Annotated in this window: 55 protein-coding genes and 1 riboswitch (1 of these 56 only partly in view); of the genes, 26 read left to right on the top strand and 29 right to left on the bottom strand. The window is 56.2% G+C overall.

Features of this window, described 5'->3' with window-relative positions; translation table 11 throughout:
• The 7 genes from HY282_17410 to HY282_17380 all read right to left on the bottom strand — a co-directional run.
• A protein-coding gene (locus HY282_17410) for a hypothetical protein (protein MBI3805530.1) crosses the window boundary here: on the bottom strand, window positions 1-555 show its 5' portion. 720 nt of this gene lie to the left of the window's left edge; 555 of the gene's 1,275 nt are visible here — the first part of the coding sequence; its start codon is at window positions 553-555; the stop codon falls past the left edge of the window.
• Between the two features lie 63 nt (window positions 556-618).
• Window positions 619-1,359 (bottom strand): hypothetical protein, encoded by a 741-nt coding sequence (locus HY282_17405; GenBank protein ID MBI3805529.1) that lies wholly within the window; start codon window positions 1,357-1,359, stop codon window positions 619-621.
• Between the two features lie 13 nt (window positions 1,360-1,372).
• Window positions 1,373-1,741, bottom strand: a complete 369-nt coding sequence (locus HY282_17400) for a prepilin-type N-terminal cleavage/methylation domain-containing protein (protein MBI3805528.1) — start codon at window positions 1,739-1,741, stop codon at window positions 1,373-1,375.
• Window positions 1,722-2,225, bottom strand: coding sequence for a hypothetical protein (locus tag HY282_17395; protein ID MBI3805527.1), 504 nt, complete (start codon window positions 2,223-2,225; stop codon window positions 1,722-1,724). Before HY282_17395 ends, HY282_17400 begins: the two co-directional genes overlap by 20 nt.
• A gap of 244 nt (window positions 2,226-2,469) precedes the next feature.
• On the bottom strand, window positions 2,470-3,855 hold the full coding sequence (locus HY282_17390) for a sigma-54-dependent Fis family transcriptional regulator (GenBank protein ID MBI3805526.1): 1,386 nt from the start codon (window positions 3,853-3,855) through the stop codon (window positions 2,470-2,472).
• 62 nt (window positions 3,856-3,917) lie between these two features.
• Window positions 3,918-5,738 carry a PAS domain-containing protein gene (locus tag HY282_17385; protein ID MBI3805525.1) on the bottom strand — a complete coding sequence of 607 codons (1,821 nt, stop codon included), beginning with the start codon at window positions 5,736-5,738 and terminating at the stop codon, window positions 3,918-3,920.
• 68 nt (window positions 5,739-5,806) lie between these two features.
• Window positions 5,807-6,571 carry a prepilin peptidase gene (locus tag HY282_17380; protein ID MBI3805524.1) on the bottom strand — a complete coding sequence of 255 codons (765 nt, stop codon included), beginning with the start codon at window positions 6,569-6,571 and terminating at the stop codon, window positions 5,807-5,809.
• A 253-nt stretch (window positions 6,572-6,824) separates the two neighbouring features.
• On the opposite strand from HY282_17380, the gene HY282_17375 reads away from it, so the two are divergent.
• The 6 genes from HY282_17375 to HY282_17350 all read left to right on the top strand — a co-directional run bounded on the left by HY282_17375 (window position 6,825) and on the right by HY282_17350 (window position 13,074).
• Window positions 6,825-7,856: an NAD(P)-dependent glycerol-3-phosphate dehydrogenase gene (locus HY282_17375; GenBank protein MBI3805523.1), complete on the top strand. Its 1,032-nt coding sequence runs from the start codon at window positions 6,825-6,827 to the stop codon at window positions 7,854-7,856.
• Window positions 7,853-9,517, top strand: a complete 1,665-nt coding sequence (locus tag HY282_17370; GenBank protein ID MBI3805522.1) for a Na/Pi cotransporter family protein — start codon at window positions 7,853-7,855, stop codon at window positions 9,515-9,517. The genes HY282_17375 and HY282_17370 overlap by 4 nt, the downstream gene beginning before the upstream one ends.
• Window positions 9,514-10,266: a nickel pincer cofactor biosynthesis protein LarB gene (larB, locus tag HY282_17365; GenBank protein ID MBI3805521.1), complete on the top strand. Its 753-nt coding sequence runs from the start codon at window positions 9,514-9,516 to the stop codon at window positions 10,264-10,266. Before HY282_17370 ends, larB begins: the two co-directional genes overlap by 4 nt.
• A gap of 79 nt (window positions 10,267-10,345) precedes the next feature.
• Window positions 10,346-10,975 (top strand): DUF3047 domain-containing protein, encoded by a 630-nt coding sequence (locus HY282_17360; protein ID MBI3805520.1) that lies wholly within the window; start codon window positions 10,346-10,348, stop codon window positions 10,973-10,975.
• Window positions 10,976-11,000: 25 nt separating this feature from the next.
• Entirely contained in the window at window positions 11,001-12,158 is a 1,158-nt protein-coding gene (gene larC, locus HY282_17355) for a nickel pincer cofactor biosynthesis protein LarC (GenBank protein ID MBI3805519.1), read from the top strand.
• A 37-nt stretch (window positions 12,159-12,195) separates the two neighbouring features.
• Window positions 12,196-13,074, top strand: coding sequence for a TerC family protein (locus HY282_17350; GenBank protein MBI3805518.1), 879 nt, complete (start codon window positions 12,196-12,198; stop codon window positions 13,072-13,074).
• Window positions 13,075-13,158: 84 nt separating this feature from the next.
• On the opposite strand, the gene HY282_17345 is transcribed toward HY282_17350, so the two are convergent.
• From HY282_17345 to HY282_17335, 3 genes are all read right to left on the bottom strand, one after another.
• The gene (locus tag HY282_17345) at window positions 13,159-13,662 is read right to left on the bottom strand and encodes an AAA-associated domain-containing protein (protein ID MBI3805517.1); all 504 of its coding nucleotides are present in this window, start codon (window positions 13,660-13,662) and stop codon (window positions 13,159-13,161) included.
• Window positions 13,663-13,738: 76 nt separating this feature from the next.
• Window positions 13,739-14,488 carry an ABC transporter ATP-binding protein gene (locus tag HY282_17340; protein ID MBI3805516.1) on the bottom strand — a complete coding sequence of 250 codons (750 nt, stop codon included), beginning with the start codon at window positions 14,486-14,488 and terminating at the stop codon, window positions 13,739-13,741.
• A gap of 27 nt (window positions 14,489-14,515) precedes the next feature.
• Window positions 14,516-16,231 carry an ABC transporter permease subunit gene (locus HY282_17335; protein MBI3805515.1) on the bottom strand — a complete coding sequence of 572 codons (1,716 nt, stop codon included), beginning with the start codon at window positions 16,229-16,231 and terminating at the stop codon, window positions 14,516-14,518.
• 197 nt (window positions 16,232-16,428) lie between these two features.
• Here HY282_17335 and HY282_17330 point away from each other — a divergent pair, with 197 nt between their 5' ends.
• The 10 genes from HY282_17330 (at window position 16,429) to HY282_17285 (ending at window position 31,362) form a co-directional block, all read left to right on the top strand.
• Window positions 16,429-18,924 carry a GAF domain-containing protein gene (locus HY282_17330; GenBank protein ID MBI3805514.1) on the top strand — a complete coding sequence of 832 codons (2,496 nt, stop codon included), beginning with the start codon at window positions 16,429-16,431 and terminating at the stop codon, window positions 18,922-18,924.
• 6 nt (window positions 18,925-18,930) lie between these two features.
• Complete coding sequence (locus tag HY282_17325) at window positions 18,931-19,821, top strand: cation transporter (protein ID MBI3805513.1); 891 nt, start codon at window positions 18,931-18,933, stop codon at window positions 19,819-19,821.
• Between the two features lie 16 nt (window positions 19,822-19,837).
• Window positions 19,838-20,845, top strand: a complete 1,008-nt coding sequence (pdxA, locus tag HY282_17320; GenBank protein MBI3805512.1) for a 4-hydroxythreonine-4-phosphate dehydrogenase PdxA — start codon at window positions 19,838-19,840, stop codon at window positions 20,843-20,845.
• Entirely contained in the window at window positions 20,842-21,681 is an 840-nt protein-coding gene (rsmA, locus tag HY282_17315; protein MBI3805511.1) for a ribosomal RNA small subunit methyltransferase A, read from the top strand. Before pdxA ends, rsmA begins: the two co-directional genes overlap by 4 nt.
• 39 nt (window positions 21,682-21,720) lie before the next feature.
• Window positions 21,721-23,454 carry a ribonuclease J gene (locus tag HY282_17310; protein ID MBI3805510.1) on the top strand — a complete coding sequence of 578 codons (1,734 nt, stop codon included), beginning with the start codon at window positions 21,721-21,723 and terminating at the stop codon, window positions 23,452-23,454.
• A gap of 44 nt (window positions 23,455-23,498) precedes the next feature.
• On the top strand, window positions 23,499-25,688 hold the full coding sequence (locus tag HY282_17305; GenBank protein MBI3805509.1) for a DNA translocase FtsK: 2,190 nt from the start codon (window positions 23,499-23,501) through the stop codon (window positions 25,686-25,688).
• A gap of 4 nt (window positions 25,689-25,692) precedes the next feature.
• The gene (locus tag HY282_17300) at window positions 25,693-26,385 is read left to right on the top strand and encodes an outer membrane lipoprotein carrier protein LolA (GenBank protein ID MBI3805508.1); all 693 of its coding nucleotides are present in this window, start codon (window positions 25,693-25,695) and stop codon (window positions 26,383-26,385) included.
• Window positions 26,386-26,497: 112 nt separating this feature from the next.
• Entirely contained in the window at window positions 26,498-30,304 is a 3,807-nt protein-coding gene (locus tag HY282_17295; protein ID MBI3805507.1) for a response regulator, read from the top strand.
• Window positions 30,294-30,680 carry a response regulator gene (locus HY282_17290; protein MBI3805506.1) on the top strand — a complete coding sequence of 129 codons (387 nt, stop codon included), beginning with the start codon at window positions 30,294-30,296 and terminating at the stop codon, window positions 30,678-30,680. The genes HY282_17295 and HY282_17290 overlap by 11 nt, the downstream gene beginning before the upstream one ends.
• Before the next feature lie 190 nt (window positions 30,681-30,870).
• Window positions 30,871-31,362, top strand: coding sequence for a YajQ family cyclic di-GMP-binding protein (locus HY282_17285; protein ID MBI3805505.1), 492 nt, complete (start codon window positions 30,871-30,873; stop codon window positions 31,360-31,362).
• Between the two features lie 38 nt (window positions 31,363-31,400).
• Here HY282_17285 and HY282_17280 read toward each other — a convergent pair whose 3' ends face one another.
• The 3 genes from HY282_17280 to HY282_17270 all read right to left on the bottom strand — a co-directional run bounded on the left by HY282_17280 (window position 31,401) and on the right by HY282_17270 (window position 34,177).
• Window positions 31,401-32,723, bottom strand: a complete 1,323-nt coding sequence (locus HY282_17280; protein MBI3805504.1) for a glycerate kinase — start codon at window positions 32,721-32,723, stop codon at window positions 31,401-31,403.
• Window positions 32,724-32,857: 134 nt separating this feature from the next.
• Window positions 32,858-33,505, bottom strand: a complete 648-nt coding sequence (gene fsa, locus HY282_17275; GenBank protein ID MBI3805503.1) for a fructose-6-phosphate aldolase — start codon at window positions 33,503-33,505, stop codon at window positions 32,858-32,860.
• Window positions 33,506-33,517: 12 nt separating this feature from the next.
• Complete coding sequence (locus HY282_17270) at window positions 33,518-34,177, bottom strand: tetratricopeptide repeat protein (protein ID MBI3805502.1); 660 nt, start codon at window positions 34,175-34,177, stop codon at window positions 33,518-33,520.
• A 314-nt stretch (window positions 34,178-34,491) separates the two neighbouring features.
• Between HY282_17270 and HY282_17265 the strand changes: the two genes are divergently transcribed.
• The 4 genes from HY282_17265 to HY282_17250 all read left to right on the top strand — a co-directional run bounded on the left by HY282_17265 (window position 34,492) and on the right by HY282_17250 (window position 38,400).
• A complete protein-coding gene (locus HY282_17265; protein MBI3805501.1) occupies window positions 34,492-35,778 on the top strand; it encodes a hypothetical protein in 1,287 nt (428 codons plus the stop codon).
• Window positions 35,779-35,812: 34 nt separating this feature from the next.
• On the top strand, window positions 35,813-36,703 hold the full coding sequence (locus tag HY282_17260) for a DUF362 domain-containing protein (protein MBI3805500.1): 891 nt from the start codon (window positions 35,813-35,815) through the stop codon (window positions 36,701-36,703).
• Between the two features lie 197 nt (window positions 36,704-36,900).
• Window positions 36,901-37,773 carry a hypothetical protein gene (locus tag HY282_17255; protein ID MBI3805499.1) on the top strand — a complete coding sequence of 291 codons (873 nt, stop codon included), beginning with the start codon at window positions 36,901-36,903 and terminating at the stop codon, window positions 37,771-37,773.
• Window positions 37,774-37,830: 57 nt separating this feature from the next.
• A complete protein-coding gene (locus HY282_17250; protein ID MBI3805498.1) occupies window positions 37,831-38,400 on the top strand; it encodes an NAD(P)H-dependent oxidoreductase in 570 nt (189 codons plus the stop codon).
• Between the two features lie 50 nt (window positions 38,401-38,450).
• Here HY282_17250 and HY282_17245 read toward each other — a convergent pair whose 3' ends face one another.
• The 3 genes from HY282_17245 to HY282_17235 all read right to left on the bottom strand — a co-directional run bounded on the left by HY282_17245 (window position 38,451) and on the right by HY282_17235 (window position 39,786).
• On the bottom strand, window positions 38,451-38,996 hold the full coding sequence (locus tag HY282_17245; GenBank protein MBI3805497.1) for a DsbA family protein: 546 nt from the start codon (window positions 38,994-38,996) through the stop codon (window positions 38,451-38,453).
• 16 nt (window positions 38,997-39,012) lie between these two features.
• Complete coding sequence (locus tag HY282_17240; protein MBI3805496.1) at window positions 39,013-39,468, bottom strand: DUF5069 domain-containing protein; 456 nt, start codon at window positions 39,466-39,468, stop codon at window positions 39,013-39,015.
• Window positions 39,469-39,552: 84 nt separating this feature from the next.
• Entirely contained in the window at window positions 39,553-39,786 is a 234-nt protein-coding gene (locus HY282_17235) for a DUF2630 family protein (GenBank protein ID MBI3805495.1), read from the bottom strand.
• 240 nt (window positions 39,787-40,026) lie between these two features.
• Window positions 40,027-40,111, top strand: a riboswitch (cyclic di-GMP riboswitch).
• 46 nt (window positions 40,112-40,157) lie between these two features.
• Between HY282_17235 and HY282_17230 the strand changes: the two genes are divergently transcribed.
• Window positions 40,158-41,363 (top strand): fibronectin type III domain-containing protein, encoded by a 1,206-nt coding sequence (locus HY282_17230; GenBank protein MBI3805494.1) that lies wholly within the window; start codon window positions 40,158-40,160, stop codon window positions 41,361-41,363.
• 3 nt (window positions 41,364-41,366) lie between these two features.
• Here HY282_17230 and HY282_17225 read toward each other — a convergent pair whose 3' ends face one another.
• Window positions 41,367-42,938: a DUF4382 domain-containing protein gene (locus HY282_17225; protein ID MBI3805493.1), complete on the bottom strand. Its 1,572-nt coding sequence runs from the start codon at window positions 42,936-42,938 to the stop codon at window positions 41,367-41,369.
• Window positions 42,939-43,202: 264 nt separating this feature from the next.
• Here HY282_17225 and HY282_17220 point away from each other — a divergent pair, with 264 nt between their 5' ends.
• Genes HY282_17220 through HY282_17205 form a run of 4 tightly spaced genes read left to right on the top strand, consistent with a single transcriptional unit; the run spans window position 43,203 to window position 45,124 of the window.
• Window positions 43,203-43,787 carry a sigma-70 family RNA polymerase sigma factor gene (locus HY282_17220; GenBank protein ID MBI3805492.1) on the top strand — a complete coding sequence of 195 codons (585 nt, stop codon included), beginning with the start codon at window positions 43,203-43,205 and terminating at the stop codon, window positions 43,785-43,787.
• 13 nt (window positions 43,788-43,800) lie between these two features.
• The gene (locus tag HY282_17215) at window positions 43,801-44,322 is read left to right on the top strand and encodes a zf-HC2 domain-containing protein (protein ID MBI3805491.1); all 522 of its coding nucleotides are present in this window, start codon (window positions 43,801-43,803) and stop codon (window positions 44,320-44,322) included.
• Window positions 44,322-44,648 (top strand): hypothetical protein, encoded by a 327-nt coding sequence (locus HY282_17210; GenBank protein ID MBI3805490.1) that lies wholly within the window; start codon window positions 44,322-44,324, stop codon window positions 44,646-44,648. Before HY282_17215 ends, HY282_17210 begins: the two co-directional genes overlap by 1 nt.
• A complete protein-coding gene (locus tag HY282_17205; GenBank protein MBI3805489.1) occupies window positions 44,645-45,124 on the top strand; it encodes a DUF3106 domain-containing protein in 480 nt (159 codons plus the stop codon). Before HY282_17210 ends, HY282_17205 begins: the two co-directional genes overlap by 4 nt.
• A 27-nt stretch (window positions 45,125-45,151) precedes the next feature.
• On the opposite strand, the gene HY282_17200 is transcribed toward HY282_17205, so the two are convergent.
• The 6 genes from HY282_17200 to HY282_17175 all read right to left on the bottom strand — a co-directional run bounded on the left by HY282_17200 (window position 45,152) and on the right by HY282_17175 (window position 49,810).
• Window positions 45,152-45,364, bottom strand: a complete 213-nt coding sequence (locus HY282_17200) for an SPW repeat protein (protein MBI3805488.1) — start codon at window positions 45,362-45,364, stop codon at window positions 45,152-45,154.
• Window positions 45,365-45,397: 33 nt separating this feature from the next.
• Window positions 45,398-45,613 (bottom strand): hypothetical protein, encoded by a 216-nt coding sequence (locus tag HY282_17195; protein ID MBI3805487.1) that lies wholly within the window; start codon window positions 45,611-45,613, stop codon window positions 45,398-45,400.
• A complete protein-coding gene (locus HY282_17190; protein ID MBI3805486.1) occupies window positions 45,613-45,771 on the bottom strand; it encodes a cbb3-type cytochrome oxidase assembly protein in 159 nt (52 codons plus the stop codon). The genes HY282_17195 and HY282_17190 overlap by 1 nt, the downstream gene beginning before the upstream one ends.
• A gap of 7 nt (window positions 45,772-45,778) precedes the next feature.
• Entirely contained in the window at window positions 45,779-48,541 is a 2,763-nt protein-coding gene (locus HY282_17185; protein ID MBI3805485.1) for a cbb3-type cytochrome c oxidase subunit I, read from the bottom strand.
• Between the two features lie 383 nt (window positions 48,542-48,924).
• Window positions 48,925-49,308 carry a prepilin-type N-terminal cleavage/methylation domain-containing protein gene (locus HY282_17180; GenBank protein ID MBI3805484.1) on the bottom strand — a complete coding sequence of 128 codons (384 nt, stop codon included), beginning with the start codon at window positions 49,306-49,308 and terminating at the stop codon, window positions 48,925-48,927.
• Between the two features lie 304 nt (window positions 49,309-49,612).
• The gene (locus HY282_17175) at window positions 49,613-49,810 is read right to left on the bottom strand and encodes a hypothetical protein (protein ID MBI3805483.1); all 198 of its coding nucleotides are present in this window, start codon (window positions 49,808-49,810) and stop codon (window positions 49,613-49,615) included.
• Between the two features lie 133 nt (window positions 49,811-49,943).
• Here HY282_17175 and HY282_17170 point away from each other — a divergent pair, with 133 nt between their 5' ends.
• Window positions 49,944-50,903, top strand: a complete 960-nt coding sequence (locus HY282_17170; protein ID MBI3805482.1) for a hypothetical protein — start codon at window positions 49,944-49,946, stop codon at window positions 50,901-50,903.
• On the opposite strand, the gene HY282_17165 is transcribed toward HY282_17170, so the two are convergent.
• The 6 genes from HY282_17165 to rhaD all read right to left on the bottom strand — a co-directional run bounded on the left by HY282_17165 (window position 50,904) and on the right by rhaD (window position 56,997).
• On the bottom strand, window positions 50,904-51,224 hold the full coding sequence (locus HY282_17165; GenBank protein ID MBI3805481.1) for an antibiotic biosynthesis monooxygenase: 321 nt from the start codon (window positions 51,222-51,224) through the stop codon (window positions 50,904-50,906). It abuts the gene before it with no gap.
• A gap of 69 nt (window positions 51,225-51,293) precedes the next feature.
• Window positions 51,294-52,397, bottom strand: coding sequence for a ribonuclease Z (locus HY282_17160; GenBank protein MBI3805480.1), 1,104 nt, complete (start codon window positions 52,395-52,397; stop codon window positions 51,294-51,296).
• A gap of 35 nt (window positions 52,398-52,432) precedes the next feature.
• Window positions 52,433-53,341, bottom strand: a complete 909-nt coding sequence (locus HY282_17155; GenBank protein ID MBI3805479.1) for an NAD-dependent epimerase/dehydratase family protein — start codon at window positions 53,339-53,341, stop codon at window positions 52,433-52,435.
• Window positions 53,342-53,444: 103 nt separating this feature from the next.
• On the bottom strand, window positions 53,445-54,428 hold the full coding sequence (locus tag HY282_17150) for a hypothetical protein (protein ID MBI3805478.1): 984 nt from the start codon (window positions 54,426-54,428) through the stop codon (window positions 53,445-53,447).
• A 287-nt stretch (window positions 54,429-54,715) separates the two neighbouring features.
• Entirely contained in the window at window positions 54,716-54,901 is a 186-nt protein-coding gene (locus tag HY282_17145; protein MBI3805477.1) for a hypothetical protein, read from the bottom strand.
• Between the two features lie 35 nt (window positions 54,902-54,936).
• On the bottom strand, window positions 54,937-56,997 hold the full coding sequence (rhaD, locus tag HY282_17140) for a bifunctional rhamnulose-1-phosphate aldolase/short-chain dehydrogenase (GenBank protein ID MBI3805476.1): 2,061 nt from the start codon (window positions 56,995-56,997) through the stop codon (window positions 54,937-54,939).
• Window positions 56,998-57,282 lie beyond the last annotated feature (285 nt).

Genomic DNA, 57,282 nt, shown 5'->3' with positions numbered 1-57,282 from the left:
AACCACCGGAATTTTATTTAAGGCTGTTCCGAGCCGAACATTTCCGGTATAACGAACCGGTCCCCAATGCCCCCATACCGAAGAGGCGACACCGGTCTCGCCGAATCCCTGGACTCCGGCGGTGATCGGCGGGAGCGGATTCCGTCCGATTTCAACCCTTATCACCTTCGCCGTTCCTTTTCCAACAACCGCCGCACTTTGAATCGTACAAATTCCATCCGGATGGGAGGGCTTAAAGAGACGAAGGTCGAATAGCTTTCCCCGGTTTCCTAGTTCGGAAAACGGTCCTTCACTGAGGTCGTTCATTAACGCGTCGGAGACTTGAAAATCCGGGGAAGCTTTTTCTCCAGAGCAATGGGTCGCCGGCAACCGTGCAAAGAAGGTCGGGTTGGGGGATTTCGTTGGGTTGGAAACCCAAGAAAGAATCTTCTCCACACCCGCTTCCGCCAGGTAGGTTGATGCAAGTTCGCGCTCTCCATAAGCCGAAATTTGGAGTTCTCCTGAAGAAACATGGAATGCAAGCAGGCCGAGACCGGTAGCAAGGATCAGCAGCATCAGCGCCGCAAAAATAGCGGTCCCCTTCTCATTCGATAGCGTTTTTACAAAGGGGCTCTCCATTTACATATTCCTCAACTGCACTTCGAAAGTGACCTGTCGGCCCTGCAAACCTCCTTGCGACGGAAGGTGCTGTGTTCTCGGGTCCGATTGAGCGTGCACGGTCATGACCACTTTTCGGATGCGCGCCCGCTCACTCTCGGTCAGAGACCTCTCAGGGAATAACCGACCCTCTTCATCAGAATAAGCCAGTTTTAAGGAGTCAATATCGGTCGCGACCTCTTGTGCACCTCCCCCTCCTCCGGTATCTCTATAGAGGGTAAAAGGGGTCCTTTTCGTCCCGCAGGAATCAATTCCACCCGCCCCGACCCATTCATAGCGGACATCCTCATCAAGGTCCTTCTGTGTTGAAATGGAATCATCGACGAAGGTGCTTCCGTTCAGGTCGGCCAAGAAGTGGATGACCCCGGGCGCCGCCTCCAGAATTCTCTCCGCCGGATGAGGCTTCTTTTCACAGCCGACTTTGCTCGTCCCCTTGGTTTGCCTGCTTTCATTCGGCTTGTTGTCAGGGAGGAAGAGAGATCCTTTCGGGTCATATCCGGCCATTTGCATTTCTCTCGATAGGAGGTCCGCCGCCACCCGCGCCTGCTGTTGGACTTCGGCTATTTGTTCCTGACTTTGATAGCTTTGATAGAATGACCCGATCAACTGATAAAAAGAGGCGGTTACGACGATCATGATGGTTGATGAGAATAGGAGTTCAATCAAAGTCGCTCCTCTATCGTTCAGCTTTATCCAAGCCATTGGCCGCTCCTTATTAATGAAAGATGAAACTTTTGACCGAGACCGCTTGATTTCGTGGGCGTCCGTATTTCCAGATAACCTGGACCTCGACCACCCAGATCTTTGGATCTCTCACACTCCGTTCAACCGTCCAGTCCCTTACCATCCCATCCGGCGCGTCCTGACCACTGGTGAGAAGTGTCGGATCGCCGGCGCGAAGTTCTTCCATCTTTCCCTTCGCCAGTTGCACTGCAGTTCCCTGTTTATCTGCGGTTCGGAGTGCTTTGAAACCGGTTTCAAAAAGACTGACCACACCCAGCAGGCCGACCGATAAAACAAGCATTGCGATGACAACCTCGAGAAGCGAAAATCCTTTTTGATCTTTATTGCCACACATGGCCATCCCACCTTCGGATTTTGACCCGCCCTGTTGTGATCACAGAGATCGCAACCGTTTCATTATGTGCAGGATCATTGGTTAGATAGATGGTCCCGCCCACCCCCACAATCGTTCCGTTCGCTTGGAAAGTCAAGATATTGTCCCGAAAGCTGACGCCGTCTTCGGGAAGCACTGCGTCCGGCAAAGGAGGGACCCCGTTCTTGAGTCCAAAACGAACCTTCGGCGGAAGGATACGCTCGCCGAGACCGGGAAGGATATACTTGCGGCCTTCCGGATCGAACCGAACCGGTTCGGAAATCCCCTCCGTCACCGCCTTCTGACGGACTAGTCTTAGATCGGCGATCAGTTCCCGATCGGCATCGGTTAGATAGTTATGCGTGATTTGAGTTGAAAAAGAGGCGAGGCTGATGACCGATAAAGAGGCGACAATCGCCAAGACAATCATTGCTTCTAGGAGGGTGCATCCTTTTTGGGATGATGCGATCATTCGTTACGGCTCCCCTGTTATTGAATCCCCCTGCGGAAGAGATCCAGGTTGTTCTAAGCAGGGGACAATAGCAACAAGGGTGCCAATTTAGTTTTTATCTCTTAAGTACTACAAGTATTGAGAAAATAGAGTGTTAAGCGGTTATCTATGAATAAGCATCTTATAGGAAGGATTGTATTACGGATAAGATAGATACTGAAAGCGCCGGATAGATACACTCTCCCGGTCGAAAGATAAAGTCGAATTAGCTCGCCGTTTCTCCTTTCTCTATTCCGTACTCCTTAATCTTGGTTAATAACGTCTTATAGCTTACCTGTAGAATCTCAGCCGCCCGGGTTTTATTCCCGCCGGTTTCACTCAATACCCTTCGGATCAATTTCGACTCGACCAGCCGCGTTGCGCTGTCACTCACCTCCTGGAGGGTTCCCTCCATATCGATATCGTAGAGGGAGAACTCCTCCTGGACCTTCGGCTTGAGGCCAAAATGTTCGGGAAGGAGCTCGTTGCCATCGCTGAGGATGATCGCCCGCTCAATGGCGTTCTGCAACTCGCGGACATTTCCGGTCCAGGAATGCGCGATCAACATATCCATCGCCTGGGGAGAGACCTTTTTGACCTCTTTTTTCATTTCTTTTGAATAGTATGAGGTGAAGTGATCGACCAGCGCCGGGATATCTTCTCTCCGCTCCCGGAGAGGAGGAATGACGATCGGGAAAACATTCAGCCGATAATAAAGATCTTCGCGGAATGTCTTATGTTGGATCAATTGCATCAGGTCTCGATTGGTGGCCGCGACCACGCGGACATCGATCTTTACCTTGACGGTCCCTCCCACACGCATCATTTCCTCTTCTTCCAGAACACGCAATAATTTCGCCTGAAGACCCAGGTCCATCTCCCCGATTTCATCGAGGAAAATCGTTCCCTTGTCCGCCAACTCGAATTTACCCACTTTCTTGCCGACTGCACCGGTGAACGCACCCCGCTCATGCCCGAAGAGCTCGCTTTCCAAGAGATCGCGAGGAATTGCAGCGCAGTTGATTGCCACGAAAGATTTATCTTCTCGGGGACTCAGCATGTGAATGGCGCGTGCAAAGAGCTCTTTTCCGGTGCCGCTTTCCCCGCCGATCATCACGGTGGTTTTCCCCGGCGCAACTTTCCGCATCTGCTCCACCACTTCAATCATCACCGGGGTCTTCCCGATGATTTTCGGGAACCGAAGCTGATGGGTCGGGTCTTCCTTAAGAATCATATTTTCCGTGACCAGCCGCTGCTTCTCAAGCGACTTCTCGATTTGGAGCAAGAGATGATCAGGGTCGAAAGGTTTGGTGATGAAATCATAGGCCCCCTCCTTTACCGCCTTGACCGCCGTTTCGATGCTCCCATAAGCGGTCATTAGAATAACTGGAATAAATGAGTTTTGCTCTTTGACCGCATGGAGGACGTCCAGCCCGGTTTTGTGAGGAAGCTTTAGGTCGGTCACAACGAGGTCAATCTTCCCCTCCCGAACCTTTGCAATCCCTTCCCTGCCATCTTTGGCCCAAACCACTTGATAACCGGCCCCGGCCAATGCCTGCGATAACATCTGCGCAAGGCTCTCTCGATCCTCAACGATTAAAATGGTCTCCATGATCACTCCTACTTCTCAATGCGAAACAGCCCTCCGGGGCGAAACAGCCCTTCGGGCATTATTTACATTTGGGCGCCGATGTCAAGCGGTATCTGACGGGGGAGGCGAACCGTAAACGTTGTCCCAAAACCCTCCACGCTCTCAACCGATATCTGACCGCCATGCGCCAAGACGATTTTGTGCACCAAGGCCAATCCCAACCCGGTTCCCTTCTCTTTCGTAGTAAAAAAAGGAAGAAAGATCTTGTCCAGATTTTCCTTGGAGATGCCGACACCGATATCTTTGATCTTGATCTCCATTATTCCAGGAGATCGGGTAGCGGCAGTGATGCTGATCTCTCCCTCACCTTCCATCGCCTCCAATGCGTTCTGAATTAAATTTAAAAAAGCTTGCCGAATTAATATTGGATCGACATCGATCTCTGATGGATCTTTGAACAAGAGGTTCCAACGAATGTTCGGATAGGCACCCGCCCCCTCAAACTGCTCCCTTAACTCTTCCAGGATCGACCCGATGGGGGTGCGCAAAGGGTGGATGACGGTTTTGCGGCCGTAATCGAGCAACTCCGTGATCAATCGCTCCATTGCACTCAGCTCGGTCGTAATTGCTTTGATCATCTCTTGCCGAGGATCATTCGGCTCAATCTTTTTGGAGAGGAGACGCGAGAAGCCTAAAATCGTCCCCATGTAGTTTCTAAACTCATGGGCGATCCACGCCGACATCTCCCCCATCACCGACAACCGCTTCTTAAGTTCCACCTGGTCCTGTAAGGCCTTCATCTCGGTTAAATCGGTAAAGACCAGGGTCGCCCCAATGGTTCTGTTGCTTCTGTCGCGAAGCACGGAGGTGTTCATCCCCAGCCAGATTTTCTTTCCATCCGAGCGATCTACCTCGCACTCCTCGCGGGCAACCGCTGTTCCCCTCAAGGTCTCCTCGAGAATGCGGGCGATCTTTTGATCTTTCCCGAAGATTGTTTCATAGGATTTTCCCATCACGGCATCGGGTGACAGATAAAGGATGGCTCCCGCCGTTGCATTGAAGGTCGTGACGATCCGATCGCAGTTGAATGTCAAGACGCCGCTGGTCACGCTCTGAAGGATGTTCTCATTATAGCTTTCGACACTCTCCGCATGCTCCTCCGCCCTTCCCTTCAAGCGTTCCAGCTCCTGTTCCTTCTGCTTGAGTTGCTGAATCAGATTCTGAAACGTGCTCATGACAAAGCCGGTCTCATTGACGGCTCCTTCGCCAGCACCTTGGAAAGCGAATGGAGACGGAACAAAGAAAAGACGGATCAGGTAATAACCTAAGATTCCCGCACCGGTGATCCCGAAAAATTTCATAAATAAAAAAAGTGAGTGAACCCTCGAATCTCCGCGGGAGGTGAGGGGCACAATCAGCTGAATCGCCCGACGCGGATCTCCCGCCCGGCCACCGAGCGGCATCCATATTCGCCCAAACGCCTCGCCGGAGCGCGGCTCGGTAGACGTCTCTACCACCATCTTTCCCTCCAGCGCAGTTTGCCAGGCCGAGCGCGGGCCCGCCGCATCGATTTCCTCTTTGAGAAGCGTCTCCGGTTGGGAATCGGCAAAAATGGTCCCGTCGGAATCGACCAACACAATCCGCGTCAGGCTTTTCTGTTTAGAAAGGGTCGCCAGAAAAGAGGGATCCGTTTTTACTTTATCGAGCTGGCTCGTCACCGCCGAGCGGACCGATTCAGCAAGGAGTTTCAGGCGCTCTCGATTGCTGAGATCGAGCGCCTGGCCCAGCGCCTGGAACTGTAGAAAGGAATAGATCGCCAGCAGAATTAAAAAAAGAGAGGAAAACCCGAGGAAGAGCAATGCGAAAAGACGGATTTGATGATAGCGGGTCTTTGGAGAGGTCACCTGTCTCCTTGCTTAGTGTCGTATCGCTGCGCTGCGAAATCGGGCCGGCCCTTCAGCAGAGACTCCGCCTAAGCCCGGCCGAGGAGAAGATACCAGTGTAGGATCTCGGGACCCCAGAACAAGCTGACCATCGCCCCCAACGCCAAAAAAGGGCCGAAGGGAATCGGCTCCGCGCGGCTGCGGCCCCGAATGAGAACCAGGAAGAGACCGCTCACCGATCCGGCCAAGGCGGCCAAAAAAATCGTCAAGAGCATCCCCTTCCAGCCGAGAAAAGCGCCGATCATGGCGATGAGTTTTATATCGCCCCCACCCATCCCCTCCTTTTTAAGAAGGGCGACGGAAAGGATCGCCACCAAGTAGAAAAGCCCCCCTCCGAGAAAAAGACCGATCAGAGAATTGATCGGGCCGGGAGGAAGAACCGTCGACGCGGCGAGAAGGCCTAAGACCATCCCGGGAAGGGTGATGACATCCGGAATAATTTGATGCGAGAGGTCGATAAAGATCACCACCACCAATGAGGAGAAAAAGAGGGCATAGATCCCGGCCTGCACCGACGGACCGAATTGATGAAGGATGAACAGATAGCCGAGAGCATGAATGAATTCCACCAACGGATACCGCCATGAGATCGCCGTTCCGCACGATCGGCAGCGTCCTCGAAGCAGGAGAAAGCTCAACAGCGGTAAGTTATCGTAAGGTTGGACCGGCGCCTGACACAACGGGCAGTGCGACGCGGGAAAAACAATCGACTCTTGTCGCGGGAGTCGATAAATGCAGACATTCAGAAAACTACCGATCAACAATCCCAGAATAAAAATCGTTACTTCTAACATGAAAAAGCCCTTTTTTACTCGCTAAGCTTAACACAAGATCCCCACCCCAGCAAGGCTTCTCTCTGCTTAAAATCGGCCGTTGGAATTCCGGCGTTCCCCTCTTTTGCGACTTCAACCTCTTATCTTCCGACAAGGCGGCGGGACGCTTCTTATCGCGGAAACATTCAGGATGATCCATCGGTTTCCTTGACAAGGGTCTGAAAAGGCAATAGGATAAATTTCGAATGGATTCAATTCAAAGTGGGGAACGGACGTGAACATCGCTGTGATTGGAGGAGGAAGTTGGGGAACTGCGCTTGCGCGTCTATTGGCGCGGAAAGGCCATTCCGTCTCTCTGTGGGTGTATGAGAAGGAGGTGGCCGAATCAATCCGAACGCGGCATGAAAACAGCGCCTACCTTCCGGGAGTTCCCCTTCCGAAAACGCTTGCAGCAAGCACCGATTTTCAAGAGGTCTTATCAAACGCCAAATGGGTCGTCTTCGCCGTCCCCTCTCATGTCGCTCGCGATGTCCTCCTGCAGATTGCGCCGCTATTGCCGCCGGAGATTCCTATCATCAGCGCCACCAAAGGGATTGAACGCAAAAGCCTGAAGCTGATCTCGGACGTAATCAGTGAGACCCTCCGAAGAAAGACCGCCAACCGAATCGCCGTCATCTCCGGACCGAGCTTCGCCAAAGAGGTGGTTCTCGAACATCCGACCGCGGTCGTCTTGGCCGCCGCGGACTACCGGCTGGCCGCACGGATTCAGAACATCTTCTCAACCCCTTTCTTCAGGCTTTTTTTAAGCAGCGATCTGGTCGGTGTCCAGTTAGGAGGCGCGTTGAAAAATGTCATTGCCCTGGCCGCCGGCGGATCCGACGGCCTGGGGTTCGGTTACGACACAAAGGCGGTGCTGATGACCCGAGGACTCTGGGAGATGGCCCGGCTCGGCCTCGCCATGGGGGCCGACATTAATACTTTTTACGGCCTTTCCGGGATGGGCGATCTTTTTCTCACCTGCAGCGGCACCCTCTCGCGGAATAGACGGGTCGGCGAGGAGATCGGCCGAGGCGTCCCCTTGCAGCAGGTGCTGAAAGGAATGCAAATGGTCGCGGAAGGGGTCCACACGACGGAGTCGGCCTATGCCCTTGCGCTCAAGCACAAGGTGGAAATGCCGATCGTCCGGGAGATCTATCGGATTCTCTTCGAGGACAAACGGCCCAAACAGGCGGTCATGGATCTGATGAAAATTGCGCGGGGAGGTGAGATTCCGCTCGAGGTCAAACGGACGAGGGAAAAGAAATGACCCCGGAGATCGAATCCATCCTCCGGATGATCCTCCTCCTCGCAGGTGGGGTCGCCGTCCTCCTCCACGGACTGCAGCTGGCCGGAAACGGCCTTCAAGACATGGCCGGAAAGGGGCTCAAAGCGCTCATCGCCTCCGTGACGAAGAACCGGATCCTCGGGACCGGCTTTGGCGCCTTCCTCTCCGCCGCCGTGCAAAGCAGCAGCGCCACCACCGTCCTTCTCGTCGGACTGAGCCGGGCGGGTCTCGTCACCCTGCCCCAAGCAATCCCGATTATTCTGGGCGCCGATATCGGTACCACCCTGACCGTTCAGTTGATCTCTTTTCAAATTCAGACCTTCTCTCCCCTGATCATTGCAATCGGCTTTCTCATTCAATCGATCGCCAAGAAAAAAAAGGCAAAGGCGGCAGGGATGGCGATTCTCGGGTTCGGCTTTATTTTTTTGGCGTTCGGCATGTTGACGCAGGGGATGCGTCCCTTCCAAACCGAGCCGTGGGTTCAAGACCTCCTCCGATCGGTTGAGGAAGCGCCGTTCAAGGCAATTGCAGCGGCGGCGCTCTTGACCGCCTTGCTTCACAGCAGCGCTGCAACCCTTGGAATCGCCTTGGCGATGAGCGGGGAAGGGTTGTTAACGCTGAAAGGAGCGCTGCCGATTATTTTGGGGGCCAATATCGGAACGTCGGCCCCCGCTTGGATCGCCAGCTTCGGAGGCTCTGCAGAGGCAAAACGGGTTGCCATGGCGCACCTTTTTTTTAAGGTAGTCGGCGCCCTCTTGCTCTATCCTTTTCTTTCTCCGTTCGAAACGTGGATCGCAGGAACGGCCGGCGCGGTCCCTCGACAGATTGCCAATGCCCATACTTTTTTTAACTTCGGCCTTGCCCTCCTTTTTCTTCCGCTCGCCGTCCCGGCGGCCAAATGGATCACCTGGCTGGTGAGCGCTCCGCCGCCGCACGAAGATCCCGCCCGGCCGAAATATCTCGATACCAATCTCCTCGATACCCCTTCCATCGCATTAGAGCAGGCGGCCCGAGAGGCCCTCCGAATGGCCGATATCGTTCGCCAAATGTTCCGGAAGGTTCCCCATTTCTTCACCGAGCGGAATGAATCGCTGCTGGAGGAGATCGAGCGCCGCGAGGAGATTGTCGACCGGTTGAACCAAGAGATCAAGCTCTACCTGACGCGCCTCTCCCAGAATGCACTGACCCCGGAAGAGTCGGCCCGGGAGATGGCGATTTTGGAGTTGACCAAAGACCTGGAGAACATCGGCGATATCATCGACAAGAACCTCATTGAGATGGCGCGAAAGAAGCTCTATACCGGTCTTCGCTTCTCCGATGCCGGATTGAGAGAGGTGATCGATTTCCATAAGATCATCTCCGACGACTTCGATCTCGCAATCGCCGCCTTTGCGGCAAGGGACCCCGTTTTGGCCGAGCGGGTCATCCAGGAAAAGGGACGCATTCGCCAGCGGGAACGGGAGCTGTCGGCCTCCCATATTCAGCGGCTTCACGAAGGGATTTCGGAGACAATCGAGTCGACGTCGATCCACCTCGATGTCTTAACCAACCTCCGGCGGATCACCTCCCATATCACCTCCATCGCCCATACCGTCTTAGATATCTCGGCCAGAATGGATGCGCGGGGTTCGAGCTCGTCATGAATAAAAAATCGATTGAAAAGTTATTGAAGGAGGTTCAATCGGGAAAAATCCCCATCGTGGCGGCGCTCGAGCGACTGCGACAACTCCCTTATGAATCGATAGAGTTCGCCAATCTCGACCATCACCGGAGTTTGCGACAAGGATTCCCGGAGGTTGTCTTTTCTCCCGGCAAAACCGACGCGCAGGTATTGGCCATCCTCGAAAAAATGGGTGCCACGCGGACCCCTACCCTTGCCACCCGGGTGACGCCGGCCCTCGCCCGCAAAATCCGGAGAAAATTCCGGCGGGCCGAATATAACCCGCTTGCTCGGACGATCGTTATTACACACGATGCCGTCGATCGGCGGCCGGGTGAAATTGCGCTCCTCACGGGGGGCACCGCCGATCTTCCCGTCGCCGAGGAGGCCCGCGTCACCGCAGCGTTGCTCGGTTATACCGTGGTTCCCTTTTACGATGTCGGCGTCGCAGGGGTTCACCGGCTTCTCAATCAACGCGAGAAGATCGAGAAAGCCGATCTGATCATCGTGATCGCCGGCATGGACGGCGCCTTGGCAAGTGTGGCGGGCGGGCTTTTCGGCCAGCCGGTCATCGCTGTACCGACCAGCGTCGGCTATGGAACAAGCTTCGCAGGTCTCGCCCCGCTCCTCACCATGCTCAACTCCTGCGCCGCGGGGGTGGCCGTGGTGAACATCGACAACGGCTTCGGCGCCGCCATCCTGGCCCATCGCATCTTGGCGAAGCGGCCCTGACCTCCTCCCATAGAAATCCCCCCGTCGATTTGGTATGATAAGCGCCGCGCCGTCAATGGTAGAAGGAGATCCACTCCCCATGCAAAAAATTATTCTCTTTATTTTATTGATGCTCACCTTTCCGCTCTTTCCTTCGAGCGTACTTTCGGAGGAGAGCCCCGCCTCGATCATCCTGGAAGACTTCTCTGCTCCGGACGAGCGGGGATTGCCAAAAGGGTGGATCGCGCAAAAAGAGACGCCGGATCCCACGCAGGTTTATCAGATCCGGAAAGAGGGGGATCATTCTTACCTTGCCGCGAGCGGACGGCCCAATCGATTTTTCAAAAAGATGAAATGGAATCCGCATCAATATCCCCTCCTCAGCTGGAAATGGCGGATGAAGACCGTTCCGGTCGACTCGCAAAAGGAGAAGCGGGCGGCGATTTATGTCTCCCTGGATCGGGACTTCTTCGGTATCCCTAAGATTACGAAGTATCTTTGGAGCAGCCTGGCGCCGGTCGGAGAAGAGGTCTCCGGCGGTTTTACCAGCGCTTCGACCCTGGTCCTCCGAAGCGGTCCGGCGGAAGCCGGCGAGTGGGTCACCGAGACAATCAATGTCCTCGATCATTTCAAGCGACTTCACGGCGAACCTCCCGGCGAGGAGGCTTATGGAATCGGCATCATGACCAGCATCGAAGCCGACTTCGCCGACTTCGTCGCACACCGGTAGGGAAAAACTTTTCTATGGAGAATAAGTGAGAACCGCCTATTTTGACTGCTTCTCCGGAATCAGCGGCGACATGATCCTCGGGGCGATGGTCGACGCCGGCCTTCCGATTAAATCACTTCAAGAAGGAATCGCCAAGCTCAAGCTCCCCGGCTGTGCGGTCGAGGCGCGTCGCGTGCGCAAAGGAGGGCTCGCCGCGACGAAAGTAGAAGTGATCAATCGCAAACAGCTCCCGCCGCTGACGACCTTTGCACAGATTGAGCGGCAGATTCACCGGAGCGACCTCTCGAAACCGATCCAACGGCAGTCGCTGGAGATCTTCCAACGGCTGGCAAAAGCCGAGTCCGCCGTACACGGCCGCCGCGCCGATCGAACCCACCTTCATGAGGTCGGCGAGGTCGATACGCTGGCCGACGTCTGCGGCGCCATCATCGGCCTTTCCTTACTGAAGATCGATCGGATTGTCGCCTCCCCGCTTCATGTCGGGACCGGCACGGTCAAGACCCGCTCCGGTATTTTTCCGATCCCGGCACCCGCCACCGCCGCCCTCTTAAAAGGCTTCCCCATTTATGCAACGGGCCTTCAAGGAGAATTGACGACGCCGACCGGCGCCGCCATCATCACGACCCTGGCGTCCGAGTTCTCTCCCCTTCCGCAACTGACCGTCGAGAAGATCGGCCATGGCGCAGGGACCGCGGAGCGGGCGACGCCGAACCTGCTTCGTCTCTTCATCGGAGAGGAAGCGCCGGTCTTTTCTGAAGATGAGGTCGTCCAGGTGGAGACCAACATTGATGACATGAACCCGCAGCTCTATGAGCACGTCATGGAAGCCTTGTTTGCCGCCGGCGCGCTCGACGTCTTCCTCACCCCGATCATTATGAAACGGGGAAGGCCGGCAATCCTGCTGACCCTTCTCAGCCCCGCCTCCGCCTGCGACGCGGTGGTGCAGACGCTCTTCACGGAGACGACCACCCTCGGCGTCCGTCTTCAGAAAATCGGACGAAAAAAGCTCGAACGGGAGATCCGAAGACAAAAGACCTCCCGCGGCACGGTGCGGGTGAAGAGCGCCTCGCAAAACGGCCGGGTGCTCCGGAAGCGACCTGAGTTTCAAGATGTCCGTCAAATCGCCCGGCGGAATGACCTTCCTCTCCGAACGTTGTGGGAGGAGATCCGGCGCCAAGTATGACCGATCGAACGGGATCGACCCTTTACATGGAGATTTGATGGACAGCTCTTTCTTAGCGCAGATCGTTGCGGAGGCGCGCGCATTTCAACTTTTTGATCTTTTAACGATCGGGACACTCGCGATTTTGGAGGGAATCCTCTCCGTCGACAATGCCCTGGTCCTCGCCATTCTGGTCCGAACCCTTCCAAAAGAGCAGCAGCGTAAAGCGCTGACCTACGGTCTCGTCGGCGCTTTTGTCTTTCGATTCGTGGCGCTCGTCTTCGCGGCCTATCTGATGCGACTGACCCTCTTCAAATTGATTGGGGGAGGATATCTCCTCTACCTGGCGATGAAACATATGTTCTTCTTTAAGAGAGAGGAGGGCTATCAGCTCAAACCGAAGACGGCCGGAAGTTTCTGGAAGACGGTGGGAATCGTCGAGCTGACCGACATTGCCTTCTCCATCGACAGCATTACCACCGCGGTCGCGATGAGCGACAAGCTGCTGATCGTCTGGCTGGGCGGAATCATGGGGATTGTCTTCCTCCGCTTCGTCTCCAGCTTCTTTATTCGCCTGCTGGAAAAATTCCCGCGGCTTGAGGACCTCGCTTATCAGCTGGTTTTCTTCATCGGGACCAAGCTGGTCCTCGAGTCCTTTCATGTGGAGATGAATCACGAGGTCTTCTGGATGATGATGGCGGTGATTACCGTGCTGGGAATCTCCCTCGTCTATCGCGACTACCACCAGCGGAAAGAACGGGTTGAAGCGCAAAACCGGCTGATCGATCAGCTCAAGAAAGGGGCCCTTTCCGAAGAGGAGATCCTCTCTCAAGAATCGATTCCGCATGAGGTCATTCATTACCTTCACAAGAACGGACAGCTTGATTTTCGGCTGCCGAAGAACAGCAGGGCCAGGGAGAGCAAAGAGGACGAATAAGAAGGGGTTCCTCTTCATGCGGCGCGAGGGTCGCAGGAAACGTCTACATCAAAGGCGCCTCCTGTCTGAATGAAATCGGCCTCTTTAAGCTTGGGGCGGAGGGAACGACTCCTCATCGAGATAGAGGGTCTGGGTGTCGGGATTGTATCCCAATAGCTCGGCGTACCTTCCCCAATTGACGACGGTCTTAAAGAGCGCTTCCGCATTTTCATGAGGAAGAAGCGCGGCAAGCTCCTCCAGGATGGCTTGCTTATGGAGACGCCCCTCTTCCGATTTTTGGAGTGCCTCAATCAGACGTTGATAAATCTTCAGCCGTTTGAGCTGTTCTCGAACGATTAACTTTCGCTGTGCCACCTTGCTCTTGAGAATCTTTCGTCCGAGATCGGTAATAACGACATCTCCGCCGGGGGTCTCCACGAAGCCGAGCATCTCCGTCATTTTAATCACGGCAAGGAGCTCTCCCAATTCATAATGGATCGCTTCGGCCAGCTTGTAGATATCCTCCTTCCCATGGTGGTCGTCTAAATACTCCAGCAGCCCAATCACTTTGCTCGACGTGACACCGTGGGGCAAAGCTTCAACTTCCATACCTTCTCCTTATAATAAGAGCGTTCGGTTTTAGCCGTGTGGAGAACAACAATACAGGCAAAAACCGGTCGCTGATTTAGGCCATCAATGAGAAGATCCGATCGCTGAATTCATTCAACACCGGGTCTTTCCGATCGCGCGGCCGAGGCACATTAATTAACATATCGGCTACCAATGTCCCCGGATGGGTGGAGAGAACCAAGACCCGGTCAGCCATGAAAACCGCCTCCTCGATGATATGCGTCACCATGATGATTGTGTTCACCGGCATCGATTTATCTTCCCAGAGCATCAACACCTCTTCCCGCAGCGTCAGCGAGGTGAGCGGATCGAGCGCAGAAAAAGGTTCATCCATACAGAGGATCTTCGGCTCGACCGCAAGCGCGCGCGCAATTCCGACCCGCTGTTTCATCCCTCCCGAGAGCTCGCGGGGGTACGCCTCCTCAAAGCCGTCGAGTCCGACCTTTTCGATAAAATGGAGCGCTTTTTTTCGGCGCGCCTCATGAAGCAACCCGCGCGCCTCCAGGCCCAGCTCGACGTTTTGTAAAACGGACAGCCAAGGAAAGAGGGCAAACGACTGAAAGACCATCGCCGAATCGAGATTGACCGAGCCAAGCGCCCGCCCCTCATAAAGGACCCTGCCCTCCGTCGGCGGAATCAGCCCGTTGAGGATGCGCAAGAGGGTGCTTTTCCCCGATCCGGAAGGACCGACCAGGGCGATGAATTCCCCTTCCCGAATGCAGAAAGAGATCTCCTTCAAAACAGGCATCATCGCGCCGTTCTGATTGAAACACTTCGAGACTTTTTCGATTTCCAACAGATTCATTTAAAGGCGGTTAATCCTAAAACGGGATTAATAATCGATCTTGTAATGTTCTACCGCATAAAGATAAAGCCTTCTCCAAAAAAACCGATTGAGAAGGGTGATCGTAACGACCATTGTGATCAATGAGAGGAGCATCATCTGCTCGTTCCCCGCCTCGTAGGTCGCCCGATCGAGGAGGGCGCCGATGCCGGTGACCGAATAGGTCTCTCGCCGGTAAACCACATACTCCGCGACAATCAAGGCATTCCATCCCCCTCCCCAGGCGGTAATGCTCCCGGTTACAAGCGACGGAAAAACGGCCGGAAGATAAAGCCGCCGCCAATAGAGCCACTTTGAAACCCCCAGCGCTTTTGCCGCCTCCTTCAGATCCCCCGGAATACTTTGGACCCCTCCAATAAGGTTAAAGAGAAGATACCACTGCATCCCGGTTAAGATCAATAGAATGGCGGCTCCATTCATCCCGCCCAAGACATGGACCGCCAAGAGAATGAAGAATGGAAACAAGGCGGTCGCAGGAATGGAGGCGCCGATCTCAGCGATCGGTGTGACGAAATGCGCCGCGTGCGGATTCTCCCCCACCCAGAAGGCGACCGGAAGGGTCCAAGCAAGGGCAAGAAGATAAGCGACCGCCAAACGAAGAAACGAGGCCAGGAGTGCGATCGGGATTAAATCAGCTTCTTTTGGAAGCGGCCGGGCCAGCCCCTGGATCAGCAAAAAAAAGCTCCATCCGATGACAAAAAAGACCGCGGCCAGCGTGACATATCCGATCCACCCTCGACACCGCCGCCAAATCACCTTCCTGGTCCGTTGGGCCAGCCCCTGCTCGGGAAAAAGAAGGCGGCTCGGAAGCTTCAGAACCGGGGCCGATGTCGCAACAACCGCTTTGGTCCAGCGCCAGAGCGGGCTTGTACGAAATCGCCGGTACCATTGAAGCGCAAAAGAGGTCGGCGGGATCGCAGACGTCATGGTAAATTCATACCGAAATTTTTCTCCCCAGACCGCAAGCGGCCGCCAGATAAAAAGGTCGAGGAGAACGATGATGGCAATTAAAAAAAGAAGACCATAAAGGGTTCGCCCAAGCTGACCGCTTTCGACCGATTCGATCAGAAAGCTTCCCAAGCCGGGCAGGTGATAACGGATCGAGCCGATGGCGATGATCTCACAGGCAATCAGGAAATACCAGCCGCCCGCCCAGGAGATCATGCTGCTGTAAATCAGCTTTGGAATGCAGATCGGAAAGAGCGCTTTCTCGAATTTGAGCCAGCCTCGAATCCCCAGGCCGTCGGCCGCTTCAATCAGGTCGTTGGGGATGGTCTTAAACGATTCGTAGACGCTGAAAGCCATGTTCCAGGCCATTGAAGTAAAGATCAGCACGACGCTGGCGACTTCGACCCCCCAACGGCTTCCTTGAAACAGATTCACGAAAAAAAATACCGCTACGGGGAAAAACCCCAGGATCGGAATCGATTGAAGCACATCGAGGATCGCGATCATCGGCCCCTCGGCCTTCGGAACGGTTGCGGCAACATAGCCGTAAAGGACCGAGAAAAAAAACGAGAGAAGATAGGCGAAGAGCATCCGCATCAGCGAATAAGCCGCATAATACGGCAGCTGCGATAGTGCCGTATCGAGATGAATCTTTCCCGACGGGAACTGCAGGTTGCGACCGAACGCATAGGCCAGCCCCGCCAACAGGAGAAGGGTGACCCCAAACGCGACCCTTCGCTTCACTTCTTTTAACATAAACCTCTCCCGCGAAACCGGTCAAAGCCTAACAGAATCAGCGCTTAAATTCAAATAAATCAATATTTTTTGAGTTGTTTTCTTTGTCGACTTATCTTTGACTTATCACAGGTCGGATGATAGAATGAGGGCATTTTTATAACCCCTTCACAGCCCGCGTGAAGAGAAATAGCGCTCCGTTAATGATCACACGCATAATGAAACAGACTCGCAGCTTTCAGGCCCGGATGGTCTTTTCGATCCTGATTATCGCCGGCCTCACCTGGGCGTTGGGCCTGACCGTGATCTATTTTGTGGGGAAAGGGGCAATCGAGAGGAACATCGGTTTGGAGTTTCAACATACCGCGGAGGAGACAAGCAAGAATCTCACCCGGTTACTGGAACATCATATCGAAGAGGCCTACGCCCTCACCTCTTCCTCCGATACGCTCGACATCCTGAACCAATCGGGCCGCCTTTATGATCTCCCGTTCCTCCAGCCGAGTCAAGATCGAATCGGACAGATCCGCACCGCCTGGCAGAGCGAGGGTCCCCACTCTCTTTTGGCGGAGCGGCTCTTAAATAACCCCGCATCCCGGAGCCTGAAGACCTTTCATCTCAAACCGGCGCGGACGGACGAAGATCTCGGCACGCTCATTATCGACCAAAACGGAATTGTTGTCGCGGCGACCGATGAGCCGAAAGAAATTTACTTCGGAGATCAAGCCTGGTGGAAGGAGATCTTCAGCGCCTCGGAAGGCCGCGAGTATATTTCCGACATCGAGATGGTAACGCCTTTTAAAAATGTCCCTGAGATGTACACCCTTTCCATCGCCACTCCCATATACAGCGCCCAGGGAAAGCGTCCGATCGGCGTCCTCTTGATGGTGCAGTCGGTGAAAAACTTCTTCGAGCTGGTCACCCAGGTGAAGCTGACGAAGACCGACCATACGATGCTCGCCGGATCGGACGGAAATCTCCTCTTTTGTCCGATCTTTCTCGTCAAAAACCACACCCTCCGCCCCGAGCTGATTCAAGAGATTACGCGGGGGCAGCCGGGGTGGGGAACCAGCCTGGCCGACGTTCATTATCCGGGACAACGCTCGATCAACGGCTTCGCTCCGGTGATCGTCCCCGGCGCCGTTCAAGGAAGCTTCGGCAACCATCGGTGGTATATCTTCACCAGCCAGGATCCACAGGAAACGTATGCACCGATTCAAACCCTCCTCGGATGGGTTGCAGGGTCGGGCCTCCTCGGCATGGGGATGCTCGCCTTTTTCATCTCCTACACCACCGGGCGGCTGGTCCAGCCGATCAAGCAGCTCCAGAAGGGAACCAAACAGATTGCCCATGGAGCGCTTCAAGAGCCGCTCGACATCCGGACGGGGGATGAGATTGAGGATCTCGCCTCCGACTTTAACGAAATGGCGGCCAAAATTAAGGAGTCGTATACGCAGCTGGAGCAGAAAGTAGCGCAGCGAACACAGGATCTGGCGGCGAAGAACCGGGAGCTCTCCGCCCTTTACACGATTGCATCCACGCTGAGTAAATCGCTCAATTTAAAAGAGCTGCTCGATGAGGCCCTCTCCACCGTTTTAACCATCTTCGGCATGAAGGGAGGAATTATCCATCTGCTTGAAGAGGCCAAAGGCCCGCTGCTTCTGATCTCTTCAAGAGGTCTTCCGCTCTATGGCGAGAATCCCAACCAGCGGCGCAAAGACAGCGACATTCTCTTCCGTCACGTCATCGAGAAAGGGGCGGCGATCTCCTCTTTCGGCGAATCGTTGGAAGAAATCCCATTCAACGGAATCTCTTTTCCGAATTTTGTAACGATCCCGATTCGCTCAAAGGGAAACATCCTCGGGACCTTGACCCTTTTCGATCAGACCCCCGCCGCGCTCATCAATCAAGACCTCGGACTGTTGGCGGCGATCGGAAATCAAATCGGCGTGGCGGTCGAGAACATCCGGCTTTATGAAGAGACCAAAAAGGTCGACCAGCTGAAATCCGACTTCGTTTCAAAGGTCTCACATGAGTTCCGAACCCCGCTGACGTCGATTAAAGGATTTATCGAGATCCTCCTCTCTTATGACGACATCAGCGCGGAAAAAGAGCGGGAGTTTCTGCAGATTATCAATCAAGAGTCCGACCGGCTCATTCGGCTGATCAACGATGTCCTCGATCTCTCTAAAATCGAAGCGGGAAAGATCGCTTGGAACATAGAACCGCTCGATCTGGCGGAGTTGATCGATACCACCGTTAAAGCGACCCACTCTCTGGTCGATTCCAAAAAGATCGACCTGCGGGTGGAAACGGAAGTCGACCTGCCGCCGGTGCAAGGAGATCGGGATCATCTCATCCAGGTCCTGAACAACCTCCTTTCAAACGCGATTAAATTCACCGAGAAGGGTCAGGTGGTCGTTTTTGCAAAACGATCGAACGACCGGGAAATTCTCACCGGGGTTCGCGATACCGGCATCGGCCTTCCCTCTAATGAAGCGAACAAGATTTTCAACAAATTTTATCAAGTGGCGCGGCCCGAAAAGGGGCTTCCGAAAGGGACCGGGTTGGGACTTGCGATCTGCCGTGAAATCATCAACCATCTCAGCGGAAGAATTTGGTGCGAGAGCAGGCCCGGACAGGGGGCAACGTTTTACTTCACCCTGCCGATTGCAGAACATCAGCCTCGTGAGACCGAGTCTTCCCCCTCGTGATAGGCCATGCCAAGTATTCCTGACGTCCACTACCAGCCGGTCAAAAAGATCCTCCTTGTGACCCTCGGCCTGAATCTTCTAACCGCCCTCGCGAAATCGATCTGGGGCTACTCCAGCCATTCGATCAGCATGCAGGCCGACGGCTTTCACTCCTTTCTCGATGCGGCCTCCAATGTGATCGGCCTGATCGGGATCTATTTCGCTTCCCGTCCCCCCGACGACGAGCATCCCTATGGACATCGCAAATTCGAGACGTTCGCTTCGTTTTGTATCTCCGTCTTTCTTTTCTTGGGCTGTTTGGAAATTCTCAAAAGCAGCTATGCCCGGTTTCAAGATGGAACGATGCCGGAGATCACTTCGGCCAGCTTCGTCATCATGCTTCTCACCATCCTATTGAATATCGTCGTCAGTCGGTGGGAAAAACGGCAAGGGGTCCTCCTCAAAAGCGAAATCCTCATCGCCGACTCGTTCCATACCAAAAGTGATGTCTTCTCCTCCTTGTCGGTGATCGCCAGCCTCGCCGCCGGTTGGGCCGGCTACCCGATTCTCGATCCATTGGTCGGGGTGGTCATTGCGTTCATCATCGGGAAGGTCGGAATGCAAATTCTAATGGAGAGCTCCAAGGTTCTAACCGACTATTCGCGGATCCACCCGCAGGAGATCCACGACCTGGTGATACAGATCGACGGGATTGAAGAGTGCCACGCCGTCCGAACACGCGGCGGGATCAACCACATCTACGTCGATCTGCACATCCATGTTCATCCCCACATGCATCTTGAAAAGGCCCACGTCCTCGCCCATCGGGTTGAAGCGGAGATCATGAAGCAGTTTACCGATGTCATCGAGGTCGTCGTCCACTTGGAGCCGCACCTGCCGCAGCTTGAGAATGATTGAAAGGGACGCTGTTATGATAAAGCCTGTCATCGCCATCACAATGGGCGATCCATGCGGGATCGGCCCGGAGGTGATCGTCAAAGGTTTACAGGAAAAAGGACTCTACGATCTCTGTCGGAGGCTCGTCATCGGAGATGCGCGTTGGATGTCGGAGGCGGCGGCCCGTTTCGCGCCGGCCCTTTCGATCCGCCCGATCACATCGCTCTCGGAGGCCCGCTTTGAGGAGGGGGTCGTCGAGGTTTTAGACATCGGAGAAAAACCGCTCGCGCCGCTGGAACATGGAAAACCGCATCCCGCTGCGGCGCGCGCCGCGCTTCAGGCGATCACGCGAGGGGCCGAGATGGCGCTGCGCGGGGAGATCGACGGCATCACCACCGCGCCGATCAATAAAGAGGGGATGAAGGCGATCGGTTTCGCCTTTCCCGGGCATACCGAATTCCTCGCCGACCTCGCCAAGAGCGAGAAGTTCGCGATGATGATGGTCGGCGGCGGATTGAAGATCACCTTGACGACGATTCATCTCGCCCTCCGAGAGGCGATTGCAACGCTTCAAAAAGAGATGATTCTCGATGCCCTCCGCCTCACCGATCAATCGATGAAACGCGATTTCGGGATTGAGACGCCGAGGATCGCCGTCACCGCGCTCAATCCGCACGCCGGCGAGCGGGGTCTCTTCGGCGATGAAGAGAAGCGGGAGGTCGTCCCGGCGGTGGAGACGGCCCGCCGGGAGGGAATCGACGCGTCCGGTCCTTATCCGGCCGACACCCTTTTTTACCAGTTGAAGATCGGCCGATTCGATGCCGCCGTCTCCCTCTTTCACGATCAAGCGCTGATCCCGATCAAGCTCCTCGCCTTCGGCAATGCCGTCAACGTCACCATCGGTCTTCCTTTTGTGAGAACCTCGGTCGACCACGGCACCGCCTATGACATCGCAGGCAAAGGGATTGCCGACCCGGGAAGCTTGAAAGAGGCGCTTCGGTTGGCCGCTGCAATGGCCCAAACCGGTCGCCGCCCACACCGATGAACCGACCCCTTCCCCGCCCCCGGAAGGCGTGGGGCCAAAACTTCCTGATCGATCCGAACATCCAGAGAAAGATTCTCGATGCGGCCGAGATTCAGCCGGGCGAACAGGTGGTCGAGATCGGCCCGGGCCGGGGCAGTTTGACGAAGGGACTCCTGGAGCGGGGTGCGGCGCTCCTCGCCATCGAAATCGATCCTCTTTTAGTCGGGATGCTCCAACAGGCATTCCCCGCTCCGCATCTCAAGCTGGTCCAGGCCGATGCGCTTCAATACCCCTTTGAGCAGCTCCCCGCCCCCTTTAAAGTGGTCGCCAACCTTCCCTACTACCTCTCCACCCCCCTGCTGTTCCGCCTCCTGGAGGAGCGCCGCCGGATCTCCAAAATGGTATTGATGCTTCAAAGAGAGGTCGCCGAGCGCTTGGTCTCCGCGGAGGGAAATAAAAACTACGGCGTTCTGTCGGTTCTGGTTCAGCTGTATGCCGACGTTCGGATCGCCTTTCATGTTTCGAGAGGCTGTTTTCGTCCCCGCCCCGAGGTCGACTCTTCGGTGATCCTCCTCCATCCGCTCTCCGAAACACGGGTTCCCCTTCGGAACGAAGCACAATTTGTCCGCATCGTCCGGGGGGCATTCGGACACCGGCGAAAACGGCTCGCCAACGCCCTCGAAAATGCCGGCTTTCGAAGAGATCGGGTGGAAGCGGCGCTGAGAAAAATCGGGATTGATCCGGGCCGCCGCGGGGAGACCCTCTCGCTCGCCGAATTCGCTTCGCTGGCTGACACTTTGGACGACTCTTTCGGAGATCGTTTGGGAGATCGTTTGGGAGATCGTTTGATTGATTAAGAAGGCGATTTATGCTATATTCCCTATTCGAGAAAACTGATGTCGCAAGAACAAATAGAAAAGACCGTTCACCCTCTCCATGTCGTCCCGCTGGGAGGCTTGGGGGAGATCGGCATGAATATGATGACCTTCGAATACGAAGGCTCGGTCGTGCTGGTCGATGTCGGATTGATGTTCCCCAAGAACGATATGTTGGGCGTCGATATCGTCATCCCCGATTTCTCTTCCCTCTTTGATCCGAATAAAAAGGTCCTCGGCATTTTTCTGACCCATGGGCACGAGGATCATATCGGTGCGGTTCCCTATCTTCTCCGGGAGATGGATGTCCCGATTTATGGAACCCCGCTGACCCTCGGCTTTGTTTCGGAAAAATTGAAAGAGCATCGGTCGGAACTTTTCCGGCGGGAAGATGGGTCGCCGATCACCCCCCGTCTGATTTCGATTAAACCGAGAGAGCCGATCTTTGTCGGGCCGTTTTGCATCGAGCCGATCAGCGTGACACACAGCGTGGTCGACAGCGTTGCCTACGCCATCACCACCCCGGTCGGATGCGTTATTCATACCGGAGACTTTAAGATTGATCCCACGCCGGTCGGCGGAAGCTATTTCGACAGTGACCGATTCAAGGAGTATGGCGAAAAGGGGGTTCTCGCCCTCTTCTCCGACAGCACCAATGCCGAGCGGGAGGGGCACACTGGATCGGAGAGCCGCGTCGGCGAGAACTTTGAAAAACTCTTTGGCGAGGCGGAAGGGCGGATCATCATCGCGACCTTCTCTTCGAACATCCACCGGATCGACCAGATCGCTCAGATTGCCAGCCGCCGGGGACGGAAAATTTTCCTGGCCGGACGGAGCATGATCGACAACGTCCGGATTGCGAGGGAACTCGGGTACCTCTCCTTCCCCCTCGACCAGATCGCGCCGATCGACGACCTCGGCCATACCCCCGATGGAGAGGTGGTCCTGATCACCACCGGAAGCCAAGGAGAGCCGATGTCGGCGCTCTACCGGATGGCGACCGACGATCACAAACAGATTCAGATCAAACCGGGTGACACGGTTATCTTATCGGCGAGGGTCATTCCCGGAAATGAGGAAGACATCTCCCACGTGATTAACCACCTTTTTAGAAAAGGGGCCCGCGTGCTGCATGAAAAGATTGCGCCGGTCCATGTCTCCGGCCATGCCAGCCGTGAGGAGCAGAAAAAGATGATCGAGTGGATTCGGCCCGAATTCTTTATCCCGATCCATGGAGAGTATCGGCAGCTGATCTCCCATGCCGCGCTCGCTTCGAAAGCGGGGATCGAACCGGGACATATTTTGGTGGTCGAAGACGGCGACGAAATTCTGCTCCGGCCGGGGAGATGCGAAAAAGGAAAGACGATTCCCTCCGGACGGATTTATATCGACGGGAAAGGGATCGGCGACGTGGAACAATCGGTTTTGAAGGACCGGCGGCACCTCGGCTCCGACGGAATGGTCATCGTGACGGTCACCCTCGAAAAAGAAGGGAGAAAGATCCGGTCGGGCCCCACGCTCCTCTCCCGTGGATTTACTTCCCAAGGCGGCGAGCCTCACCCTCTCTGGAAGGAGATGGAGGCCTCCCTCCGCGCCCTTCTCTCCGACATGGAGACCGACCCGATCTGGGGCTCGGAGTTAACCGCCGACCTGAAAGAAGGGATGGAGACAAAGATCCGCCAGACCGTAAAGAAACTCATCTCCAAGAAAATGAACCGATATCCAATGATCATCCCCAACGTCATCGTCATCTAACGCTTCAACCACGCTCCAAAAGGCGCGCCGCGCGCAAGGTCCCTATGGCGTCAAATAAGTCGAACGGTTATCGGGATGAAATGATCGGGCTGCTGCTGATCGTCGTGGGGCTTCTGTTGGCGATCAGCTTCCTTACCTATCACCCCGAAGATATTTCTTTTTCGACGACCGCGACCCATCCACAGATTCAAAATGCCATCGGCAAGGCGGGAGCGAACCTCTCCGACCTCTTCTTCCAGCTGTTTGGAATCGCTTCTTATCTCTTTCCGGTGATCTTTCTCGTTTTAGGAATCAAATTTTTCAGGGAGGGGTTCGGTCCGATTGCGCTGCGTAGTGTCTCCGGCTCGGCCCTTCTCCTCTTGACGGTCGCCTCGTTGGCCGAATTGGAGTGGGGAGGCTTCGGATCAACCGTCTCCCCCAATTTCCGGGGCGGGCTCATCGGCCGATTGCTGTCGCAGTTTTTCCTCGACTATTTCGCCGCCATCGGGAGCCATATCATCCTCTTCTTCCTCTTTCTCCTCGGCTGGATGTTGATCTCCCCCTTCTCTCCCCGCGCGGCGCTGGAGCAGATCCGGACCCGGGCGTCGGATTTACACCAAATGATTTGGGAGCAGATCGTCATCCGTCAGGGAAAAAAGAAGCGCCGCGCTACCGCCCCCGCGCCTTCATCGAAAGAGCCGGAGATCGCCCGAACGCCGGCGGTCGAACCCCCTCTCCCTCCCCAGATCGCCCTGCGTCCGCAGCAAGAGGTCTTTCCCTTTGTGAGGTCGGAGGAGGGAGATTATCGCCTCCCTCCCCTCTCCCTTTTAGCCGATCCTTCCAGCACGTCCAAACGGATGAGCGAAGAAGAGTGGGTCGCCCAATCCCACATCCTGGAGAGAAAGCTGCTGGATTTCGATGTCGAAGGGAAGGTGACGCAGGTTCATCCCGGGCCGGTGGTCACGATGTTCGAATTCGAGCCGGCCCCCGGCATCAAGCTCAATCGAATCACCAACCTCTCGGATGACCTCGCCCTGGCGATGAAGGCGATGCAGGTCCGCATCGTCGCCCCCCTTCCCGGAAAATCGACAGTCGGGATCGAAATTCCAAACAACATTCGGGAAGAAGTGATCTTAAAAGAAATTCTCTCTTCGGCCCCCTTCAATCAGATCGGCTCGAAGCTCCGTCTTGCCCTGGGAAAAGACATCTTCGGAAATCCGGTCTCCGCCGATCTCGCCACGATGCCGCACCTGCTGATTGCCGGTTCGACCGGGTCGGGAAAGAGTGTCGGTTTAAACGGGATGGTTCTCTCGCTTCTCTACTCTGCAACCCCTTCCGAAGTAAAGATGTTGATGATCGATCCCAAGATGCTCGAATTCTCCCTTTACGACGGCATCCCTCATTTGGTGGCGCCGGTGATCGTCCGAGCGAAAGTCGCCTCCGATGCGCTCAAGAAGATGGTCGCCGAGATGCAACGTCGGTATCAGCTCCTCGCCGAGAAGGGGGTTCGCAACATCGAGGCCTATAACAAATTATTCAAGAACGGCGCCCCCCCTGCGAAGGTGGAGACGGTCACGCCGGAAGGAGCCCCCCCTCCAGAGCCGCAGGGCCCGCTGCCGTATATCGTGATCTTCATCGACGAGCTGGCCGATCTGATGATGGTGGCGCCGCGCGATGTCGAGGATTCGATCACCCGCCTGGCACAGATGGCCCGCGCGGCCGGGATTCACCTGGTCCTCGCCACCCAGCGTCCCTCGGTCGATGTGATCACCGGGGTGATCAAGGCGAATTTCCCGGCCCGGATCGCTTTCTGCGTTTCGTCCAAAACCGACTCCAGAACGATCCTCGATGCCAACGGCGCCGAGCAGCTGTTGGGAAAGGGAGACATGCTCTATCTTTCGGCCGGCACCGGGAAGATTCTCCGGGTGCACGGCTCCTATGTCTCGGAAGAAGAGATTAAAAAGGTCACCTCCTTCGTGAAGGAACAGGCCTCTCCGCATTATGAGGCCGCCCTCTCGGAAGAGGCCCCTTCCCCGGAAGAATCTTCCTTAAACGAACGGGATGAACTTTATGAACAAGCGCGAGAGCTGGTCATCTCAACCGGTCAGGCATCCGCCTCTTTCATTCAGCGGCGGATGCGCGTCGGTTACCCCCGTGCCGCCCGGATGATCGAAATGATGGAAGAGGATGGGGTGATCGGACCGGCGAGCGGCGGGAAACCGAGAGAGATCCTCGTCAAAAAGGAGATCGGTTAATGATTTGCTTTATCAGAAAGGATTTACTGTGACGTTCTTTAGAATAACGCTGAGCCTCTTCATTCTTTCCCTATGGGTGACATCGCCCCGCGAGAGCGCAGCAAAAGAAGATCCGGCCTCCGTGGCGAAAAAGATCCAGGCGGCCTATGATAAGATCACCGACCTGCAGACCGACTTCGTCCAAACCGTTCGCTTCCAAGACTTCGACACCCCCTATGTCTCCAAAGGAAAATTGTTCCTAAAAAAAGGAAAGATGCGGTGGGACTACCAAGAACCGAGCCGTCAGCAGATTGTCGTTGAAGGAGAGACGGCCACCTTCTATATCCCGGAGCACAAACAGGTCATCAAGAGCCGGATCGGCGGCCAATCGGACAGTCACCTGCCGCTGCAGCTTCTTTCCGGAACCAGCCGCCTCGACCAAGACTTTCAAATCTCCATTGAGGAGGAACGCCCCGACAAATCGCTCTCACTCCGCCTGACTCCGAAGAGCAAGGAGACGCAAGTCAGCAAGGTCCTCGCCTCAGTCGCTCCCTCTCCTCAAGTAGAAGGGTTGGTGATTCAGAAAGTGACCCTCTTCGAGGAAAATGGAAACGTTTCCACCTTTTCTTTTGAAGGAATGCAGATCAACAAAGGGATCGGTGAAGACCTCTTTGTCCTCAAAATTCCCAAAGGAACGGAGGTTATCGACTCTCCGTAAGGAACCCCCTTTTTCAAGAGTACAGAATAGAGAGAGCCGTTCTTGAGGGGGAATTCAATGACATTTTCCCGCTATTCGGATATACTCTAAAATATTTACGCCGAGGGGACCTTTGGTCGACGCGTCGAGGAAGACCGGGCTAAAAAAGAAAATTGTTTCGGCGATGGTGATCATGGCCATCCTCCCCGTCTTCCTTGGACTGATTGTTACCTCTTGGAGAGGAACCACCGCCCTTCGCAAGGCGATTGGAACCAACTTTGAAGGCCTTGCAAAAGAGGCGGCAAGCAAGACCGACCTCGGTGTTCAAAAAGAAATCGCCGAGCTTCACTTTATCGGCGCCTCCCCGGAAATGCAGCAAGCGTTACGCAACAGCACAATGCTCACCTTCGATCGGGAAGCGCCCTCCGGCAAAGCGCTTCCCTCTTCTCTCTTCGACCCGAAACTCGTCCCCTTTTTAGACCGAACCATTCACCTCCCCGAAAATGAATCGGTTTTACAGTCGCTGGTCGTCGTCAACCGCATCGGCACTCCCATTGCGGCCTCTTCCAATATCCTAGATAAGGTCTCTTCCACTGCGGAATCCGTTTGGTGGAAAGAGAGTTCCAATGGGGAAAAAGGGGCCGTCTACATCGGCGGGATTTATCAAGACGATCAAAACAGATCTGATTTTCTCTTCGATATTGCGTTACCTATTTTTCAGAAGGAGAACGGACGATTCCTAGGGGCCCTGAAGGCGAGCCTTCATCTCAAACCGTTTTTGCAGCCGTTTATCTATCCGATTCGGTTCGGATCGACCGGACATGCGATGCTGATTGATTCGGCCGGCGTCGTTTTAATCTGCCCGATCCTTCCAACCGGAAGCCATGTCGCCGATCCCTCTCTTTTAGAGACCATAACCTCCGATCATTCCGGCTGGGTCACCGCCCACAACGACGGCCATGGCGGGACCAATTCCATTGTCGGATTTGCACCCCTTCCCGCAGTCAGCCAGTTGGTTTCCGCGAAGGGAGGCAAACCGTGGCACAGCTTTATCCGGCAGGAGCCGAAGGAGACCTATGAGCCGATTCAGTCGCTGCTGAGGACTGTCTCGGGATACGGATTGCTTTTGGTTGTCTTTACAGGTACCATCGGGTTGACCGTCGCGGGAAAATTGGTGAAGCCGCTCCTTCTGTTGCACGAGGGGGCCGAACATATTCGAAAAGGGGATCTCGGATATCGTCTTCAAGTCAAAACAAACGATGAAATCGAGGCACTTGCCGATAAATTTAATGAGATGGCGGAGCGGCTCTCCGAGTCGTATGCGACCTTAGAGCAGAAGGTTCTGGCCCGGACCCGCGAGCTCCAGGCGCTGAATCAAATTGCGATGACCTCGAACCAATCGCTCGAATTGCAAGGCCTCTTGGATACGACGATTGAAAAGGTCATTGAGGTCACCGGATTCGAGTCGGGATATATCGAGATCCTTAATCCGAAAGAAAACAGGCTGGTGATGAAGAGCCATTTCGGCCTCTCTTCCGCGTTGCTCGACCAACAGGGCCTCTTCTCTGAAAGCCGTCCCCTCTCCGAAGAGGTCATCGAGACCCGCGCGCCGGTCATTCTGGAGCGGGCGCAGCAGCCGGAAACAAAGCACCCCTTTATACTGGAAGGGTATCAGACCCTCATTGCCTTCCCGATTCAATCGAAAAATAAAATCATCGGGACCTTTACCCTCGCCAGCCGGGCGGTTCACTCCCTGACCGTGCAAGATCTACAGCTTCTCTCCTCGATCGGGAACCAGATCGGCACCGCGGTGGAAAACGCCCATCTCTACCAAAAAGAGCAGGAGACGGTGGAGAAGCTGGTCGAGATGGATCGAATCAAATCGGAATTCCTCTCAAACGTCTCACACGAACTCCGAACCCCGCTGACCTCCATTATCGGTTTTTCGGAAATTCTCCTCGACCACTTGGCGGGTGATCTGACCTCCGAGCAAGAATCATACGTCCGGAACATGAACACAAGCGGGCAACACCTCCTCGAGATCATCAACAATCTCCTCGACCTCTCCAAAATCAAAGCCGGCAAGATGGAGATCTATCCTCATCCCTTCAGCCTCCGAGGCCTATTGGAGACGGCCCAGCAGACGATCATCCCGCTGACCTATAAAAAAGGCCTCCACTTCGACGTCTCGGTTGAAGAAGGGCTCGATGTGATCTACAGCGATGAGGGAAAGATTAAACAGATTTTGCTGAACCTCCTCGGAAATGCCGTCAAGTTCACCCCGGCCAATGGCATCATTAGCCTTCATGTCCGGATGAGCCGGCTCGGACGGTCCCAAGCGGTCGAGATACGGGTCCGAGACACCGGCATCGGCATTCCGGAACATTCGCTGAAAAAGATCTTTGACGAATTCCAGCAGATCGACGGTTCCTATACCCGCGACTATCCCGGCACCGGTTTGGGCTTGGCGATTACGAAGCGCTTTATCGACATGCTGGGGGGGGAGATCACGGTTCAAAGCCAATCCGGGGCAGGCAGCACCTTCCGTGTCCTCATCCCGCTCTCGGAGGGGAGCCGGATGCGTCAGCTTGATCTGGTTATTCCCTCACAAGACGCGGTGAGAGCCGCACAGCCCTATAATCTTCAATTGCAAGACACGGAAGAAGAGCGTCCCCGCATCCTCATCGTTGAAGATGATCCCGCCGTCGCCAAGCTGCTCGCCCTTTATCTGACCCAGGAAGGCTATGCCATCCTTCATGCCTATGACGGACAAGATGCGATCGAGAAGGCGCAGGAGCTCCGACCTTTTGCGATCACCCTCGATATTATGCTCCCGCGGATCGACGGGTGGGAGGTGTTGAAGAAGTTAAAAACCCTCCCCGCCACCCGAGACATTCCGGTGATCATCGTTTCCATCGTAGAAAATCCGACCCTCGGCTTCAGCTTGGGGGCAGTCGACTACTTCACGAAGCCGATCAATCGCAAAGGGCTGATCGACAGCCTGAAGAAGTATAGCATTACCCAATCGATCATCCGAAAACCGATCAACTTCTTGGTCATCGAACAAGACACGACGGTCATGGAACAGATCGGCTCCATTCTCGACGAGGAACGCTTCGGCGTCATCAAGACGAACAAAGGGGAAGAAGGGGTTGCTTTGGCAGTCGAGATACAGCCTGATCTCATCCTCCTCGACCTGATGCTTGAAAATATCTCGGGCATCGAGACGATCCACCGTTTAAAACAACACCCTACCGCAAAGAACATTCCGATCATTCTCTTTTCATCAAGGGAGCTGACGCGCGAAGAAAAACATATCCTCGACGGCCAGGTCCGGGAGATCATCTATAAGGGACCGTCCCTCAAGGAGACGTTGATTCAGGAGGTTCGAAAGTTTGAGAAGCTCTATCCGGACAAGGCCAAGATGATCGACGGCCTCACCGGCCTCTATAATGAACGGTATCTCAATAACCGGCTGGCCGATGAGGTGAATCGGGCCTTCCGCTATAAACGCCCCTTTTCAATTTTCGTCTCCAATATCGATGAATTTCGCCTCTTCAATCGACGGCATGGAACCGAAGCGGGCAACCACGTGCTGCGTGAGTTGGCTGTCCTCTTTCGGCGAAATACACGCGCGTCGAATCCGCTCTGTAGGTGCGGCGGGAGCACCTTCACCCTGCTGCTTCCCGAAACGACGCGGGATGCCGCACGGATGGCCGCCGAAAAAATCAGGAAATTGGTAGAGTCTCACGATTTCTCCGTTTCAGGAAAACAGTCCCTGGAAATGATCACGATCAGCATTGGCATCTCCACCTTCTTCGATGATGCCGACACCGCCGAGAAGATGATTATTCAGGCGAGCAGCGCGTTGCGCCACGCGCAAGAGCAGGGAGGCAATCGCACTATGTCGAGCGATCGGATCCATACCCATGAATCCTAAAAAAGTATTGATTGTCGATGATGAAGAGTTCGTCCGACAGCTCATTCAGATCAAGCTGAAGTTCTGCGGGATTGAAACGATCGAGGCTGGAAACGGCGTCGACGCAATCGAGAAGGCGATCTCCGAGCGACCCGACCTCATTTTGATGGATGTCATGATGCCGAAGATGAACGGCTTCGAAGCCTGTCAACGGCTCAAAGCGAGCAAAGAGACGGAGCATATCCCCATCGTCATGCTGACCGCGCGGGGCGATCCCACCGCGAAGGAGCGGGGCGAAAACGCCGGAGCCATCGAATATCTCACCAAACCGTTCTCGCCGCAGAAACTGGCCGATCGGATCATCGAGATCTTAAAGCAGTCTGAGGTTCAATCGTGACGCAGCCTTGCAGGCTGCGTGCTCGCTTCCCTATTCGATCTTCCCGATCTTCCCATTGACAACCCCGCTTCGCTCATTGTATTTTGAACTATCTTCCTCGCCAGGATGATCGAGGCCTTCACCTGCCGGGGGGACGGCTTCTTCGATGTCGCCCCCAGCGAACCTGCGCCCTCCAAGAAAGGAGTATCCCATGGCGGACAATTCATTCGATGTCGTTTCAAAGGTCGAAATCCAAGAGGTCAAGAACGCCGTCGAGCAGGCGGTCAAAGAGATCCGCCAGCGCTTCGACCTGAAAGGAACCAAGAGCGAAATTCGGCTGGAAGAAGAGAAGGAGCTGATCGTCACCTCGGACGACGATTACAAGTTGAAGGCGGTCCTCGACATTCTTCAATCCAAGCTGGTCAAACGAGGGGTCTCTCTAAAAGCGCTCGATTATCTGCCGATTGAACGAGCGCTGGGGGGAACCGCGCGCCAAAAGATCAACCTTCAGCAGGGAATCGCTTCGGAGAAAGCAAAAGAGATTACCAAAGCGATTCGAGACAGCAAACTTAAAGTGCAGGCGCAAATACAAGGAGACCAGGTCCGCATCTCCAGCAAGAGCAAAGACGATCTGCAATCGGTCATGAGCCTTCTTCGTTCCCAAGACTTTGGAGTCGATTTGCAGTTTGTAAATTACCGATGACGAAAAGCAGCCTGCGCCGGCCCGAACCGGAAGGGCTCCTACTCAATAAAGATTAAATAGAAATCGTTCAAATGGGTCCGTGTCGGACCGATTCGAATCAGATCTCCCAGGGCATCAAAGAAATAATACGCATTGTTATCGTCCAGCGCCCTCCGGGCATCGATCCCCTTCCGGGCCGCCCGCGAAACCGTTTTTCCATCGGCCACCGCGCCTGCGGCATCGGTCGGACCGTCGGTCCCGTCGGTGGAGAAAGCGGCCGCCATCATTCCTTTTTCCCCTGCAAGGGCAAGGGCTGCGGAGAGGGCAAATTCCTGACAGCGTCCTCCCCTCCCACGCCCGCGCACCGTCACCGTCGTCTCGCCTCCCGCAATCAAACAGACCGGCGGCGCGTTCTTCTTCTGATGCCGCTTTCTCTCCAAGGCAAGCGCGATCAGAACCTTTGCCACCTCTCGCGCTTCCCCTTCCAGACCGGAGGTCAGACGCTCCGGATGAAATCCGGCCGCCTTGATCTGACGGGCCATCTCGGCGACGGCGACGGCGCCGTTCCCAATCAACCGGTTTTCAATGTTGCGCCCGAGGCGTTTCGGCGTGTCGGGACGGCGGCCTGCAGCCCCCGCTTGAAGGACCCACCGTACCGACCGATCGGCCTTCCTCCAAATGGAATACCGATTTAGAATATCGATTGCATCGGCGAAGGTAGAGCGGTCAGGGACCGTCGGGCCGGAGGCAATCACATCGAGGCGATCTCCGACGACATCTGAAAGAATGAAGTTCACCATCCGTGCCGGCGAGACCGCCTCCGCGAGACGCCCCCCTTTGATTCCGGAAAGATGTTTGCGGACGGCATTGATCTCACCGATGACGGCGCCCGAACGAAGAAGGAGGTCGGTGACCTGCCGCTTGGCGCGAAGGGAGATCCCCTCTGCCGGCAGCGGCAGCAGCGCCGAGCCGCCCCCCGACCAAAGTCCGATGACCAGATCGCCGCGCCGGACCTCGTGGGCCCGATGAAGGATCTCTTTCGCCGCCGCCTCGCCCGACCGGTCCGGGATCGGATGCCCTGCTTCAATCACTTGAATTTTACGGCAAGCGCCACCGTAGCCATACTTCGTCACGACGATCCCGCCGGTGATCGCCTCGCCGAGGATGCGCTCCGCCTCCTCGGCCATCCGAGCCGATCCCTTCCCGGCTCCGAGCAGATGGACCGCACGATTCCGCCGGAGCGGATAGCGATGATCTCCCCATTCCACGATTTCGTTCTTGAGACGAAGATTTTTTCGGAGAAGCAAGGCGGGATCTAACGCGCTTAGAAGAGACCGGATGATCCGTTCAAGCGATTTCTTTTGAAGAAAAGGAGGGTTCATCGCTGGCAGTGGCGTGCATTAAAGGGAGGGATCACGGGAAGGTCGGACGCCATTGATCGAAGTCTGGGCGCGGTGACCGGAGCCTACGGATTGTGAGACAAAACTTTTTTCGACCCGGCGTTTCGAGTCAAGCGTTATCCCTTGGACGCTTTCTCCCAATCTGAGAGAAATTTCGCCAGCCCGAGATCGGTCAGCGGGTGTTTCATCAATTGTTGTAAAACGGAAAAGGGCATCGTGGCGACATGGGCCCCGATCTGGGCCGCCTCGATCACATGGATCGGATTGCGGATGCTGGCGACCAGGACCTCGGTTCCAAAGTCATAGTTCGAAAAAATGGTAACGATCTGATCGATCAGATCCATACCGACCTGACCGACGTCGTCGAGCCGGCCGATAAAGGGGCTGACGTAGGTCGCCCCCGCCTTGGCGGCCAAGAGGGCCTGCGCCGGCGAGAAGATCAGCGTCACATTCACCCGGGTTCCCTCTTGGGAGAGACGGCGGGTCGCTTTGAGTCCGTTCGGCGTCATCGGCACTTTCACGACGACGTTTTGATGAATCTTCGCCAGCGAGCGTCCCTCCTCGAGCATTCCCTCCTCATCGGTGGCGACCACCTCCGCCGAGATCGGCCCATCGACGATCTGGCAGATCTCTTCGATCAGCTTCCTGAAATCTCTCTTCTCCTTGGAGACCAACGACGGATTGGTGGTGATCCCGTCGATCAATCCCAACGCAACCGATTCTTTGATTTCGGAAATATTTGCGGAATCCAAAAAGAATTTCATCGAAACACTCCTTTATCTCCGGGGAGCCGCGGACGGCTTCGGCTTGGCGCCTGTTTGCGTCAACTCCTTAATCTGTTTTTTAAGCTCTTCCGACAGGGGATCGTTCGGCTTCAGTTGAACCAGTTTTTCCCAGACGACTCTCGCTTTATCGGGATCATTCTTGTCGTTCAAATAGATAATGCCGGAGTTGTAAAGGGCGACCTCATGATTCGGATCGACCTTCAACACTTTGTTTAACTCTTCCAATGCCTGGTCGGTCTCTCCGAGGCTGCGGTAAGAGGAGGCGAGATCGGTCCGGACATGGTTGTTGTTGGGATCGACATCGAGCGCCCGCTGATAAAATTCCTTGGCTTTCTCAAAACGCTGAATGTCATAATTTGCGTTTCCCATGAAGACGAGCGCCTCGATATCTTTTGGATTCTTCTCCAGACGCGCTTTATATTCCGCCAATTTTTGCATAAAAGGAGCCGGGGCGCCCGATCCGTGGGGAGCGTCACCGGGCGGAGAAGGAGGCGGCGCGCCGGCCGACGGGGCTGCCGGAGCGGTCGCGGCGGGGGGCGGCGGTGGAGTGGCTTCGCCGACCTTCTCGTCAATGCGCTCTTTCTTTTGGCAGCCGAGAAGCGCAAGGGCCAAGCAGAAAGAGACAAAAACAACCCTGAATAAAACAACCATGGGACAACCTCATAAAAAAAGACGCCCCATCTTACCCGATCACCCACCGGGTGTCAACACTTCTGCGGAGGGAAGAGCGACCGCGCCACGACCTTTGTGACGGCGGCTGAACCGGTCGATGGCCGGGATTGACAGCGCTCGGCGAAAGTTGCAAAAATAAATGGATGGAGTTGACAAGGCGATCCTTGTTTTCACCTGTTTTCGCCGACCCAACCTGAGCAATCAAATGGGAACAGGTGCTTTGCAGATAAACCTGAAACGGTCGCCTCGACTGAGAATAAATAGCGCACTGAGAATAAATAAAGGAATAACCGATGATCTCACGGAACGATGTAAAGAAATTGCTGGCGTTCGAAAATGGAGACGCCTGGGTCACCACCTTGAGTTTAAACGTCGACGGGCGGGCGCTTCCAAAGCGCCAGGGATACAGTCTGGTCTTCAAAAATCTGCTGAAGCAGACGCGGGCCGATTTAGAGCAAGCGGCGCTGTCGCCGCAGATTCGCGCGTCGATCGAAGCGGATTTTAATCGGATGGAAGCTTATCTCCGGGATGAATTTCAAAGAAGTCACCATCGCGGCCTATTAATCTACGCCTGCTCACGGAAGGGACTCTGGCAACCGCTTTCTTTCCCGGTTCCCCTTCGATCGAAATTGGTCGTCCAGCCCCACCCCTATACCCTTCCCCTCACCTCCCTCCTCGATCAATATCCAAAATATGGTGTCGTCGTGGTCAGCCAAGAGCGGGCCCGCATCTTTGAAGTCTATTTGGGCGAGATCGTCGAGCATTCTGAAATCTACGACGAGGTCCCCGGCAAGGTCCACGATCCCGAAAGCAGAGAATTCAAATCGATGGCTTGGTATGGGTTGGCGGAGCGGCGGCTGGAGCGACGGGGGAGAAGGTCGGAAAGCGGCGTCGGGGGGGGGAACTCGGAGAGCAGCGTCTATGGATTGGCCGAGCGGAAAATCGAACGTCACGTTGAAAACCATGTCCGGCATCACTTCAAGCGGATTGCCGACACCACCTTTACCTTCTTCCGAGACCATCACTTCGATTCGCTGATCCTCGGCGGCCAGCCGGAAAATGTAAACGGATTTGAATCGACCCTGCATCGGTATCTCGCCTCCCGGATAATCGGAAGGATTAAGGGAGATCCCAAATCATCCCTCCCCGAACTGCTGGAAGAGAGTCTTCAGGTCATTCAGCAGGCGGAATCGGAGCAAAAAGATCAATTGATCCAGCGGATCAAAGATGCAAACGGTCCGAATGGGCTCGGCGTCCTCGGCCTGGCCCCCACGCTGCATGCGTTGATGCAAGGGGGGGTGCAGACGCTGGTCGTCCATGACGGGGCGACCCTTCCCGGCGGACGATGCCCTTCTTGCGGCCATCTCACCTTACAAGAAGAGGCCGCCTGCCCCGATTGCGGCACGGCGACGGAGCCGATTCCCGACCTCGTCGAAGAGGCGATTGAAGAGGCGATTTTGCAGGGAGCCCAGGTGGTCCACCTGCAACAGCATCCGGTCCTTTCGGAGTCACAGGGGATGGCCGCCCTCCTTCGTTATCAGCCGGCAAGAAACACCAACGTGGCAAAAGGGGCGGCTTAATCGCTTTATTCATCACTTAAGGAGGGATCTGAAAATGGCGGCGGTTGCACTGACAGCGCATGCCGAGATCGGGCGAGCGATCGAAGAGGCGCTCGGATTCATTCCGGTCGAGTCGATCCTTCGGGACAAGATCGTCGCCATCCATCCGAACGACACCATGGCGACCGACGACGACACCTCCGCCGTCACCCAACCCGACACCTTGGAAGCGGTGATCCGATATGTAAAGCGGTTCCAGCCGCGCGAGCTCATCGTCTCAGGCGGCTCCGGCGCTTTGGAAACCGAGGCGGTCTTCCGGGCCAGCGGGATGATGGCGGTGGTTGAACGCGAGGGGGTCGCTTTCGTCGACCACAACAAGCCGCCGTTTGCAACGATTCCGCTCGATTATGGGCCGATGCGAGAGGTGGTCGTCCATGAAGGGGTGCTCCGTTATGAAACGGTCATCTCCTTGAGCCAGCTGAAGGTCCACTCCCAGTCGGTGATCGTCGGCGCCATCAAAAACATCGCGATGAGCTGGCCCGCGGCCGACTATTACGGCCACCCCAGAATGGGGAACAAATACGGACGGAGCGGAATGGTGGAGGACAAAAACGCCTTTATCGCCGGAATGCTCCAGCGCTTTCGTCCCCACCTCGGCATCGTGACGGGACATCCGGCGATGATCGCCACCGGGCCGACCGGCGGGGTCGCCATCGAAACCGGACTGGTCGTCGCCGGCGTCGACCCGGTCGCGGTCGATACGGTCTGCGCCTCGCTCCTCGGCTTCTCTACCCTCGGCGTGGAATACCTTCGCCAGGCGATCAAACTGGGCCTCGGCGAGGGCGACCTCAAACGGATTGAGATCAAAGGGCTTGGTCTGGACGAAGCGATGCGCATTTTTAATGAGAAAGCCTATGGTGTCCGCCGGGTATTGAAATCGGCCTGATCGCCGGAACGGTCCCCTTTGAGCGACATCCCATCCTGGCCGAGCCGACCGGTGCGGTCGTGAGGAGACCCGGACCTCCTTTTCCTTGACTTTAGGGGAGCCCTTCTGTTATCTCCCCAATACTAGGGAACCGCCTTTTAATCCAAGGCACTCTCTCTCTTTACTTTCATCGTAGATATTAAAGTAGACATTAAATTATGGCCTGGATCATCCAGCACCTACTCGCAGTGACCCTGTTGATGCTCCTCTTTGCAGTTGGTTCCGTCCTGGGCCTTTTTCGGTTTCTTCCGGAGCGCTATTTTCAGCGGTCCCGACCGCGGTTTGCAGCCCTTGCCGCCAGCGGGGTGGTTGCAGTCCTTTTCTCAGTGATCTTAACCAATTGGTATGGCCTCAAACGAGACCGAGATGACCGCTTGATCGCGTTGCGCGATCAACACTATCGGCAACTTCGGCCGGTGCTCCGACAGGAGGCGCTGAATCTTCAAGAAATCGCCGGGCTCATTTCGACAGAGGCGCATATCGCACAGATGACAAAAGGCCGGGCCGGGGCCGATCCATCGCGCTTGCTCTGGCCGGAGGAGATGAGTCATGACCTGGTCCATCATTTCTCCGATTATGAGCGCTCGAAGCAAGATCTCCTGATACAGATCACGATTCAAGATCAGGAATTCCACTCGGCGCTCGACGTCGCCGAGCGCCAGAGGACGCCGCCGATCGAATTGGCCCCGGATTGGAGGGAGACCGTCTCGATGGCGTTCATTGAATCGTGCGTGGGACATGGAAACGGCATCGGGCTGATCGTCAGCAAAGAAGGATTTATTTTTTCGTCCTGGGACGTTTCAACCCGTGGGAAGGGGGCTCCCTCTCCCGATCAGGCGGCCGCTTTTCAACGATTTAAATTGCTCCATATCGACCCGACGCTCCGGTTCCAGTGTGACAGTCTGAAATCCCGTGCCCAGGTCATTCAACAGCGGGCGGAGGAGCTCGCGCAAGAGGCGCTGCGCCTCTCCGACGGGTGGGTTCTCAACGGGAGCTGTGAATTTATCAAAAGCGAGGATGGACTCGACTGAGGGCGGAAGCGATCGGCGGAGATCGGTGAGCCGACCATCATTCATCCGGAGTGATCTGTGAAAATTTTGGCCTTTGCCGCCTCTCTGAGGCAGGGATCATACAACCGCAAGCTGATCAAGGAAGCGGCGGCGCTGCTCCGATTCCATTCGGATCTGGTGTTGGATCATGCCGACTACCGCGAATTTGAAATGCCGATTTTTGATGGCGATTTGGAGGAGCGGAGCGGCATCCCGGCCGGGGGAAGAGAATTCATCCGGCGTATTCAAGGGGCGGACGGTCTCGTCATCGCCACACCGGAATACAATGGAGGGATACCCGGCACCCTGAAGAACGCGATCGATTGGTCGTCGAGGAATGACCCCGATCCCTTGGAAGGAAAACCGGTTTTATTGCTGGGGACTTCGCCCGGCCGATTCGGTGCCGTGCGGGGGCTTTGGCATACGCGGGTGCCGTTCGAGGCGATCGGCGCTTACGTCTACCCGGAGGTGTTTGCGCTTCCCCTCGCCCGCGAGGCGTTCGACCCGTCGGATCGATTTATCGATCCGAAAAATCGAGATCGGCTGGGAGCGCTCCTCACCGCTTACCTGCAGTATGTCGGTTCCCTCAGCCGACGGATCGACCGTTAACGCGTTGATCCGGCCGGCGATATCGATTCCCTCGGACCGGCCGAATCCTTTCACACCAGGCCGGTTCGCTGGATCGTTCCCCAGAGCGACTCGATATCATAGTCTCCGCTGTGGAGGAGCCCATTCACGTAAAATTCGGGGGTCCCGGTCGCACCGCTGTCCAGACCGCTTCGCACATCTTCTTTCACCCGCTCGGCATGGACATGCCCCTCGAGCTCCCGTTCAAAGTGATCGGGATCGAGATCGAGCGCCTCGGCGTAAGAGACCAGGTCTTCCTCATCGAGCGCATATTGATTCTCAAAGAGCATTTGATACATTTCCCAGAACTTTCCCTGGGCTGCGGCCGCTTCGGCCGCCTCGGACGCCTGCTGCGCATGCGGATGCTTCTGGGTGAGCGGAAAATGCCGAAAGACAAATCGGACCCGGTCGCCGAGCCGCGCCTGGATCTCCTGAACGATGTCGACGGCCCGCTGGCTGTGGGGACATTCAAAATCACCATATTCGACCAGCGTAATCGGCGCCGTCTCCAGGCCCTGAATATGGTCCCGGGGGCCGACCGGCACCGCCAGCTTCCTCTGATTTTGCTTCGCATTCATCTCATCCCCTCCCTTATTAGAATCGATCTTCTTCTAAATCGTAGACATCGAACCAGATATAGACGGGGCGGTGTTTCGGGACATATGTTTCGATATACGCTTCCAGATATTCCTGGGCATGGTCCTCCAAATCGCAGAGCCTCAACGCGCGCATTTTATTATTCCACCGGATAATCTCCATCCGATCCTTCACTTTCGACTTTGCAACCAACCAGTCGGCAAACTCCGCATCGGTCGCCCCGGTCGCGACGAATGCTTTGACCGGCTCCGGACCGAGTCCGGTGAATGCATATAATTGGCTCGACAGGGAACAGGGCCAGTAGTTGTACTCCCCATTCATCCCTAAAAGGAACGCCCGGCATTTGTCGAGCGCCCGGGCCGCAATGACATACCCTCCGAGCATCGCGTGGGGACTTCTCGGAAAATCTTTCCTCAAATCTTTTGCCATCAGGCGAAGCTTCTCCTCGTCCATCTTCTCTCCTCTGTCGTCGGCAATCCGGACCTGCGATTGTGAAACCCAATCTCGATTCAAACCTCGGGAAGCCCCGGGACAGGGTTACTGTTCGTAATTTTCGACCACTTTTGCCGGACGGACCTTGGCGACATCGGGATTCGCCTGCGCATCGCGGAGGCCGCGTCTTTGCCGCAGCAGGTCCCAGCATTGATCCAATTCCACCGTGATCTTCTGAAGGCGCTTCACCTCATCGTCGCTCAGATTCTCCTTTGAATAGAGGTGGTGCTCTTCTTTTGCAAGCGTATCGATGTGATTTAACACCTTTCCGTCTTCCATGTTGGAATCCTCCGCTGTGAATGAGATCGGTATGACCCGCCTGTCGGGTCTTTCAGCCCAGTCTAAATGAAGCGCCTCGCCCCTTACAAGTCTCGTTCAAGGGAGAATGCAATTTAGTTGACATCGATTTTTTAACCGTGCTAAATTTCGTTGGATGTTTGGAAATCGGCGCCGGTCAACCGGCGCCGCGTGAAAGATCTAAAAAATAAAATCGCATTTCCGAGAAATACTTTCTCATCCTTTGATTCAGAGCAAACCTGTCGAAAGATGGGGACGCAGAGCCACGGGGCTAAAGCCGACAAGCCATGCCCGCCAAGCCGCCGAAGGAAATTCCTTTTGGCGGCTTTTTTGTGTGTGGAGACTCTGCGGCGATGCAATCTCGGACAAAAACGGTAATTCCCTTTCTCATCCTTTTTATTTTCACCCTGCTTACGGTGTCATTGCTCGGCCGGACCTCTCCCGTCTTTGCATTCAATGCGACTTTATCTTGGGACAGTGATACCGATCCGAACCTCGCCGGATATAAAGTGTATTATGGGTCGGCGTCGCGGAGTTATGGAACACCGATTATCATCGGCAAGCAGAATAGCTACACGGTCAGCGGGCTCGGATCGGGAACATACTACTTTGCCCTCACCGCTTATACCGCCTCCGCGGCGGAGAGTTCGTTTTCAAACGAGATCAGCAAAACGTTTTTGGAGCCGGCGCCGATCATTCTCAGCATCCGGACCAGCAATACCTCCGGCAGTAGCACGACAATCGCTTGGATAACTGACAAACCGTCCGACGGCCAGGTTCAATACGGCACAACCGCTTCCTATCGATTATCCACCCCGATCGCCGCCTCATTGGGACTGGCCCACAGCCAGATTCTAAAAAACCTGATCCCTTCGACGACATACCATTTTAGGGTTCTCAGCCGAGATGCGGCGGGAAATCGGGCCACCTCAGCGGATCACACCTTTACCACTTCCGCCGAGACGCCCCCTTCCCCCGTCGGCGATGCCACGCCGCCCCTTCTCTCAGGCCTCACTTTAATCGATCTCACCAGCAGCAGCGCCTCTATTACTTGGAACACCAACGAGACGGCGACCACCCAGGTAGAGTATGGCACCACCGCCTCGTATGGTTCTACATCGGCACCCAATACCGCTCTTTCGACGGAGCACAGCGCAACCTTACTCGGCCTGACCCCATCGACCACCTATTATTACCAGGTAAAAAGTGCCGATCGCTCCGGGAACCTTGCGATCTCCGCCAACACCCTCTTCACCACCCCTGCATCCGACATCCCTGCTCCGGTAGCCGACATTCCCGCTCCGGTCTCTTCGATTTCAACCCCTTCTTCTCCCCCCCTTTCGACCGGCCCGGACGAACTGCCGCAAAATCAAAGTGCCGCCAACGGCGGAGGATGCGCGGTCACGAACGGATCGAATAGGAACCCTCGAAGCCTGAACCAGGCAGCCGAGATCCCCTTGCTCCTCGGAATGGTTTTCCTGATGCTCTTGAAGAAAGTGTTTAAGAGGGAAGGAAGATCGGAGAAAGAAGGGCGGGATTCGAATGAACCCCGCCCCTGAAGGTCAATGATGAGAGAGGGAGAAGTCGGCGTTCATAAAGGTTCCGCCGGTTGATGGGACGACGATCTCAATACCCTTCGGTGAGAGGTGGGGAAATCCCTTTGCGGAGAGAATGGCGATGGTATACGTTCCCGGCGCCAGGTCATCGAGAGTAAATGAAACGGCTCCCGTTTTGTCGACATCGACACCGACCGAGTTCACATTCTCATGGCCGATCGTGGCGCTCACCAAAACGGTACCGGAGGTAAACCCGGTCGGCAGATCGGCCACTGTGATATTGCCGGTCACCTTCCCCGCCGTCCCCGACGCCGGCTGCAGGCTGGCGGAGCCGGTAAACTCGACCGCCGTCGGCGCATCCTTTGAAAGGGTCACCGTGCGACTGCTCACCTTATAGAGGCCATCATCGTTCGGCGTGTCGACGAGATACTGGGCCGCCGCCGACAGCTCTTTCTGATAGCTGACCGGAACGGTCGTGGCATAGGTCCCATACCAGGGCGCGTCGGCGGAGAGGCTGAAGATGAAAGAGCCGTCGGTCAGGTCGACGGCATGCCGATTGACCTGGTACGGCTTTCCGTTGATCGTCTGACGGACACGGGCATCGGCGCTCGTCGGATTGATATGGCCGTTCAACACGGCGACCGCCGAGAGCGGCAGCGCGATCGGCTGCGTCGTCGTGCTGAGGGCAGTCTCCCCTTTCGCTGCCACCGGAACCCCGGTGGTCAACACGGTCGCCGTCACCTCGGAGGCGATCACCACATCATAGGTCCCCGCGGTGTCTTGCGGATAGAGGGTTTTGACCATGTCGCTGTTCGGCAGCGGATATAGAATGAACGTACCGTCCGGCTTGATCCGGGTCTGCTTGTAAACATATCCATTAATCTCCGCCTTGACGATCGCCCCGGAGGAGGTCGCATCGACCGCCCCGACGATTCTCCCGGCCGCCGATCTTTTGACGATCAAAACATTCGGCCGGAGGAAATAGCTGCCGTCCTTCGCTTTGAGAATCGACCGGCAGGCATCGAAGTCGACAATCAGCTCCTCCTTCTCGCCCGTCTTAATTTCAAATTCATGACCGAGCCTGATTCCATCGGTAAATCCGGCCGGGATGTTGAGGGGAGAGGCCTGGCCGTCGACCGTCACGTAATTTTTAAAGGGGGGGGTGTCGCTGTCATTTGGGACGAGGAGAAGACGCACCTGGGTATAATGTCCCGCTGGGAGCGGCGCCAGTCCGAGGTCGGTCATCACGCCGTTTTGCAGCGTCAAAAGGTTGATCTGCTGCGGACCGTTCGGAAGGGGAATCTCAATCCATCCGCCGTCGTGCGCCGCCGCCGACGGGTTCTCATGGACGCGGAGCTTCTGAATTGTGACGAAAACGCCGTCGAAATCACATCCGGAGGCATCGGTCAACGAAACCGCCAAGGTTCCCTTGTTTAAATCAGGGCCGGTCGCCTGGGAAGAAGGAGAGACGCTTCCATTGCCCGATCCGCTCCCACAGGCCGCCAGAAAGAGCATTTCACAGAGAAGAAGCAGGGTGAGTAAAAACCCTTTTTGTCCTTTCAGAACAGAATTCACCATCAGAACCTCCTTTATTTCGGAAAAACCCGCCGACCATGGCGGCATGAGGGTTAGACGCCCCGCTTCGGAAAAGGTTGACGGCCTGTCAACCTTTTCCGGAAACACCCGTCTAATCATCCAGGAGGAAAAGAAATGTCCCTCTCTTTGACCCGATCCGCTCCAAGCCTATTCGAATTGACAAGAGGCATCCCGCCCGTTTATTCTCTCCGAGATGGTATATCCCGGCGGCCAGCGCCGGCGCCGTTACGAGGGAAAGAGAGGGAATTGATCTCGGATGAAGATTTAATTATCCGGCTGAAGGGAGGAGATTCGGCGGCCTTCGACCTGTTGGTTGAGCGTTATCAACGGCAGGCGTATGGGATCGCGTATCAGATGGTGGGTCATCAGGAAGATGCCAGGGATCTCTCCCAAGAAGCCTTTATTCGGATCTACGAAGGGATCGACTCCTTCCGCGGCGCATCGCGGTTCTATACCTGGTTCTACCGCATCTTGGTCAATCTTTGCCTCGACCACCTTCGGCGTCGCTCTCTTCGCAATCGGTTTTTTCGCTTTTTTTCGGGAAAGGAAACCGATGACGGCGGCGCTGAAGACGCTCTTCCGGAGGTCGCCGAGGAGCGCGGCTTCGGAAATCCGGAACGAGGCCTGGTGGATAAAGAATTCCGCCTGGCGCTGCGTGCGGCGCTCACCACCCTCTCGCCCCAGCAGCGGGCCGTCTTTCTCCTTCGCAACAATCATGATCTTTTGACATCGGAGATTGCCGAAATTTTGGGCACCTCGGAAGGAACGGTCAAGACCCATCTCTTCCGCGCGGTCCGGATGCTGCGAGAGAGGTTATCGGACTTTAAATGAATGAGCGACGGCCATGATCGACGACCGCTGTAATCAGCACCGCGAAGCGCTTCCCCTCTATCTTTACGGAGCGCTCCCCCCACCGCGGCGCGATGAAATTTCTGCGCATCTCTCAACCTGTCCGGGCTGCTCGGCGGCGGCCGACCGGCTCCGGCAGTGGCAGGAACAGATCCGCGAGGCCTCCCGGGTCGACCCTCCCCCTTCTTTCTGGCAGGACTACCGGCGGACGCTGAGGGGGCGGATCCCCGAAAAGCGAAACCGGTTTGCCAAGCGATTTGGGCGATTTGAATGGACATCGCGTCCGGCGTTCGTGGCCATGATGGGACTGCTGCTCGTCGGGGCGGTGGCACTCTGGCTCACCCCCAAACCGCATTCGACCCAGCGCCTCGTCCCGGTCGTCGAACACCCGGAGGCGGCGGAGACGCTCGACCTGGTTCAAAATTTGGGGATGTTCGAAAACCTGACCCTGTTGGAGGAAATGGATGCGCTGGAGGAGAGCGACACCGGTCTGGAGACGGAGCGGACGGTCGAGTGATGCGACAGGCGATTGCGCTATTTCTGGGACTGCTTCTCTCGCTCTTCTTCACCCCCGCGGGGGCGGAGGAGAGCGCTGCTCCAAAAACGCGTTCAGAGGCGCCGGCCGCGAATTCCAGCCGGACAAAAGCAAACAAAGAGCCACCCCCGGAGGAGGTAATTCAAAACCTGGAGCTTCTCCAAAACCTCCCCCTTTTGAAGGAGATCGATTTATTCAAAGAGATGCCGGCTCGCGATAAAAAGAGCGCATGCGCCGAGACGTCCCCCGGCTGCTCGAAGCAAGGCCCCCCCTCACGGACGAAGGGGGATGGAGAGGCAAGCAAATGAGATCGAATCGATGTTGGAGATTACTGATTCTCTTCTGGATCGCGATTTTCTTCTTCGGAGCGCCGGTTTCAGCGGAGGAGGAGGGCAACCGCGCTCCCAAACAGTGGGAGACGCTCTCGCCGCAAGAGCAGCAACAGGTGCTGAAAAACTATGAAACGTGGAAGCGGCTCTCCCTGGAGGAGCAGCACCGGGTCCAAGAAAATCTCGAACAGCTCCACAAGATGTCGTCTGAAGAGCGGGGACGGATTCGAGAAAACTACCGCCGCTTTCAAAAACTCCCCCCCGATCGCCAGGCGCAATTACGAAAGCGATTCGACCGAGTCAAACATCTCTCCCCGGAAGAGCGCGCACAGCTTCAGGAGCGGATCAAAGCCCGACGGGAGCAACGAGAGAAAAAAGGGGTCAAAGAGAATGCATCCCGCCCCAGACGCGAACCTCCGGGACAGCCGCCGCACTCTCGGCCCGAAAAACGCTAGCGCTCTCCGTCCCTACGAAATCTCCGATTAGGTTCGCCGTCGCCGCTCCACCTGAGAAAGCGGCTCGTCGATCTTTCTTCGCGGAACCGAAAAGCCGACCACGCTCGTAATCACGAGCAGCATGATCCCGACCACTTCGCTGTTCCAAAATTCGGCTGTGTTGTAGGTATACCGGAAGAGGAAAGGCGAGACGACCAGCCAGATCCCCACAATCAAATTAAGATAAACGAATACTTTCACGGAACGCTCCCTTCGTCATCGGCGCCGCCCCGCTCATCCCGACCAATAGCGGACAATGTAGTAAATGGCCCAGAGAATGAGCGAGAGATAAACGACCTTCAGCCAGAGGGGAACGATGCCGACCCGCTCCACAATCCCAGAGGCATATTCATAATCTTGGTGAAGGTGCTGATCCTTCTCCAGGCCGATCTTTTCGACCAGCCGGTGTCCCTCCTCTTTTCTTCGGGCAGAGCTTTTTCTAAATCGCATCAGCGCTTCTCCTTGCCGACCTCGTTCTCAAGCATCCGGCGGGCGGTCTCTTCCGGCTCACGGAACTGTCCATCCCGTATCGCCCAGAGAAAAACAAACCAGGCGGCGATCGAAATCAACATTCCAACCAGATAATTGATCCAGGTGATCTCCATCATCTTCCCTTCATTTTTGTTGTGCTGCCTGAACCGGCGGACCGGCCCGCAGCCGCTCCAACTCCTTCTCCCCGGCGTTCTGTCGAAGCGACTGAACGAAGTGAACGACATCCCAGATCTGTTGCAGCGTCAGCCGTTCGGCGAAGGCTTCCATCGGTGTCCCTCCGACGCCGTTCATGACGACGGTGAAGAGGTGCCGCGCATCGTGTCCGAGCTTCACCCCTCCCTTGGCCCCTGCCGGCAGGGTGAAGTTCGCCGGCCGGACCGGATTTCCCCAGACATCGCGCAGAATCGGCGCCAATGGGCCGTCTCCTTTTCCCTCCGCCCCGTGGCAGCCGAGGCACCCCGCCTGCGCAAAGACCTGCCTTCCCCGCTCGACGGCCGCCGCATCCGGCGCCGGCTCCGCCGGGATGACGACCGGGAGAGAAACCGCCTCTTTCCGCCATCGGTCGGAAAAGGTTTTAATGTATTGAATTACCGCTCCCCGCTCCAGCTCCGAGATCTCATACCAGGGCGGCATTGCCGTTCCCCACAAGCCGTGGGTGATGGTTTGATAAAGGTCGGCATCGAGCGGGAGCGAATCTTTCCCCGCCGTAGAACGGAATTTGAAGAAGCCGCGCGTAAAATTGCGCGGCTTCGGGTTTAAAAACGGCGCCGACGCGCCGTTTCCGTCTCCCTTCTCACCGTGGCAGCCGATGCAGCGGCGCTTGTAGACCTCTTTCCCGATGTCGAGCACTTTTTCATTCGGCGCCAACGCCGACCCGGCGGCAAGCTGGGTCGGATGAAACGACTCCCGCCAATCGCCGATTTGGGTTCCGAGCTTTTGAATATAGGCCACGAGGGCCTTTCCCTCCTCGGTCAGCTGCGGCGCGCCGTTGGCGTCGGTCCCTTGATACAGCCAATGGAAAGACGGCATGACCGAGTCGGGAACGACCTGGCGGGGATCCCAATGATGCGCGATGTGCCAATCGTCTCCGTATTTTCTCCCGATGCGCGTCAGATCGGGCCCGATGCGGCGCGTTCCGAAGAGATGCGGAATATCATAGGTATACTCCCCCGCCTGGGAGACCGGCCCCCATCGGTTCTCCTCCCCGGTGACGGGACGGATATATTGCGAATGGCAATACCAACATCCCTCTCGAATATAAACACGACGCCCGAGCTGCTCCTGGGGGGTATAGTCGGTCGGGAGAATCTCCACCCCGTTCATCGATCGGACCGGCAATCGGTATTCGGAGTGGAAGGCGATCGGAACGATCCATTGGATAACGATCGCCAGGAGAAAGAACGCGACCCCGGCCAAAAGAATGATCGCCGAGGGGCGTTCCAACGGACCGGACGAATGCAAGGGGGCGCGTGCCGGCACGGTGGGACGCTGCGGTGCCGGCACCGATTCGGCCAAGACTCCTTCTCGCGCGCTTCTCCAGAGATTGTAGAAGAAGAGGCCCGACCCGATGTCCATCGTCACCCCGGTCAGCGTCCGGGCGATCCACCAGGGCTTTAGCTCCGCAACGCTGTCGACGAAGTTCGCCCCATATTCGAGCATCGCCCCCTGAATAAACCCCATTGCCGTCAGCACTACCGCCATCAGGGAAAATCCGATGACGGTCAGCCAGAAATGCCAGCTCGCCAGCCGCCAGCTCCAGAGCTCTCGGCCGGTGATCCGCGGCCAGATGTAGTAAAGTCCTCCGGTCACCCAGAGGATAAATGTGCCGAAGACGGTCATGTGAGAATGGGCAATAACAAAGTCGCTGAAATGGGTCAGCTGTTGCATCCGCCGAAGCGCTTCGACCGAACCTTGAAAGCAGCCGAGGAAGTAAAAGATCGCCCCGACGATGAAGAACTTCGTTGCATAGTCGGAGGCGCGACGGCCGGCCAGCAGGTGCCATTTCCCCGACATCGTTCCGAAAAAATTCGTCGTCACCGTCCAGACCGGAATGATCAGAAGGACCCCGTAGGCGATGGCGACCGTCTGCGTCCAGGCCGCGATCGGGCTATAAAGGTAGTGATGAATCCCAAGAAAGGGATAGAGAAACGCGATGCTCCAAAAACCGATGAGCGAAAGCTTGTGCGAATAGAGCGGATTCCGGGCTGCGCTTGGGAGGAAGTAGTAGATCAATGCCAACCCGGCCGGCGTGATCCACAGACCGACGACATAGTGGATGTAAAGGCCATGCAATGCCGCGCTGTTCACACCGTTGACCCAATAAGGGAGGATGAAGTTTCCCAACGGATAATTCATCGCCGTCCAGATCAGCGCCGCCATCGTGTACCAGAGGGCGACATAAACCCTTTTCTCACGCCGCCGGAAGACCGTTCCATACACCTGGATCGTGATGAGGATCAGCGCGATCATGATCAGAACGCCGACCCAGACCGGATATTCTCCTGCTTCGATCCCTTTGTTAAATCCGGCCATCAACGAAACGGTCCCGAGGGCAATGGCGATATTCCAGATCCAGAAGGTGATCGTGCTCCACGCTTCTTTGTAGAGCCGAACCCCGCAGATCTTCGGGACGAAATAATAGACGAGGGTGAAAAATCCGGTCGAGAAAGCGCCGAAAATCACCCCGTTCACATGGATCGGCCTCAGCCGGCCGAACGACAGCCACGCGATGTTGCCGAGGAACTCCGGATTGTGAAATTTGATTGAAACCAGTACGCCGTCGATCGGAAAGAGGGTGAGCCAGAACAACGTCGCATACGCCCAGCGTTTCACGAGCGCATTGTTCACCAACGGTTCTTCGAGACGGCTCTCCCTCTCCGCTTCCATGCGATGATATAACCTCAATTCTGTAAGCGCCTTAACCGATCGGCCGGTCGACGGCTCGGAGGCTAATCGCCGATTGATTCAATCGGATTGCATGCATCAATCCAATCGCAAGAATGGGACCAGAAGAGATGGATCGTCCGCTCGCCGCTACGGAGCGATTTTCTTGCCCGGCGACGAAGAGTAATGCGGTATACGGAAAGGGTCTGCAAAAAAGCTGCATCAAACGATAGGTGATTTACACAGGAGGGAAAGCACGATTACATGTACAGCGGACCGAAAAAACGATTCAGGAGGATGCAGGGAGAATCGAAGGGGATCACCCTTATTTGCTTCGAGCCTGATCGATTTGTATTGAAGAATGGATCCCGGGTGAGATGCGAACCTTAGGAAGTATAAGAGGATGGATTCACGTCGGTGATCGATTTGTTCTGATCGATGGTCCAAACGTCACCTGTAATACGTCCTGCCATCCCTGTCGCTCTGGCGGTAAAGGTATTCGCGGTGAGGCCGGTCAATGTATAAGAATACCGGCGGGTTCCTTCGGTCGCAAAGCCGATCTCGATCAATGTCGCCCCGGCATATCCGGTATGCTCGGTCGAATAGATCATCATCCCGGTGAAAATGGCGTCGAGATTCGCCCGTGCTTCCGCCTGTTGCGATCTCGCCTGATAGTTCAGCATACTTGGAATGGCGATCGAAGCCAAGATACCGACAATGGCCACCACAATCATTAACTCAATTAATGTAAAGCCCTTTTGATTTTTCATCCGCCCAAACATGCCGACCTCCCTCGAATACCATTGAGGACTTGAGTTCACTCTTGGGAAAGCAGGTTCTATGCCATCCGGACGGAACGAAATTTACTTTATTTTAAAAGGACTTCTATTTCATCGACCGATTAAGATTTATCGTTCGGCGCATAGAATGTCCATCCCTCTTAAGAAAATGACACTTTTTGTCAACGTGCCTCCATTAGAAGAGACAGGACATGCCGTATCGGTCGGGAGCCGGTTTGGCTAAAACGCCAATTTCGGAAATCGCACTCCTTTCTCCGGCAGAGTCTCTGAAATTTTAAGGACCCACTCCCACAGCGGCCGATAGCGCTCCATCGGCATCGACCGGAATAATCTCCCGATTGGTCTCTCCCCGCCGCCCCTCCGAGACGAAAAAGCAGAGCGCCTCCGGGGAAAGCCGATTGAGGGTGAAGGTGGCGGCGGCCGGATCGCTTCCGATAGAAATAATCAGTCCCTTCATGGATGGCGGTGTCATGAGAACCTCTCAGGCGATTGACAAAGAATCCCGATTTCGATTAACGTTCGATCGATGCGCGATGCCTCTCTTGAAATGCGGATGAACACGTGCATTTGAAGCATCACTGAAGATTTCATTGAGGAGGACAGGGATGTCTAACGCAATCGAGCAGCTCCGTTCAGGGTTGATCGTCGGCCATGTCGGTCTCGGCACCTACCGCGGCGTGCCGGGAAATGTCGGGCAGGAGGTCCATGATGGAGACACGATTCGCGCCCGCGCGATCGGCGATTTCGGCGTCCGCTTTCTGGGAGTCGATGCGCCCGAAATCAGCTTTACCCTCCCTGGAGAGAAAACCTTTACCGGACTCGCCGACCCAAAATGGGAGGCCTTCTTAAGCGATCCATTCAACCCCGGCCTTCCCCGCTTTAAACCGGCGCTCGACCCCGGGCTGCGCGCCTATCTCGAATCGCATGTCGGACCCGGCACGGCGCTGAATCATTACCGGCTCGCCTCAGCCGCAGAGGTGGCGCTCGAGCAGGAGGTCACCGCCGACGTTGCCGCCCTTGGAAAAACCGAAGAGACCTTCCAATTTCTTCTGTTCTTCTCCCACGAGGTGATGGATCGATACGGCCGGATGCTGGCCTTCATCAATCGGTTCGAACCGGCGAAAACGGAGACGCCGCGTCCGCTCACTTATAACGAACGGCTCCTGAAGACCGCTCTGATTACCCCCTATTTTATCTGGCCGAACATCAATCCGTTCCGCCGGCAGGGAAGCATCACCCAGGCCGTCATTCCACCCGGCAAAGCGAATCAAATCGCAACGAAGGAGAAGAGCCTGGCCGACGCCCGGAGGTGGATCGAGGATGCGCGGCAGAATCAGATCGGAATCTTCGATCCGAACGATCCGCTCCGGCTCCTCCCCTTCGAGCTTCGCTTTCTCTCTCAGCGACGGCCGCCCGAGCGGTGGGCCATCGATCTGAGCAAAAACGACGACCTTCTCATTCGACCGCAGAACTATTACACCATCCCGAATATGGAAGACCGCCTTTTCATCCCGGAAGAGTATGTACCCCTCTTTGTGGAAGCAGGTTGGAAGCGACAGGAGTGATTAGATTTTGCCTTTCTCCGATCGCCCTTCCGAGAGCGATTCGAAGATCTGGATCTGCGGGACGCCGGCGACCAAATCAGGCACCTGCTTCAGCAGGCTTTGAATGTGCGGGGTGGCCATGTGCTGATCGATCGCCTCTTTGGATGCCCAGCGCTCGATAGAGATAAAAAGGGCCGGGTCCTCGACCGCCCGGTGAAGCAGATACCGGAGACAGCCCGGCTCGTTGTAGGTCGGGGCGATGATCGCCCGCCATGCCTTCTCCAGCGCCGCCTCTTTTCCCGGTTTTGCCTTTGCCTGCACGATCACCGTCAACTCCGACATCGCCTCGCCTCCTTTATTGGTATTCGCCTCCCGGAATCGGCTGATTTTAATCTTCGACGGTGATCAGTGTCAATCTTCAAACGGGAGCGGGTCGTTTGGGCCGCTGTCGTCGGCCCCGGCGGCGCGATTCGACGCCTCATTCATCCTTCCGCTCACCTTTCCTTTAAATGCCTCCCGCACCTCTTGGAAGTGGCGCTCTCCCTCTCCATTGTATTTCGCCGAAAAGTGAAAGGGAGCGACTTCTTTTACACCGGCGTCGCGGGCGAGCAGCCCCGCCTGGGCGGTGGTGAGATGGTACTTCTCCGCGGCGCGATCGGCATCTTCTTGGAGGAATGCGGACTCGATAAAAAGGATGTCGGAGCCGCGCACCAGATCAATAATTCTCCGCGCGTTCTCGGAATGGTAGACGACATCGGTCACATAGCTGATTTTCTGGCCGGGCGCGATTTGGATGATCTCCCGCTTGAGCGCCCCAAGGGGGCGCCGGCACTCTTCAATAACACCCTCTCGGGCGCCGTCGCGCTTCCACCAAATGCGAAAGGGAAGGTCGTCGGGCTCATTTCGCAAGATTGCATCCTTTAGCTCCTTAAGCCACGGTCCGACCGGCAGCCCCTGCGCTTCTAATCGGTTCTTTAAAATGTTGATGTGGACTTTTTCTTCAAGCGTATAACCGAGGGAGGGAATTTTATGATCGAGGTGGACAGATCGCACACGGAATCCCGGCTCATCGACCAACACCCCCTCGGAAAAATGGGCGATCACCGTCTCCTCGCGGCGAAAGCCGGAGCGGGTTCGGAAACGGGTCGTCTTTCGCTCTTGCTCGTCGACCTCGGTAACGATGACGTGAAAGTCGGCGGGATAATTCTCGACCAAGTTCCAGGTATATCCGGAGAGCTTATGAGAGACCTGATCGGTGATCCCGAGCGGGCCGAAGAGGTGGAGCGCCTTCTCCCGGCCGAGACAAATCCGGAGCATCTGATCGAAGCCGATGAAGTGGTCCATATGGGCGTGGGTGATGAAGACATGGCTGGTCTTCAACAACATCCGGGCGGAGAGCGGCCGGAGGTCTCCCAGGTCGAAGAGAAGCCCCCGCCGCTCGAAGAGGAGCGACACATAGAGACCGGGATCGCCGAACGGATCGTGGACCAAGCGGGGATGAAAAAGGGGCTTCATGGCATTCGATTGCGTCGCCTCCGCACGTCGCTGCGCTACCCCCCTGCCTTGAACGCCCGATAGAGCGCATCGGCCTCGGCAACGAGGGAGCGATGGCGCGGCTGCCATCCGAGCAGCTGCTCGGCCCGCGTTCCGGAGACCTCCTGATCCAACGCCAGCGCGTCGGCCAGAGCTCCCATCTGTTTTCTCGCCTCCTCCAGCGGGGTCGTATTCACCTTGCCGTAGCCGCCGGCCGCGGCGCTGAGCGCTTCTGCGATCGCGCGCAGCGTCAACCGGGAGCCGTCGGTCGCGTTGAAGAGCTGTCCCGCCGGGGCCCGCTCCACGCAACGGACATAGAGATCGGCAAGATCGTCTCGATGGACGAGCGGCCAATGGTTCCGGCCCTCCCCGACAATCCGAACCGCCTTCTCCTTTTCGGCGGAGGCCATCAGCATCGCCAAGAGCCCGCCGGCTCCTCCATAGACCAGCCCGGGGCGGACGATGCAGGGGGTCACCCCGCGTCCGGCCGATTCCAGGACCATCCGCTCCACCGCAGGCCGCCAGGCGACGATCGGCGCCGCCTGATCGGTCGTGGCGCTCTCATCGACAAACCGGCCGCCGGTGTCTCCCAACACCCAAGCCCCGCTGGTATAGATAAATCGGCTCCGTCCCTTCGACTGCGAAAGGGGATCGAGCACCGCCGAGACCCACTGCTGGTCGATCTTCCCGCCGTCGGCAGACATCTCCGCCGCCGTATGGACGATGGCGTCGACTTCGGCCGTCAACGGAATCAACGGGCCCGGCTTTTTGATATCCCCCTCCACCGCCTTGGCGCCGAATCGTTCTACGAGCTTTGCCTTCTCCGGAGTCCTTACCAGCGCCGTCACCGCATGACCGGCCCGGCAAAGCGCCGCCACCACCGCATTTCCAACATATCCCGATCCACCCGTCACGAAGACTCTCATCACTACCTCCACCGCTTAGCATTCAAAAGACCGAAGCCAGAATTCAGAATTATTATTTTATTCTGGACTTCTGCCTTCTCATTTCCGCCTCCTGCTTTTGCCCCTACTTCATCTTCTGAATATCCCCTTTTAGGTTCGTCAGGAGCTTTTCCTTCTCTGATTGAATTCCTGCCTCGGCGGCCGGGCCGTCCCTTTGAACCTGTCGGACCAGCGCGCTGAATTGGGCGTCATGCGCCTCCGCTTGGCCCTTTCCCAATTTCTGGGAGATCGCATTCCGCAGACCCGACTCCCCGTAAATTCGGGAGTGCGTCGTCATCACCTTCGTCATCGCCCCGGTCTTCTTTCCTTCTTTCCATTTTTCGAGCGCCTGATCGAGCGAGCTGCGCACCTCGTTCAACACCTCCATCCAATCTTTGTCCGGCACCTCGGTCAGATTCGCCTCTTTCGGCGCTTTGCCTGTTAAGTTGAAATCGACCGAAACCGCTTCCGCCCCCACCGTGATCGACCGGCTCCCCGCCTTGATCTCCTCTCCGGTCAGCCGCGGATGCCACGCCTCGATCTGGTAGGTGCCGGCCGGCACCTTTGGGATTGAATACTTTCCCTCTTTTCCGACCGCCGCATAATATTGGGAGGGTGAAACGAAAACCAGCCCCCGCATCTGCGGGTGAATCTTGCACCGAAGCATCACCGCTCCCGGCTTATCGAAAATAACCGTTTTGGTGTCCCCTTGATTATGGATGCCGACGTCGAAGCGGTTGCCGGGGGTCGTCGAGTGAATATTGTGCATCTCGTTATCCTTGTTCTCAAAGAGGATGGTGGAACCGACCGGCACCGCCGTGAAAAAGGGTTTAAACTCCAAATCTTCTTGTTGAATCGTGACCTGCTTCGGCGGCACCCGCGCCGGTTTTGAGCCGGTCGCTTTTAGATAGACCACCGCTCCCTCTCCCGGATCCGAGCCGATTTTGACAATTCCATCAACCGTTCCCGCCGCTGCATTTGCCGGAAGCTGTAGTGAGATAAAGCAAAAGGCGAGGATCGAGATCCCCCACCGCCGAATCCCTTTTTGACTCAGATACACTTTCATCATAACTCCTTTATCTCCCCTCTGAAAAGACCATCGAGCAACAATAATCTTAAGCGGAAAAAAGTTCAAGGGGCCCTAGAGGTTTGGCACTCTCATTCGGACATCTGGAAGTGCAGATGGGTAAGGCTGGACGGAGAAAAGCGACTGAGATCACGAAGGTAGACCCAGAACACCTTCTCTGGGGGAACCAGCAATGAGAAGGCGACACAGAGTCCCACCCGACGGTTCAGCATCTGGGAAGATATATGATATTAATGATGAAAAAGAGGGAGGAAAAACCGCTTTCGCTCTTACGGCAGTCCAAATCGGGTCCTCATGATCGTACGAATGATCTTCGTCGTTTTCATAGAATCTTCTGCGGCCGCGCGATCGGCCCGACGACCCGGATAACGAGAGGCGATGCCGAAGACACTCAAACGGGCCAGTGGCTCCCGATGCGGCTTTCGTTCTTGGAGTTGCCCTTCAGAAATGTTCAACAACACGACCCGATCATGCGTCTTCGGGAAAGCAATTACCTCGGAAAGGCCTCTCGTACCCCCCCATCCACCGGAATCATCGCGCCGGTCGTTTTGGCGGCGCGGTCGGAGGCGAGGAAGAGGACCGATTCGGCGACGTCGCGGGCGGTGATCTTGGTCTGCAGCAGGTTTCGCTTGGCGTAAAAATCCTCGACCTGCTCCACCGGGATGCCGTGGGCGCGCGCCCGCTCCTCCCGCACCTCTTTCGACCAGAGGCCGGAATTCTCGAAAACCCCATCGGGGTTGACCATGTTCACCCGAATGCCGGCCGACGCGTTCTCGATTGCCATGATCCGGGCGAGCTGCGCCTGCGCCGCTTTGGAGGCGGAGTAGGCGCCGAAGTCTTTTCCGGGGGCCAACAGGTTCTTGGTTGCCACGACGACGATCGATCCGCCGATCCCCTGCTCCTTCATCACGCGCAGCGCCGATTGGGAGGTGAGAAAATGGCCGGTCGCATTGACGGCGAGCGACGTCTCCCAGTCGGCCAGCGACAGCCGATCGACCGGAGCGGTCTTCGCCACCCCGGCGTTGGAGATGAAGATATCAAGCCCGCCGTAAGCAAGGACCGCCTGCTCGAATCCGCGGCGGACGCTCTTCTCATCGGTCACATCCATCGCCACCGCCGTTGCGTTCGCCTCCCCCGCTTTTTGATTGATTTCATCGACCAGCGCCTGACTTTTCTTCAAGTCGATGTCGGTCAGCACCACCATCGCCCCCGCCTCTACAAATGCAGTTGCGATCGCCCGCCCGATCCCGCCGGCGCCGCCGGTGACGAGCACGATCCTTCGGGAAAATTCTTTCTCGGGCGGCAGGAGGGTCAGCTTAAAGTTCTCCATCGGCCAATATTCAAAATCGCAGATCTCGCGGGTCGTAATCGACCGGTACGCGTCAATTCCGGAGGCCGCCTGGATCACCGACAGCGTATGAACGTAGAGATCGCGCGGAATCCGCGTCGCCCGGCGGTCCTTCCCGGTGGTGAACATCCCGAGGCCCGGAATGAGGACGACGCGCGGATTCGGATCGAGCATCGTTACCCCGGCGGTTTTGTACTTTTCGAAATAGGCGGCATACCGCTGCCGATAGGCCTCGGCCCCCTTCCGAATCTTCTCCCGGAGCTTCTCGGGATCGCCCGGATTTTTTGTGTCGACGAAAAGAGGCCACGGCTTGGTATGCATCAAGTGATCGGGGGTAAACGGACCGATCTGCGTCAGCCGCTTCGCCTCCTCCGATCCGGCAAACTTCAACACCGCCGGCGCATCTTCATATTGCAGCACCATCCGCTTCTTCCGGCTCACCTCGCCGCGGAGGGTCGGCGCGACTTCGGCTGCCACCGCATGTCGTTCTGCATGCGAAAGCGCCGGGACCTTCAATCCCCCCAAGACCAACTTCCCCCGTCCCTGCTTCGCCGCATACCGCTCCGCTTGGGTCACCATCGAAATGGTCAGATCATACGCCTCCCGGGCGGTATCGCCCCAGGTAATCAGGCCATGCTTATCGAGAATGATCGCCTTGAGCCCCGGATTCTTCTGGTACGCCTCGCCGACCCATTTCGACAGGAGAAATCCCGGCCGGATGTAATCGACGACCGCCACCCCTTGGCCATAGACCGCCTCGACGACCCCCGGACTGTCGGGCGTGTCGGTCAGGGCGCAGATCGCATCGGCATGGGTGTGATAGATATGGGGAGAGGGGAGGAACGCATGCAGGAGGGTTTCAATCGACGGTTTCGGAGCGCCCGGCTCCAGAACCGATTTCATCTGATAGGCGACCATCTCCTCATCGGTCATCGCTTCCCGCTTCATCAAAGGGAGAAGGTCGTCGAGGCGAAGCGGCGTAAACTGTTTGGCGGTGATCGTCTTCATATCCGATCCGCTCCCTTTGATCCAGAGGAGCCGGACCGGCGCGCCGGTGTGATCCGTCCCCTCCACCTTGATCGACGAATTCCCCCCGCCCCATAACACCAAATTGGGATTCGCCCCGATGATCCGGGAGGTATAAACAACCAGATCGACCCCCGCCAATCCTTTCGCATCCCGATCCGACCAAAGACTCTCCATGAATCCTCCGCAAGAAGAAAGTAAAAAATAATCGCCTATGGTAGCGGAGGAAGAGAAGGTGTGTCAAGGAGAAGAGAAGACGGAGGGATGGCCTTAAAGGAGAAGGATGTCGATTCAGACACACTGCTCTTGACCTCACTGCCTAAGGTCGTGGGGTTTTACCCCACCCCCCACCGTGGGGGCCGACTGCCCGGCCCCCTCCGGCCTCCCCGTGCAGCCGGGGGGAGATCCCCCCCGCTCCCCCCTTACGGTCACAACTTGTACCACGCGCGGGAGAGCACCGCG

It is taken from the genome of Candidatus Manganitrophaceae bacterium (assembly GCA_016200325.1).
Classification (GTDB): Bacteria; Nitrospirota; Nitrospiria; order SBBL01; family Manganitrophaceae; genus Manganitrophus.
This window is presented reverse-complemented; position numbering and strand designations above follow the sequence as displayed.

What these genes read in the sequence shown, in the direction of transcription:
- HY282_17405 (MBI3805529.1), bottom strand. Translation starts at nt 1,359, where the DNA reads ATGGCTTGGATAAAGCTGAACGATAGAGGAGCGACTTTGATTGAACTC.
- HY282_17400 (MBI3805528.1), bottom strand. Translation starts at nt 1,741, where the DNA reads ATGGCCATGTGTGGCAATAAAGATCAAAAAGGATTTTCGCTTCTCGAG.
- HY282_17395 (MBI3805527.1), bottom strand. Translation starts at nt 2,225, where the DNA reads ATGATCGCATCATCCCAAAAAGGATGCACCCTCCTAGAAGCAATGATT.
- HY282_17390 (MBI3805526.1), bottom strand. Translation starts at nt 3,855, where the DNA reads ATGGAGACCATTTTAATCGTTGAGGATCGAGAGAGCCTTGCGCAGATG.
- HY282_17380 (MBI3805524.1), bottom strand. Translation starts at nt 6,571, where the DNA reads ATGTTAGAAGTAACGATTTTTATTCTGGGATTGTTGATCGGTAGTTTT.
- HY282_17370 (MBI3805522.1), top strand. Translation starts at nt 7,853, where the DNA reads ATGACCCCGGAGATCGAATCCATCCTCCGGATGATCCTCCTCCTCGCA.
- larB (MBI3805521.1), top strand. Translation starts at nt 9,514, where the DNA reads ATGAATAAAAAATCGATTGAAAAGTTATTGAAGGAGGTTCAATCGGGA.
- HY282_17360 (MBI3805520.1), top strand. Translation starts at nt 10,346, where the DNA reads ATGCAAAAAATTATTCTCTTTATTTTATTGATGCTCACCTTTCCGCTC.
- HY282_17350 (MBI3805518.1), top strand. Translation starts at nt 12,196, where the DNA reads ATGGACAGCTCTTTCTTAGCGCAGATCGTTGCGGAGGCGCGCGCATTT.
- HY282_17345 (MBI3805517.1), bottom strand. Translation starts at nt 13,662, where the DNA reads ATGGAAGTTGAAGCTTTGCCCCACGGTGTCACGTCGAGCAAAGTGATT.
- HY282_17340 (MBI3805516.1), bottom strand. Translation starts at nt 14,488, where the DNA reads ATGAATCTGTTGGAAATCGAAAAAGTCTCGAAGTGTTTCAATCAGAAC.
- HY282_17335 (MBI3805515.1), bottom strand. Translation starts at nt 16,231, where the DNA reads ATGTTAAAAGAAGTGAAGCGAAGGGTCGCGTTTGGGGTCACCCTTCTC.
- HY282_17330 (MBI3805514.1), top strand. Translation starts at nt 16,429, where the DNA reads ATGAAACAGACTCGCAGCTTTCAGGCCCGGATGGTCTTTTCGATCCTG.
- HY282_17325 (MBI3805513.1), top strand. Translation starts at nt 18,931, where the DNA reads ATGCCAAGTATTCCTGACGTCCACTACCAGCCGGTCAAAAAGATCCTC.
- rsmA (MBI3805511.1), top strand. Translation starts at nt 20,842, where the DNA reads ATGAACCGACCCCTTCCCCGCCCCCGGAAGGCGTGGGGCCAAAACTTC.
- HY282_17310 (MBI3805510.1), top strand. Translation starts at nt 21,721, where the DNA reads ATGTCGCAAGAACAAATAGAAAAGACCGTTCACCCTCTCCATGTCGTC.
- HY282_17305 (MBI3805509.1), top strand. Translation starts at nt 23,499, where the DNA reads ATGGCGTCAAATAAGTCGAACGGTTATCGGGATGAAATGATCGGGCTG.
- HY282_17290 (MBI3805506.1), top strand. Translation starts at nt 30,294, where the DNA reads ATGAATCCTAAAAAAGTATTGATTGTCGATGATGAAGAGTTCGTCCGA.
- HY282_17285 (MBI3805505.1), top strand. Translation starts at nt 30,871, where the DNA reads ATGGCGGACAATTCATTCGATGTCGTTTCAAAGGTCGAAATCCAAGAG.
- HY282_17280 (MBI3805504.1), bottom strand. Translation starts at nt 32,723, where the DNA reads ATGAACCCTCCTTTTCTTCAAAAGAAATCGCTTGAACGGATCATCCGG.
- fsa (MBI3805503.1), bottom strand. Translation starts at nt 33,505, where the DNA reads ATGAAATTCTTTTTGGATTCCGCAAATATTTCCGAAATCAAAGAATCG.
- HY282_17270 (MBI3805502.1), bottom strand. Translation starts at nt 34,177, where the DNA reads ATGGTTGTTTTATTCAGGGTTGTTTTTGTCTCTTTCTGCTTGGCCCTT.
- HY282_17265 (MBI3805501.1), top strand. Translation starts at nt 34,492, where the DNA reads ATGATCTCACGGAACGATGTAAAGAAATTGCTGGCGTTCGAAAATGGA.
- HY282_17260 (MBI3805500.1), top strand. Translation starts at nt 35,813, where the DNA reads ATGGCGGCGGTTGCACTGACAGCGCATGCCGAGATCGGGCGAGCGATC.
- HY282_17255 (MBI3805499.1), top strand. Translation starts at nt 36,901, where the DNA reads ATGGCCTGGATCATCCAGCACCTACTCGCAGTGACCCTGTTGATGCTC.
- HY282_17245 (MBI3805497.1), bottom strand. Translation starts at nt 38,996, where the DNA reads ATGAATGCGAAGCAAAATCAGAGGAAGCTGGCGGTGCCGGTCGGCCCC.
- HY282_17240 (MBI3805496.1), bottom strand. Translation starts at nt 39,468, where the DNA reads ATGGACGAGGAGAAGCTTCGCCTGATGGCAAAAGATTTGAGGAAAGAT.
- HY282_17235 (MBI3805495.1), bottom strand. Translation starts at nt 39,786, where the DNA reads ATGGAAGACGGAAAGGTGTTAAATCACATCGATACGCTTGCAAAAGAA.
- HY282_17230 (MBI3805494.1), top strand. Translation starts at nt 40,158, where the DNA reads ATGCAATCTCGGACAAAAACGGTAATTCCCTTTCTCATCCTTTTTATT.
- HY282_17225 (MBI3805493.1), bottom strand. Translation starts at nt 42,938, where the DNA reads ATGGTGAATTCTGTTCTGAAAGGACAAAAAGGGTTTTTACTCACCCTG.
- HY282_17215 (MBI3805491.1), top strand. Translation starts at nt 43,801, where the DNA reads ATGATCGACGACCGCTGTAATCAGCACCGCGAAGCGCTTCCCCTCTAT.
- HY282_17210 (MBI3805490.1), top strand. Translation starts at nt 44,322, where the DNA reads ATGCGACAGGCGATTGCGCTATTTCTGGGACTGCTTCTCTCGCTCTTC.
- HY282_17205 (MBI3805489.1), top strand. Translation starts at nt 44,645, where the DNA reads ATGAGATCGAATCGATGTTGGAGATTACTGATTCTCTTCTGGATCGCG.
- HY282_17195 (MBI3805487.1), bottom strand. Translation starts at nt 45,613, where the DNA reads ATGCGATTTAGAAAAAGCTCTGCCCGAAGAAAAGAGGAGGGACACCGG.
- HY282_17190 (MBI3805486.1), bottom strand. Translation starts at nt 45,771, where the DNA reads ATGATGGAGATCACCTGGATCAATTATCTGGTTGGAATGTTGATTTCG.
- HY282_17185 (MBI3805485.1), bottom strand. Translation starts at nt 48,541, where the DNA reads ATGGAAGCGGAGAGGGAGAGCCGTCTCGAAGAACCGTTGGTGAACAAT.
- HY282_17180 (MBI3805484.1), bottom strand. Translation starts at nt 49,308, where the DNA reads ATGAAAAATCAAAAGGGCTTTACATTAATTGAGTTAATGATTGTGGTG.
- HY282_17175 (MBI3805483.1), bottom strand. Translation starts at nt 49,810, where the DNA reads ATGACACCGCCATCCATGAAGGGACTGATTATTTCTATCGGAAGCGAT.
- HY282_17170 (MBI3805482.1), top strand. Translation starts at nt 49,944, where the DNA reads ATGTCTAACGCAATCGAGCAGCTCCGTTCAGGGTTGATCGTCGGCCAT.
- HY282_17165 (MBI3805481.1), bottom strand. Translation starts at nt 51,224, where the DNA reads ATGTCGGAGTTGACGGTGATCGTGCAGGCAAAGGCAAAACCGGGAAAA.
- HY282_17160 (MBI3805480.1), bottom strand. Translation starts at nt 52,397, where the DNA reads ATGAAGCCCCTTTTTCATCCCCGCTTGGTCCACGATCCGTTCGGCGAT.
- HY282_17155 (MBI3805479.1), bottom strand. Translation starts at nt 53,341, where the DNA reads ATGAGAGTCTTCGTGACGGGTGGATCGGGATATGTTGGAAATGCGGTG.
- HY282_17150 (MBI3805478.1), bottom strand. Translation starts at nt 54,428, where the DNA reads ATGATGAAAGTGTATCTGAGTCAAAAAGGGATTCGGCGGTGGGGGATC.
- rhaD (MBI3805476.1), bottom strand. Translation starts at nt 56,997, where the DNA reads ATGGAGAGTCTTTGGTCGGATCGGGATGCGAAAGGATTGGCGGGGGTC.